General features: G+C 68.4%; 12 protein-coding genes and 1 pseudogene (2 of these 13 running past the window's edge). 4 read left to right on the forward strand and 9 right to left on the reverse strand.

The window, feature by feature from the left end; all coding sequences use genetic code 11:
• The 3 genes from ACJX2R_RS10160 to ACJX2R_RS10170 form a co-directional block, all read right to left on the reverse strand.
• Nucleotides 1-315, reverse strand: partial view of an FGGY family carbohydrate kinase gene (locus tag ACJX2R_RS10160; protein WP_413099791.1) — the start only. Its footprint begins 1,263 nt before the window's first position; 315 of the gene's 1,578 nt are visible here — the first part of the coding sequence; it begins with the start codon at nucleotides 313-315; the stop codon falls past the left edge of the window.
• Between the two features lie 107 nt (nucleotides 316-422).
• On the reverse strand, nucleotides 423-1,850 hold the full coding sequence (locus tag ACJX2R_RS10165; RefSeq protein ID WP_413099792.1) for an MFS transporter: 1,428 nt from the start codon (nucleotides 1,848-1,850) through the stop codon (nucleotides 423-425).
• A 255-nt stretch (nucleotides 1,851-2,105) separates the two neighbouring features.
• Nucleotides 2,106-3,275 carry an alpha/beta hydrolase family protein gene (locus ACJX2R_RS10170; RefSeq protein ID WP_413099793.1) on the reverse strand — a complete coding sequence of 390 codons (1,170 nt, stop codon included), beginning with the start codon at nucleotides 3,273-3,275 and terminating at the stop codon, nucleotides 2,106-2,108.
• Between the two features lie 102 nt (nucleotides 3,276-3,377).
• Between ACJX2R_RS10170 and ACJX2R_RS10175 the strand changes: the two genes are divergently transcribed.
• Nucleotides 3,378-3,992 (forward strand): TetR/AcrR family transcriptional regulator, encoded by a 615-nt coding sequence (locus ACJX2R_RS10175; RefSeq protein WP_413099794.1) that lies wholly within the window; start codon nucleotides 3,378-3,380, stop codon nucleotides 3,990-3,992.
• A 66-nt stretch (nucleotides 3,993-4,058) separates the two neighbouring features.
• On the opposite strand, the gene ACJX2R_RS10180 is transcribed toward ACJX2R_RS10175, so the two are convergent.
• From ACJX2R_RS10180 to ACJX2R_RS10190, 3 genes are read right to left on the reverse strand one after another with little or no spacing between them, the layout of a single operon-like run.
• Nucleotides 4,059-4,766 carry an ABC transporter ATP-binding protein gene (locus ACJX2R_RS10180; protein ID WP_413099795.1) on the reverse strand — a complete coding sequence of 236 codons (708 nt, stop codon included), beginning with the start codon at nucleotides 4,764-4,766 and terminating at the stop codon, nucleotides 4,059-4,061.
• 6 nt (nucleotides 4,767-4,772) lie between these two features.
• A complete protein-coding gene (locus ACJX2R_RS10185) occupies nucleotides 4,773-6,152 on the reverse strand; it encodes an ABC transporter permease (RefSeq protein ID WP_413099796.1) in 1,380 nt (459 codons plus the stop codon).
• Nucleotides 6,153-6,187: 35 nt separating this feature from the next.
• A complete protein-coding gene (locus ACJX2R_RS10190; protein WP_413099797.1) occupies nucleotides 6,188-7,507 on the reverse strand; it encodes an ABC transporter permease in 1,320 nt (439 codons plus the stop codon).
• 193 nt (nucleotides 7,508-7,700) lie between these two features.
• Between ACJX2R_RS10190 and ACJX2R_RS10195 the strand changes: the two genes are divergently transcribed.
• The 3 genes from ACJX2R_RS10195 to ACJX2R_RS10205 all read left to right on the forward strand — a co-directional run bounded on the left by ACJX2R_RS10195 (nucleotide 7,701) and on the right by ACJX2R_RS10205 (nucleotide 10,759).
• Nucleotides 7,701-8,363 (forward strand): response regulator transcription factor, encoded by a 663-nt coding sequence (locus ACJX2R_RS10195; protein WP_413099798.1) that lies wholly within the window; start codon nucleotides 7,701-7,703, stop codon nucleotides 8,361-8,363.
• The gene (locus tag ACJX2R_RS10200) at nucleotides 8,354-9,544 is read left to right on the forward strand and encodes a sensor histidine kinase (protein WP_413099799.1); all 1,191 of its coding nucleotides are present in this window, start codon (nucleotides 8,354-8,356) and stop codon (nucleotides 9,542-9,544) included. Before ACJX2R_RS10195 ends, ACJX2R_RS10200 begins: the two co-directional genes overlap by 10 nt.
• A gap of 135 nt (nucleotides 9,545-9,679) precedes the next feature.
• Complete coding sequence (locus ACJX2R_RS10205) at nucleotides 9,680-10,759, forward strand: methyltransferase (protein WP_413099800.1); 1,080 nt, start codon at nucleotides 9,680-9,682, stop codon at nucleotides 10,757-10,759.
• On the opposite strand, the gene ACJX2R_RS10210 is transcribed toward ACJX2R_RS10205, so the two are convergent.
• The 3 genes and pseudogenes from ACJX2R_RS10210 to ACJX2R_RS10220 all read right to left on the reverse strand — a co-directional run.
• Nucleotides 10,749-11,366, reverse strand: coding sequence for a TetR/AcrR family transcriptional regulator (locus ACJX2R_RS10210; RefSeq protein ID WP_413099801.1), 618 nt, complete (start codon nucleotides 11,364-11,366; stop codon nucleotides 10,749-10,751). The two genes, ACJX2R_RS10205 and ACJX2R_RS10210, sit on opposite strands and share 11 nt — an antisense overlap.
• Nucleotides 11,367-11,739: 373 nt before the next feature.
• Nucleotides 11,740-42,174: pseudogene (locus ACJX2R_RS10215) on the reverse strand (SDR family NAD(P)-dependent oxidoreductase); the annotation flags it as partial.
• A protein-coding gene (locus tag ACJX2R_RS10220; RefSeq protein WP_413099802.1) for an SDR family NAD(P)-dependent oxidoreductase crosses the window boundary here: on the reverse strand, nucleotides 42,171-57,671 show its 3' portion. The gene runs 10,284 nt beyond the window's last position; the window shows 15,501 of its 25,785 coding nt (coding positions 10,285-25,785); the start codon falls outside the window, past its right edge; it ends in the stop codon at nucleotides 42,171-42,173. The pseudogene ACJX2R_RS10215 and the gene ACJX2R_RS10220, both read right to left, overlap by 4 nt.

The raw sequence follows: 57,671 nt of genomic DNA on the forward strand, positions 1-57,671 counted from the left end.
CAGGGGCAGCCCGGTGACCCGGTCCCACAGCATCGCGGTGGCCCGCTGGGTGGAGAGCGCGACAGCGGTGATCTCGATGCCCTCCGCGCGGGCCCGGCCGACGGCCCGGCTCGCCACCTCGACGGTGGCGGTCCAGATCTCCATGGGGTCCTGCTCGACCGAGAGGTCATCCGGATGGCTGACGCCGATCGCCCGGTAGGACACTTCGTGGGCGGCGCCGGAGCCGAGGACGACTCCGGCCCTGGTGCCCGTGGTGCCCTCGTCGATGGACAGCACACCGCGCCGGAGGGAGGCGCCGGGGAACGTCTGCGTCATTGCAGCCCTTTCATCGCGATCTGCGCGGAGGGGATACGGAGCGGAGGGGGTACGGCAGGGAGGGGGCCAAGGGGACCATCGTGCGTTGCGACGGGTCCGGCGGTGGATCAGCGCGCGGTCACGGAGAGCGCGGTGGCGTCGCGGTCCTGCTCGGCGACCTCGTCGGGGGAGGCGGCCTTCGTCGGTTCCCACTTGATCGTCAGGCAGGTGATCAGGCCGAGCAGCGGTACGACGGAGAGCACCAGAAACGTGTCGGCGAGTCCGAGCGAGTCCTTGATCTGGGGGAAGACATACAGGCCGGTGACGCTGCCGAAGCTGCCGATCATTCCGGTGACACCGGTGCCGAGCGCGCGGACATCGCTGCTGTAGGAGAGCGCGGCGATGGACTTGCCGTTGGCCCCGGGACCCGCGGAGTGGCAGAGGATGAACAGGACCGGCAGCAGGAACGCCACGGCCAGGGGGACCTTCCCGAAGGTCAGCCCCATCGCCACCAGCGCCACGAAGACTCCGGCGAAACCGGCCGCGGAGCTGAGCCGCAGTCCGAGGCGGCGGCCGAAGTACGCGGAAAGCAACCCGCCCGCGATGCCGAAGGCGTTGAAGACCATCGAGCCGATGGTGGCCTTCTCGAAGCTCTCGCCGAAGATCGTCAGGCTGATCAGCGGGAGGTACCAGCCGACCGCGAAGTACTGCATCGACTGCCCGAGCGAGATCACCGAGGAGAGGATCGTGCGCGGCAGATATTCGCCCTTGAAGAGCCGTCCGGCCTGCCGGATTCCGATGACCGGGGCCTCAGCCGCGGTGCGGGTCACCTCGTCGGGCCCGGCGGCGACGGCCTTGATGCCGTAGATCTTGTCCAGGTTGGCGACCGCCTCGTCCAGGCGGCCCTTGCCCGCCAGCCAGGTGGGGCTCTCCTTGAGCATCAGCGCCTGGCCCAGGAGGAGCGCGACGGCGACGACCGCGGCCGAGCCGACCGACCAGCGCCAGATGTCCGCGCCGACGTCCAGGTTGAAGAACACCAGCGCGAGGGCGAGGTTGCTGGTGGTGGCGATGTACCAGACGGCCTGCCACAGATTGAGCCGGCCGCCCAGCTTCGCGGGGGTGTACTCGGCGAGCAGCGCCATGGCGACCGCGAAGTCCATCCCGTATGCGACACCCACCAGGACCCGGCCGAGCCAGACGACGGTGAAGTCACCGGCGAAGGCGGCGAGCAGGGCACCCGCGATGGCGAACACCTTGGCGATGAGCAGCGGGGGAACGCGGCCGATGCGGGTGGCGAGCCAGCCGCCGAGGGGGTTGAAGAGGATCGCCAGGGCCGGAGCGGTGGCCGTGAGGATCGAGACCTGGGTGCTGGTGAGCTCCATCTGGGACGTCATGGGCCCCAGACCGGCACTCAGCGCGGCGTTCGAGTAGGCATCGAGGAACAGCCCGCCGAACACGAGGTACCAGATGATCTGCGCCCGGCCGGTGATATTTCCCAGCCCGTCGATGAGCGCAACGACATCGGCAACGCCTTTGACGTTCGGACGTTGTGCCATGAATCCGCCTTCGGGGAAGACCCATCGGCGGCACGGGGAGCACAGAAACAGGCATGACGAAACCACCGACAGGTGGTCTATGTCTATGCCTGTCAAAACACTGCGGAAAGCGCCGCAGCACGTGAACTGCCGGGAGTACGAACTACGCCGCGAGACTAGGTACGAGCCAGGAGCAACGTCAAGGGTTTCGGCCAGGTGTTGCTCCGTCGTCGGCCCGCTACCGCGTCGCGGCGGAGATCGTCCCTGCTGACGAGGTCAGCCGGCGAGGAGGGTGTCGAGCCAGTCGAAGGTGCGCTGGTGGAACAGGAACATCGCACCCTCGTGGCAGTGCTCGCCCGCGCCTTCGTCCTCACGGAAGGAGATCAGCTCCTTCTGGCAGGTCAGCTCGTCGAGCAGACGCTGCGGCTGCCCCTTGAAGAACTGGTCGTTCTCGGCTTCGAGTACGAGTGTCGGGCAGGCGACGCGGTCGGCGACACCCGCCATGGTGTACGCCTCGGTCGCCCTGACCAGTTCGTCGATGCCGGACACACCGAAGGTCCACTGGCCGTTGCGCACCACCCACCGCACCATGGTGTTCCGCGCCATCAGCGCCTCCATGCCGCCGGGCGTCGAAGCGGCACGCTCGGCGGTCGCGGCGATGACCGCGTGGAAGTCGTAGACGCCGTCGTACAGCACGCACGCGGCGATGCGGTGCTCGAAGGCGGCCGCCCTCGCGGCGAGGTAGCCGCCCAGGCTCATGCCGATCAGCACGAGCTGCCCGGCGTCCACCTCGGGCACCGTGAGCGCGAGGTCGACGACCGGGGTGACCACGGCCTCCCAGTCCGGCCGGAAGCGCAGGCCCTGCTCGCGGACGGTGCTGCCCTGGCCGGGGCCGTCGAACGCGATGACGTTGTAGCCGCGCCGCAGCGCGCCCGCGGCCAGCGCCAGGTAGTCCTCCTCGAGGGTGGAGTCGTACCCGCCGTGGAAGAGCACGGTCGGGCGCGGGGTGCCCGAATCGTCGACGAGGAACAGGTAGCCGGGAAGCGTGGTGTCCTCGTACGGGATGCGCAGGGCGCGCGCCGGGGTGTCGAGCAGGGCGGCCGCGTCGGCGAACGTCTGCTGGGAGGCCTTGGCCAGCCGCGCCGACTCGGCGTCGGCGGCGGGATTCTCGCGGCGGTAGAAGTCCGCGGTCCGGTAGTAGTTGGACGCGCGCAGCAGCGCCTCCCGGGCGCTGACCCGGTGACCGGCGGCCAGCGCGTCCCGGCCGATGCGCTCGATGCGCGCCGCCGTCGCGGCCCACTGGGCCGACCAGGCCGCCTCGTCCCCCTCCGGGATCTGCCGGCAGGTGACCAGGACCTCGCCGAGGTCGGCGCCGCCATAGGCCGCGTAGCCCGCGGCGCGCAGCGCCTCGAAGGAGAAGGACTCGTCGTCGTAGAGGAATTTCATCGTCGGGCTCCTTTCCGAGAATGGAACGGAACGGCATCGTTCCGTCTACTCGGCAAAGGTAACACATGGAACGTGACCGTTCCGTTCGTTATGCTCGGGAGCATGACAGCGCAGCAGAAGAAGGGCCGGCCGCCGACCGGCGGGGCGGCCCTGCGACAGCGGGTAACCGAGGCGATCACCGAGGCGGCCTTCGCCGAACTCGCCGAGACCGGGTACGCGCGGATGTCGATGGAGTCGGTGGCCCGGCGTGCCGGTGTGGGCAAGGCCGCGCTCTATCGGCGCTGGCCCTCGAAGCAGGCGATGGTCACCGAATTGATCCGCGGCAAGGTCACCGACGCCCTCCCGCCCACACCGGCCACGGGCGCCCTGCGCACCGACCTGCGCGAGTTGCTCGCCACCTTCCGCGGCCAACTGGCCACTCCGCTACTCGCCCGGATCGCGGCCGGACTGCTCGCCGAGGCCAGTCACGACGACGCCCTGGCGGAGGGGCTCTCCACCGGAGTGACCGCACCGCGGCGGGCGGCGGCGCGCGAGATACTCCAGGGCGCGGTTGATCGCGGTGAACTCCCCCCGGGGCTGGATCTGGACCTCGGCACCGACCTGCTGATCGCGCCGCTCGCATTCCGCGTACTGGTCATACAGGGCCGTAGCGACGATGAGTATCTGGAAACGCTGACCAACGCGATCGAGGCGGCGTTGCGGGCGGCCGTCCGCTGACCTCGCCGTCGCCGCTGTGCTTCCCGGCCGGTACCGGAGCGGCTGCCGCCGGCAGCGCACGCGTCTTCATCGGGCGTTTACCTGCTCTGTGAGTTTGCCCTTGCGCAGGGTGAGGACGCGGTCGGACTGGGCCGCCAGGTGCTGGGAGTGGGATACGACGACCACGCACTTGTCCTGTTCATGGGCGAGTTCGCGGAAGGTGTCGACGATGCCCTGGGCGGTGTCCTCGTCGAGGTTCCCGGTGGGTTCGTCGGCGAAGAGGATGTCGACGTCGCAGGCGAGGGCGCGGGCGATGGCGACGCGCTGCTGCTGGCCTCCGGAGAGCTGAAGGACGTTGCGGGTGGCCATCGCCTTGTCGAGACCGATCTTCTCCAGCAGATGCAGGGCTCGGTCCCTGCGACTGCCGGTCGTGGGTTTGGTGCCGGTGATCTCCGTGGCGCAGGTGACGTTCTGGAGGGCGGTCATGTAGGTGAGGAGGTTGTACTGCTGGAAGATCGTGGCGGCGTGCTGGTTGCGGTATCGGCCGAGGCCCAGTTCGGTGAGGTCCTGGCCCTCGAAGGTGATGGTGCCCTTGGTGGGGGTGTCGAGACCGCTGGCGAGGGAGAGCAGGGTGGTCTTGCCGCTGCCGGAAGGGCCCAGGATGGTGTAGAAGGTGCCGCGTTCGAAGGCGTAGTCGATGTCCTTGAGGACCGCGGTCCTGCGGCGCTGGCCCGAGTAGACGTGGCTGACGCCCGCGAGACGCAGAACAGGCGGAACGGTGGTGGCACTGGTCATGGCCGGTCACTTGCCCTTCGTGAGGATGGTGCGGGGGCTCAGCCGCAGCACGGCACCGGCCGGGATAGCGGTGGCCAGCAGGCCGATGCCGAGGCCGATGGCGCCGAGGGTGACGAGGTCCGCCGGATCGAGTCGTACGGTGATCTTGTCGATGGGGTCGGCGTCCTCGACGGGCTTGTCGTCGGGGTCGATGCCCTCACCGAGGCCGGTACTGCCGGACGCCGGGCCCTGCCAGGAGTCGATCTTGTGCTGGGCGCTGGTGGCTTCCCTGCCGAGCAGGGCCTGCCCGGCGCTCTGGGTCAGCCGCGGGGCGAACAGGGAGCTCAGGCCGATGGCGAGGGCGGCCACGACGACGATCTCCAGGGCCTGTTGGGCGATGAGCCTGCTTTTCGTCTCGCCCATGGCCAGCAGGACGCCGTACTCCTTGTGGCGCTGCTTGACGGCGAGGTTGACCAGGAGGGCCAGGACGATCGCGCCGGCGAGGCCCATCAGCCACATGGCCAGGGTGGCGGTGGTGCTGATGGACTTGAGCGGGCCGGTCATCTGCCGGATGGCCTTGTCGTTGGCGTCCAGCTTGAAACCGTCGAGCGACGGGCCCGCGACCTTCTTCGCCTCGCCCTTGAACGCGCCCTGCATGTCGGCGTCCTGGAGGAGGAAGGTCGCCTTGCCCGCCTGGAGCGGCCCGTTCCGCTCGGAGCCGAGCGCGGAGAGGCCGCCCACCGTGAGGTACAGCATATTGGCCGGACTGATGCCGTACTCGCCGTCCGGTTCGGTGACGGGGCTCGGGTCGCGGTAGACGCCGGCCACGGTGAAGTCGGCCGTGGTCTTCTCGTCGTTGCCGGTCAGGGTGATCGTGTCGCCGACTTCGAGCTTGTTCTCCTTGGCGAGGCGTTCCTCGATCAGGAGCCGCTTCTTGCCCTTGTCGGCGGCGGTGAGGTGCGCACCGGACAGGAGCGTGAACTTGCCGCTGCGGAAGTCGGACAGCAGCGAGGTGTCGAGAACGCCCATGCCCACGGTACCGCCGGGGCCCATGGGGTCCTTCGGCCCACCGCCGACCAGTTGGGTGCCGCCCCCCAGCAGGACGCGGTCCCACATCGAGTAGGTGTACTTCCGCACCTGAGGCAGAGCCCCGACCTTGTCGACGGTCACGGTGTCGATGCGCGGAGCCCTCAGCTCGCTCCCGCCGCCCAACTGGCGCAAATCCATCTCGAGGTTGACCTCGGCGCCGACGGAGCGCTTGGCGTCCCGCTCGGCGTGGGCCGTGGCGTCGTTGATCAGGACACCGGCCAGCACCATCACGGAGATGACGAGGAAGGTGGCCAGGGTGATCAGGGTGCGGCCCTTGCGGGACCACAGGCTGAGTCCCGCGCGTTTGACGAAGTTCATTGGGATCGGCTTTCTCAGTCCGTGCCGGTGAGTGGCTATTCGGTGTCGGTGAGGATGGAGCGGGGGTGCAGGCGCAGGATCCCGATGCCCGGGATGACGGTGGCGACCAGGGAGATGCCGAGCCCGATGCCGGCGACCTTGCCGACGGTGGCGGGCTCGACTCGTACGGTCGGCGGCGCGATCCCGGCATCGGGCACACCGGCCGCCGCGGCCGGCTTGTCGTCCCGCCGGCCGAGGAGGGCGTCCCCCGTCGGCTGTCCGGCGAGTGAGCCGGCCAGCGCGGCGAGCGCGATGGCGGGGAGGGCCACGGCCGCCACCTCCACGGCGTGCTGGCCGATGAGCTTCCACTTCTTCTCGCCCATCGCGAGGAGCACCCCGAGCTCGGCGCGCCGCTCGCGGATCCGCAGCGTCACGATCAAGCCGAGGATCAGCGTCCCGGCCAGGGCGATCACCCAGACGATCAGTCCGGCGAACGCGCCGACCCGCTGGATCGGGCGGACCTGGTCCTGGTACGCCTTGGCGTTGACGCGGAAGTCGAAGCTGCCCCCGCCCAGGAGGTGTTCGGCCTCGGCGCGCAGCCGCTCGGCCTGCTTCGGCGAGCCGACCTTGTACACCGCCTCGCTGACCGCCGCGGTGCCGGCGCCGAGCTTCTGCGCCGTGCTCATCGGCACGTACAGCGCGTTGCCTGGCAGCTTGTGCGGTGCCGTCCACCGCGTCGGATCCTGTGTGGGGTTCTGGAAGACGCCGACCACCTTCAGCGGAACGGTTTCCGCGTCGTCGGTGTCATCGGTGTCATCGGTGTCATCAGCGTCATCGGTGTCGCCCGCCGACCGCACATGGATCGTGTCGCCCACCTTGAGGCGGTTCTTGTCGGCCAGGCGCCGCTCGATCACCGCGACATCGCGGCCCGCGTCCTCGGGGGCGATGCCGCGCCCCGCCGTGATCTTCGTCGAACCGTACGAGAAAGGCAGCAGCATGCCCGAGTCACGGACGCCGTTCACGGCCAGCGGGCCCCGCGCCTTCTTCCCGGCACCGGCATCGCCCGGCTTTGGCGCGTCCGACGTCAGCGGCGTGAAGCCACGCGCCCCGGCCCGCACCGGAAGTTCCGGGTTGTAGCGGTACACCAGCTCCGAGGCGCCCAGCCGGTCCGCGAGGACCGCGGTGAGGCCCTTCTTCTTGACGGTGGCGTCGACGCCGATGGTGCGCCGCGCATCGGCTTCCTGGCGGGCCGCGGCGGCCTGCAACAGAAAGCCACCGAGAAGCAGGGTGCAGATGACGACGAAGATCGCCAGCAACGCGGCGCTCTTGGACTTTCTGGCACCCAGGCTCATCCCGGCGCGCTTGACGAAGTTCATGCCGAAGACAGAAGCAGCTCGCTGTTTGCAGCGAGATAAGCGTGTTACGGCGGCATAAGGGCCTGCTCGCACCGTGGCCCCGCGACCGGCGCCGCACGGCCCCGGCCGACTCACCGGACGGCCCCGGCCGACTCGCGGCACGGGCCGCCACGTCCTTATCCGGCTGCAATCGTGATGTTGGTTTGATGGGGGGATGAGAGTTCTGGTAGCCGAGGACCACCGTGTTCTCGCCCGCACCATCGCCACCGGCCTGCGCCGCCAGGCGATGGCCGTCGACGTCGCGGCCACCGGCGACGAGGCCGAGCGGATGTGCCTGCTCACCGCCTACGACGTACTGATCCTCGACCGGGATCTGCCGGTGCTGAGCGGCGACGAGGTGTGCCGACGACTGCGCGAACTCCAGGACCCTCCGCGGATCCTGATGCTGACCGCGGCCGGCGAGCTGACGGACAAGGTCTACGGCCTCACGACCCTCGGCGCCGACGACTACCTGGCAAAACCCTTCGATTTCGCCGAACTGGTCGCCCGGGTGCGGGTGTTGAGCCGTCGCGCACCGAAGCCGCCCCCTACCGTGCTGCGCTTCGCGGGCATCACCCTGGACGAGACGCGGCGCGAAGTGTCCGTGGACGGCCGCCCGCTGGAGCTGACCCCGAAGGAACTCGCGGTCCTGCACCTGCTGTTAGTAGCCGGTGGCGCGCCGGTGTCGCACGACGAACTCGTCCGCACCGTCTGGGACGAGCACCTCGACCCGCGCACCAGCGCGGTCCGCGCCACCGTCAGCCGGCTGCGCGGCAAACTCGGCGACCCCGGCCTCATTCTCGCCGACAAGGGGGAGGGCTACCGGCTGTGCGACTGAAGCCATGGACGCTGCTGAGCCGACTGCCCTTCCGCGCCCGCCTGACCGCGGCCTTCTCCGCCCTCTTCCTGATCGCCGGTATCGCGCTGCTCGCCTTCGTGGTGCTGCTCGCCCGCCGCGGAACGCAGCAGCAGGCCCAGGGGCTGTCGGTCACGTACGGGAATGTGCCGGGCGGCCCTGCGGCGTCCCTGGAGCTTGCGCGCCCCACCCGGCCGGATCTCACGCCGCGGGCCCCGGGCGACGTCGCCATGTTCCAGAAGATCGACCAGACCGTGCAGGCCGTCCAGGACACCGCGCTGCGCCAGATGGTGCTCTGGTCCGCCGTCGGCCTCCTCGCCATGGCGCTCCTCGCCGGAGTGCTCGGCTGGTGGCTCGCCGGACGAGCCCTGCGGCCCGTCGCCTCCATGACCGAAACCGCGCGCCGCATCAGCGAACAGAACCTCCACCAGCGTCTCGCGCTCACCGGCCCCGACGATGAACTCCACCGCCTCGCCGACACCTTCGACACCATGCTCGACAGACTGGAGAAGTCCTTCGAGAGCCAGCGCCGCTTCGTCGCCAACGCCTCCCACGAACTCAAGACCCCTCTCACGGTTCAGCGCACCAGCCTCCAGGTCGGCCTCGCCGACCCCCTCCCCGAGGGACTCGCGGACGTCCGCGAGGATCTGCTCACCGCCAACCACGAGGCCGAACAGCTGATCAACGGCCTCCTGCTGCTGGCGCGCAGCGACCGCGGCCTGGAGAGGACCGAGACCATGGACGTCGCGGCCATCATCCGGCTCGTGTCCGCCGGCCTCACCTCACTGGCGACGAAGAACGGCGTGCGCATCGACCTCGACGCCGATACCCCGCTGGCCGCTCCCGGTGACCCAGTCCTGCTACGCCACCTGCTCACGAACCTGATCCGCAATGCCATCCAGTACAACCACCGCGGTGGCCACGTCCGCATACGACTCGACGCCCCCACCGTGACGGTGACCAATACGGGCCCTCACGTGTCCCCGGATCAGATCCCCGACCTGTTCGAGCCCTTCCACCGCCTGGGCGGGGACCGTACCGCCACCACCGGCCACGGTCTGGGACTGTCCATCGCTCATTCGATCGCCAAAGCCCACCACGCCACGCTGACGGCACACCCCGGCACCGAGGGCGGACTCACCCTCACCCTGCGCTTCCCCTGAGCCCCACGAGGACCGCTCCTGGGTGGCCATTGGGCTCCGAAGGCTGAACGGCGAACCAGGTCACCGGCCCTGCCCGTGCGATACATTTAGCGGTAGCTGTATTACCGCGAATTCCCACACCTTCTGGAGAGGCCCATGCCCCCCGCGCCCACTCCCCCGCAGGCCGACGCGGCAACGGCCCCTGCCACGACGGCACCCGAGGCGTCGGCGTCCGGGCAGTCCATGGAGATGCTGCGCCTGCTGTCCGGTTTCCAGCAGTCCCAGGCGCTGTACGCGCTGGCCAAGCTCGGTGTGGCCACGGCGCTGCACGGCGGTCCGATGACGGTCGGGGAGTTGGCGAAGACCACGGAGACGGACGCCGACGCGCTGGGGCGGCTGCTGCACATCCTCTCCGGTATCGGGGTGGTGACCCACCACGGCGAGGACGCCTTCGCACTCACTCCTCTCGGCTCCACGCTGGTGGCGGATGTGCCCGGTTCGGTGCGCGACATTGCGATCATGTGGATGGAGACGCACTATGCGCCCTTCTCCGAACTGGTCACCACCGTCCGTACGGGCATCCCGGCGGCCACGGCACACTTCGGGCAATCCTTCGCGGAGTGGCTGGGCACCCACCCCGAGCACATGCCCGTGATGGCGTCGGCGATGGCCAACCTGACGTACGGCCCCAAGGACGCCACACTGACCGGCTACCAGCTCCCGCCCGGCGAGGTGGTTGCCGACATCGGCGGCGCCGACGGCTCCGTGCTGGCCCGGCTGCTGGCCGGTGAACCCGGTCGGCGCGGCATCGTCTTCGATATGGAGCACGTGGTGTCCACCGCACACGCGCGGCTGGCCGGCCAGGGGATGGCCGACCGCATCGAGGTACGGGCCGGTGACTTCTTCGAGAGCGTACCTTCCGCCGACGTCTACCTGCTGTCCACCGTGCTGCACGACTGGGACGACGTGTCGTGTGCGCGCCTCCTGGGCCGGATCGCGGAGGCGGCGCCCCACGGCGCCCGGCTGGTGGTGGTGGAGACGGTGCTCACGGAGGGCGATGAGCCGCATCCGAGCAAGCAGCTCGACTTGACCATGCTCGGCATGGTGTCGGGCCACGAGCGCCGGGAGACGGAGTTCGCGGCGCTGTTCGCCAGTGCCGGATTCACCCTCGACCGGCGCGTCCCGGGGCCTGTGGACAGCCCGTTCGCCATCTTGGAGGCCACGCTCACCCGGTGAGCAGGGCGGCCACGGTCTGGTCCCGCAGCCACCGCTCGGCGGTGTCCCAGTCCCAGCCGTTCTCCCGCACCAGCACGCGCCAGGACGACAGGCCGAGGTAGTACCAGAGCACATCCGTCGCGCCCGCTGCGTCAAGCCCCTCCCGCAGGCCGCCCAGCGCGACGATCCGGTCGACGGCGGTCCGCAGCGCGTCACGGAATCGCTCCTGGGCGAAGCGCAGCAGCTCGGCGGCGTGCGCGTCGACCGAGGCCGCGTCGAGGAGGATCTCAACGATTTCCGCGTGCTTCTCGCTGTCGCGGCGGATGCCCTCGACGGCGTACACGACGACGTCGAGGGCATCGTCGGCCACCGCGATCCGCGCCAGGGTTTGTTCGGCGATGGGATCCTCGACGCCCACGGTGACCAGGTCGCGCAGAATCTGCGGCTTGCCGCCGGTGCTGGTGTAGACGGTGTTGGTGCCGACCCGGGCCGCGGCGGCGATCCGGGTGACCGTGGTGGCCACGTAGCCGTGGAGGGCGAAGAGCTCCTTGGCGGCGTCCAGAATCGACTGCCGGGTCGCGGCAGCGGCCTCCGCGCGGCGGGGCGAGTGGTAGCGGCGACCTGGCATGCCCCGACCGTAGCAAGGGCACAGGCAGGGATCCCAACCGCTGCGCGGCGGCGCGCGCACGAGCAGCGACACCGGCGCCGGGCGGTCATGCTCGACCGCCCGGCGTCGGAGCGGCTACCGCACGCCGGGCAGGCTGTCCTCAGGCCGTGGGATCACCGAACTCCCGATCGATGAAGTCAAGGATTTCGCTGGCACTCGCACTCGAAAGGGCTGTAGTAGCAACCTCTTCGGGCCGCGAAATCCGCTGCCATTTATTCAGAACCGACGACAGCCGATCCTTGATCGCGGATGCCTGCCGGTCGTCGAAGGTCACGGACGTGAACATCGCTTCTATGCGATCGATTTCGGCGAGCAGGGTCGTCGACTGAACCTTCGGGTTCATGAGGTCGCCCAGCCGGGCGGCAAGATCTGCCGGGGTCGGGTAGTCGAACACCATCGTGGCGGGCAGCCGCAGCCCCGTGGCCTTCGTCAACCTGTTGCGCAGCTCCACCGCGGTCAGCGAGTCCACACCCAAATCCTTGAACGCACCGGTCGCCGGAATGCCGCGCGCGTCGGCATGTCCCAGAACCGCCGCGGCACTGTCGGACACCAACTTCAGCAGGGCCTTCGCCCGCTCCTCCGGCGTCAAGCCGACCAGCCACTGCGCCGACGAATCAGCGGTGGAAGCGGCCCGCCGGGCAACCGGGCGATGCAACAAACGCAGCAATGCCGGAACCTCGGCCCCCCGCACCGGCTCCATCGGCGTTGCCACCACAACCGGTTCACCCTGCCGTGACGCGGTGTCGAACAGCCGCATCCCGTGCTCGGCGGCGATGGTTCGCAGGCCGCTGCGCCGGATCCGGTCTTGGTCGGTAGCGGTCAGCTTCGCGGTCAGGCCGCTGGCGTCCTCCCACAGACCCCAGGCCAGTGAGAGCGCGGGCAGACCCTCGGCACGACGCTGCTCGGCCAGCCCGTCCACGAACGCGTTGGCCGCCGCATAGTTGCCCTGCCCCGCACTACCGAGAACACCGGCAGCCGAGGAGTACAAGACGAACGCGGCAAGGTCGATATCGCGGGTGAGCTCGTGCAGATGCCAGGCACCGTCGGCCTTGGGCCGCAGCACCGTGTCCAACCGCTGCGGCGTCAACGATTCCACCACACCGTCATCCAGCACACCCGCGGTGTGAATCACCGCCGTCAGGGGATGCTCCGGTGACACACCCGCCAGCACCCGCGCCAGGCCAGCACGGTCCGACACGTCACACACCGCCGTGTCCACCGCGGCACCCAACTCGACCAGCTCGCTGATCAGTGCCTCGTCCGCGGTGCTACGGGACAGCAACAGCAGATGACGCACACTACGCTCGGTCACAAGATGCCGGGCGACGATCCCCGCCAAGACGCCCGAACCACCGGTGATCAGGACCGTGCCATCGGGATCCCACGCCCATTCAGTCTCAGCCTCCGGCTCCGGCTCAGGGGCATGCATACGGGTCAGCCGTGGTGCTTCGTACCGGCCGTCGCTGACCCGCAGCCGTGGCTCATCGAGCCCGACCGTCGCGGCCAACTGGTGGAGGGTAAGGGCGTCGTCATCGCTCTCCACCAGAACGAACCGGCCCGGGTGCTCCGACTGAGCCGAACGCATCAACCCGGACACCGCGGCAGCGGCCAAACCCGTCCCGGTCCGCACGACCAGCGTACTGTCAGAGAAGCGCTCCCCCGCCAGCCACACCTGAACCGCCCGCAAAACCTGAGCAGTGAGCTCACGAGTCTGTACCAGCGGGTCACCGCTGTCGGGGCGTGCGGTGAACACCACCACATCGGGCACCGACACCTCGCCGTCCGCCAGGTCTTCGAACTCGCCCACCGTCACGTCGACCTGCGGGGAGACCGGAACCTCCGTCCACGTCAGGGCGAACAGATCATCGACAGTGGAACCGAGCGCATCGGCTGCCACCGGGCGGGTCACCAGCGAGCCGACGGTGGCCACCGGCCGGCCGATGTCATCGGCGACCCGCACACTCCAGCCATCCGCGACTCGTGTCATCGCGACGCGCAACATCGCCGACTCCGTGGCGTGGACCCGGACACCGTTCCAAGAGAACGGCAGCCGCACGGTGTCGCGGTCGGCATCGGGTGTGTTCAGGATCCCGGCGTGCAGGGCGGCATCCAACAGCGCGGGGTGGAGCGCGAATCGGGCCGCGTCCTGTGTCTGCTCCTCGGCCAGAGCAACCTCGGCGAAGACGGTGTCCCCGTCACGCCACGCGGCTTGCAGCCCTTGGAAGGCAGGTCCGTACTCGTAACCCACCCCGGTCAGCTGGTCGTAGAAGCCCGTCACGTCCACCGGCTGAGCCTGGGCAGGCGGCCACGCGGTAAGGTCCGGGTCCGACGGCGGAACGGTCGTGTCGGAAACGCTGACGGTGGCGGAAACGTGCCGGACCCAGGTATCGGCGTTGTCCGCGCGGGAGAAGACCGTCACCGCGCGGTGTCCGGACTCGTCGGCCTCGGCGACCGAGACGGACAGTTGCACATCGCCGGTCCGCGGCAGCAGAAGCGGGGCTTCAACGATCAGCTCGTCGACGACGCCGCAGCCCACCTCATCCGCAGCGCGGACAACCAGCTCAACAAACCCGGTACCGGGCAGCAGCACACTGCCCCGCACCGCATGATCAGCCAACCACGCATGCGTGGCCAGCGACACCCGCCCGGTCAGCATCACCCCATCCGAACCCGGCAACGCCACCACCGCACCCAGCAACGGATGCCGCACCGCATCCAGACCCGCCCCCGACACATCGGCAGACCGGTCGGCCTCGGCCCAGTACCGCTGGTGCTGGAAGGCGTACGTTGGAAGGTCCAGTACCCGGGCTGTGGTGGTGCCGAGGACGGCGGGCCAGTCGACGGTGACGCCGTGGGTGTAGGCCTGTGCCAGGGCGGTGAGCATCCGGGTGGCATCCCCGTCGTCACGGCGCAACGTGGCAACCGTGACCGCGTCGTCGCCCATCGCCTGCAACAACACCGGGCTGGCGCTGACCTCGATGAACACGGTCTCGCCCTGGTCCTGCAACTGGCTGATGGCGGGGGCGAAGCCCACCGGTTCGCGCAGGTTCCGGTACCAGTACTCCGCATCCAGCGGACCCTCGACCCAGGTGCCGTCCACGGTCGACAGCCACGGCACCACCGGAGCCTGCGAGTCGATACCGGCGGTGATGTCGAGCAGTTCGTCGCGGATCAGCTCGACCTGCGGAGTATGCGAGGCATAGTCGACCGCGATCCGCCGCACCCGCGCCCCCCGCGCCTCATGAGCGGTCAGGACACGATCCACCGCCTCCGGGGCACCCGCGATCACGGTGGAGGCGGGACCGTTGTGGGCGGCAATCCAGGCGCCGTCGGTCAGCTCGATCTCCTGTGCGGGCAGTGCGATGGATGCCATCGCGCCCCGGCCCGCCAGCCCCCGGGCGATCACCTGGCTGCGCAAGGTCACGATCCGGGCGGCGTCGCGCAGCGACACCGCGCTGGCTATGCAGGCTGCGGCGATCTCGCCCTGGGAGTGGCCGATCACCGCGTCCGGCCGCACACCGGCCGCCTGCCACACCGCGGCCAGGGAAACCATCACCGCCCACGAAGCAGGCTGAACCACATCAACCCGGTCCACCACCGCCGGATCATCCAAAACCGTGAACAGGTCCCAGTCCACGAACTCACGCAGGGCGGCCGCGCACTCGGCCATCCGCTCGGCAAACACCACCGACGAACCCCGCAGCGCACTGCCCATCCCCAACCACTGCCACCCCTGACCAGGGAAGACAAACACCACCCGAGGATCAGACATGGCAGTACCGGTGCCGGTAACAGTGTCATCGCCCAGCAGCACGGCACGGTGCTCGAACACCGAGCGCGTCACCGCCAGCGTCGCCCCCACAGCACGCAGATCCACCCCGGGTGACGCCGCCAGGTAAGCGCGCAGCCGGTCCTCGACCTCGGCCAGGGCGGACTCGGTCTTGGCCGATACCACCAGCGGCACCAGCTCCGAGGCCACCACCGGCGTCACAACAGGCTGGGCCTCCTCCGCAGGCTGAGCCGGTGCGCTCTCCAGGATGACGTGAGCGTTCGTACCGCTAATCCCGAACGACGACACCCCTGCCCGATGGGGCCGGCCGGTCTCCGGCCACGGCTGGTTCTCCCCCACCAGCTCAACCGCGCCCGCCGTCCAGTCCACATGCCGTGACGGCTCATCCACATGCAACGTGCGGGGCACCAGCCCGTGCTGGAGCGCCATCACCATCTTGATAACACCCGACACACCCGCAGCGGCCTGGGTATGGCCGATGTTCGACTTCAGCGAGCCCAGCAGCAGGGGCTCCCCACGGCCCTGGCCGTACGTGGCGAGTACCGCCTGGGCCTCGATCGGGTCACCCAGCGTCGTACCCGTGCCATGCGCCTCGACCACATCCACCTCATGCGGCGCCAGGCCAGCGTTACTGAGAGCGGCCCGGATCACCCGCTGCTGCGAAGGACCGTTCGGCGCGGACAGGCCGTTCGACGCCCCGTCCTGGTTCACCGCCGAGCCCCGCACCACCCCCAACACCCGGTGCCCCTTGGCCTGAGCATCCGACAAACGCTCCACCAACAGGACGCCGACGCCCTCAGCCCAGCCCGTGCCGTCCGCGCTGTCCGCGAACGCCTTGCACCGGCCATCGGCTGACAAGCCTCGCTGGCGCGAGAACTCCACGAAAGTCTGCGGCGTGGCCATCACGGTCACACCGCCGACCAGGGCCAGGGAACAATCCCCCTGTCGCAGGGCGTACCCGGCCTGATGCAACGCCACCAGCGATGACGAACACGCCGTGTCCACCGTGAACGCGGGACCTTCGAGGCCGAAGAAGTACGACACCCTGCCCGACAACACACTCGCCGCACCAGCAGTCGCCCCGAACCCTTCGAAGTCAACGCCAATGCCATAACCGCCTGGGTAAGCACCTATGAAGACGCCGGTGTCGCTACCCCGAACGGAACGGGGCTCGATCCCGGCCCGCTCGAACGCCTCCCAGGACACCTCGAGCATCAACCGCTGCTGCGGATCCATCGCCAGTGCCTCACGCGGACTGATCCCGAAGAACGAGGCATCAAAGTTGGCCGCGGCATCCAGGAAGCCGCCCCGCACGCTGTAGGACTTCCCGGGCGCGTCCGGGTCCGGGTCGTACAGGTTCTCTACGTCCCAGCCACGGTCGGTGGGGAAACCGGAAATCGCGTCCGTACCCGACTCGACCAAGCGCCACAGATCCTCCGGCGACGACACTCCACCGGGCAGGCGGCAGGCCATGCCCACGATCGCCAGCGGCTCGTCCTGCGCCGCCACCGACACCGATGTACGTACCGGAGCAGGGCTCTCACCGGTGAACAACTCGTCCAGCCGGGCAGCCAGGGCCGTCGGGGTCGGGTAGTCGAACACCAACGTGGCGGGCAACCGCAACCCCGTCGCCTTCGCCAGACTGTTGCGCAACTCCACCGCGGTCAGCGAATCGATACCCAAGTCCTTGAACGCCGCGGTCACCGGAATCGTGCTGGCGTCGGCGTGTCCCAGAACGGTCGCGGCGCCGTCAGACACCAGCTTCAGCAGTGCCTTCTCGCGCTCGGCCGGTGCCAAAGCTGCCAACCACTGCGCTGACGAGTCACCGGCAGAGGTGTCCCTGCGGGCGATCGGGCGGTGCAACGACCGGAGCAACGCCGGGACTTCGGCGTCCCGTACCGGCTCCATCGCCGCGGCCACCAGAACCGGTTCGTCGTGGCGTGAGGCGGTGTCGAACAGCCGCATCCCGTGCTCGGCGGAGATGGCCCGCAGACCACCGCGCCGGATCCGGCCCCGGTCCGTATCGGTCAGCCTCGCCGTCAGACCACTGGCGTCCTCCCACAGACCCCACGCCAGCGAAAGCGCGGGCAGACCCTCAGCACGACGCTGCTCCGCCAACGCATCCACGAACGCATTGGCCGCCGCGTAGTTGCCCTGCCCCGCACTACCGAGCACACCAGCGGCCGAGGAATACATGACGAACGCGGCCAAGTCGGCGTCCCGGGTGAGTTCGTGCAGGTGCCAGGCCCCGTCGGCCTTGGGCCGCAGCACCGTCTCCAGCCGCTGCGCACTCAGGGACTCCACCACACCGTCATCCACCACACCCGCGGTATGAACCACCGCCGTCAAAGGATGCTCCGACGACACACCCGCCAGCACCTCCGCCAACCCCGCACGATCGGACACGTCACACACCGCCGTGGCCACCGCGGCACCCAACTCGGCCAGCTCGCTGAGCAGCGCCTCATCCGGAGTGCTGCGGGAGACCAGCAGCAGGTGACGCACACCGCGTTCGGTCACCAGGTGCCGGGCGACTATCCCCGCCAGCACGCCCGAACCGCCCGTTACCAGGGCCGTGCCATCCGGATCCCACGCCCTTTCACGCTCAGGCTCAGCGGCATGCGTACGGGTCAGCCGTGGCACTTCGAACCGGCCGTCGCAGATCCGCAGGCGCGGCTCGTCCAATCCGACGGTCGCGGCCAGCTGATCCAGGGTGAGGGCGTCGTCGTCACTTTCGACCAGGACGAACCGGCCGGGGTGCTCGGACTGCGCCGACCGCATCAACCCCGACACAGCGGCAGCAGCCAGCCCGGTACCGGTCCGCACAACCAGCGTGCTGTCAGCGAAGCGTTCCCCGCCAAGCCACTCCTGGACTGCCTGGAGGACCTGGGTGGTCAGCTTTCGTGTTTGGTCCAGCGGGTCGTCGTCGCCGGGAAGTGCGGTGAAGACCACCACCTCGGGCACCGGCCCATCACCACCCGACACCAGATCCTCGAACCGGCCAACCGTCAGACCACTCTCCTGAGGGCTGGGGATCTCCGTCCACGTCAAGGCGAGCAGATCATCGGCAGCGGAACCGAGCGCATCGGCCGACACCGCCCGCGTCACCAGCGAACCGACGGTAGCCACCGGCCGACCGATCTCATCGGCAACCCGCACACTCCAGCCATCCGCTGTCGGGGTCACCGCCACACGCAACGTGGCCGAACCAGTGCCATGGACCCGGACACCGTTCCAGGAAAACGGCAACCCCACACCCCGCTCGGCATCGGGCGCACTCAAGGTGCACGCATGCAAAGCCGCATCGAGCAGAGCCGGATGCACGGCATACCGTGCCGCCTCCCGCGCCTGCTCCTCCGCCAGAGCAACCTCGGCGAAGACAGTCGCCCCCTCACGCCACGCAGCCTGCAAACCCTGGAACGCAGGACCGTACTCATACCCATCTGCCACCAACCGGTCATAGAAACCCACCACATCCACCAGCCGCGCCTGAGCCGGCGGCCACAAAGCAAACTCCGACAGCGCGACCGCCACCTCAGAGGTACCAATCACGGCGGAAACATGCCGAACCCAAGAATCGGCGTTCTCCGCCCGAGAGAAGACCGTCACCACCCGGCGCCCGGACTCATCGGCCTCGCCGACCGAAACGGACAGTTGCACGCCTCCGGTCTGCGGCAGCAAAAGCGGGGCTTCAACGATCAGCTCGTCGATGACATCGCAGCCCACCTCATCCGCAGCGCGGACAACCAGCTCAACAAACCCGGTACCGGGCAGCAGCACACTGCCCCGCACCGCATGATCAGCCAACCACGCATGCGTAGCCAGCGACACCCGCCCGGTCAGCACCACGCCATCCGAACCCGGCAACGCCACCACCGCACCCAGCAACGGATGCCGCACCGCATCCAGACCCGCCCCCGACACATCGGCAGACCGGCCGGCCTCGGCCCAATACCGCTCGTGCTGGAAGGCGTACGTCGGAAGATCCAGCACCCGGCCCCGGGCATCGCCCAGCACCGCAGGCCAGTCCACAGCCACACCGCTGACATACAGATGGGCCAGGGCGCTGATCGCGGCCTGTGCCTCGTGGTCGCCGTGCAGCATCGCGACACCGTCGACCAGGCGAGCCAGTGACCGGTCGGCACCCAGCTCGAGGAACACCGCGTCCTCCAACGAGGCCACCTGCTCCCCGAACCGGACCACATCCCGGACCTGCCGCACCCAATACTCAGCAGTCGCAACCTGATCACCCGCAGCCATGGTGAGACGCGGTGTCCGATAGGTCAGGCCTTCGGCAACCGCCCTAAACTCCTCCAGCATCGGCTCCATACGCGCGGAATGGAACGCGTGACTGGTCGCCAACCGCGTCCACTTCCCCAACCCCGCTGCGGCCCGCAGCACAGCGGCCTCATCACCGGAGAGAACCACCGACGACGGCCCGTTGACCGCAGCGATCTCCACACCCTCACACAGAACCGCTTCTGCTTCTTCCTCGGAGACTGGAACAGCGACCATCACCCCACCCGCAGGCAGAGCCTGCATCAGACGCGCCCGCGCCGACACCAAAGCGCACGCATCCTCCAACGACCACACCCCGGACACATACGCAGCCGCAAGCTCACCCACCGAATGACCAACCACCGCATCCGGACCAACACCCCACGACTCCAACAACCCGAACAAAGCCACCTGCAAAGCGAACAAAGCGGGCTGGGCGTAACCGGTCTCATTCACCTCCAGATCGGGCACATCCAGCAGATCCCACACCTGCTGATGAATCCGCGCGAAGACGGGGAACGCGGCGGCCAGCTCCTCACCCATACCGGCACGCTGCGACCCCTGCCCCGGGAAGACGAACACCACCCGAGGATCAGAAACCGCAGTCCCAGTGACCGTATCGCCACCCAGCAGCACCGCACGATGCTCAAACACCGACCGCGTCACCGCCAGCGTCGACGCCACAGCCCGCAGATCCACCCCGGGCGACCCCGCCAGATACGCACGCAACCGGCCCTCATAGACCGCCAGAGCCGACTGCGTCCGGGCCGACATCACCAACGGCACCCACTCCGGCGCCGACTCGACCACCGTGTTCTCCACAACCTGCGCGGGAGGTGCGCTTTCCAGGATGACATGGGCATTCGTGCCGCTGACTCCGAAGGACGACACACCCGCCCGGCGTGGCCGACCGGTGTCCGGCCACGGCTGGTTCTCCGTCACCAGCTCAACCACACCCTCCGACCAGTCCACATGCCGCGACGGCTCATCGACATGCAACGTGCGGGGCACCAGCCCGTGCCGCAGCGCCATCACCATCTTGATGACACCCGACACACCCGCAGCAGCCTGCGTATGACCGACATTCGACTTCACCGAACCCAGCAGCAGGGGCTGCTCACGATCCTGACCGTAGGTCGCCATCACCGCCTGCGCCTCGATCGGGTCACCCAGCGTCGTACCCGTGCCATGCGCCTCGACCACATCCACCTCAGCCGTGGTCAACCCCGCGTTGGCCAGCGCCTGCCGGATCACCCGCTGCTGGGAGGGTCCATTCGGCGCGGACAGGCCGTTCGACGCACCGTCCTGGTTCACCGCCGAACTACGGACCACTGCCAATACTTGGTGGCCCTTGGCCTGAGCATCCGACAGACGCTCCACCAGCAGGACACCGACACCCTCAGACCATCCCGTGCCGTCCGCGCCATCGGCGAACGCCTTGCACCGGCCATCGGAGGCCAGGCCACGCTGCCGCGAGAACTCCACGAAGGTATGTGGTGTGGCCATCACGGTCACGCCGCCGACCAGGGCCAGCGAACACTCACCCTGCCGCAGGGCATACCCGGCTTGGTGCAGGGCAACCAGCGACGAGGAACACGCCGTGTCCACCGTGACCGCGGGCCCCTCAAGACCGAAGAAGTACGACAGTCGGCCGGACAGCACGTTGAGGCCAGAGGTCGCACCATAACCTTCGAGGTCTGCGCCGATGCCGTAACCGCCTGGGAAAGCGCCCATGAAGACGCCGGTGTCGCTGCCGCGTACGGAACCGGGCTCGATCCCGGCCCGTTCGAAGGCCTCCCAGGACGCCTCCAGGACCAGCCGCTGCTGCGGGTCCATCGCCAACGCCTCACGCGGACTGATCCCGAAGAACGAGGCATCAAAGTTGGCCGCGGTCTCCAGGAAGCCGCCCTCTAGGCAGTACGACTTCCCGGCCGCGTCCGGATCCGGGTCGAACAAGTTCTCCACGTCCCAGCCACGGTCCGTGGGGAATCCGGAGATCGCATCCGTACCCGACTCCACGAGATGCCACAGATCCTCGGGAGAGAAGACTCCACCGGGCAGGCGGCAGGCCATACCCACGATCGCCAGCGGCTCGTCCTGCCCCACCGCCGACACTGGCGTGCGTACCTGAACGGGATTCTCGCCGGTGAACAACTCCTCCAACCGCGCGGCCAGGGCACCTGCGGTCGGATAGTCGAACACCATCGTGGCGGGCAGCCGCAGTCCCGTGGCCTTCGTCAGGCTGTTCCGTAGCTCAACCGCCGTCAGCGAATCCACACCCAGATCCCTGAACGCGGCAGTCACCGGAATGGTGCTGGTGTCGGCGTGTCCCAGAACCGTCGCGGCGCTATCACACACCACCTTTACCAGTGCCTTCGCCCGCTCCTCCGGCGTCAGAGCGGCCAGCCACCGCACAGCACCGCCGGAGGCCGCCCGCCGGGCGACCGGGCGATGCAACGACCGTAGCAACGCCGGGACTTCCACGTCCCGTACCGGGTCCATCGCCGCAGCCACCAGAACCGGGGCGCTATGGCGTGACGCGCTGTCGAACAGCCGCATCCCGTGCTCGGCGGAGATGGCCCGCATGCCGCTGCGCCGGATCCGGTCATGGTCCGTATCGGTCAGCTTCGCCGTCAGACCACTGCTGTCCTCCCACAGACCCCACGCCAGTGAGAGCCCGGGCAGGCCCTCAGCACGACGCTGCTCAGCGAGAGCGTCCAGGAAGGCGTTCGCCACCGCATAGTTGCCTTGCCCCGCGCTACCGAATACGCCGGCCGCCGAGGAGTACATGACGAATGCGGCCAGGTCGGTGTCGCGGGTGAGTTCGTGCAGGTGCCAGGCGCCGTCGGCCTTGGGCCGCAGGACCGTCTCCAGCCGCTGCGCGCTCAGGGACTCCACCACACCGTCATCCACCACACCCGCGGTATGAACCACCGCCGTCAAAGGATGCTCCGACGACACACCCGCCAGCACCCGCGCCAACCCGGCACGATCCGACACGTCACACACCGCCGTGGCCACCTGGGCGCCCAGTTCACCGAGCTCGCCGATCAGCGCCTCATCCGGGCTGCTGCGGGAGACCAGCAGCAGATGACACACACCACGTTCGGCCACCAGATGCCGGGCGACGATCCCCGCCAACACACCCGAACCACCCGTGATCAGAACCGTGCCATCCGGATCCCACACCCTTTCACGCTCAGGCTCGGGCTCAGGCTCAGCGGCATGCGTACGGGTCAGCCGTGGCACTTCGAACCGACCGCCGCTGACCCGCAGCCGCGGCTCATCCAACCCGACGGTCGCGGCCAGCTGATCCAGAGCGAGGGCGTCATCGTCACTTTCCACCAGGACGAACCGGCCGGGGTGCTCGGACTGCGCCGACCGCATCAACCCCGACACGGCGGCAGCGGCCAGCCCGATACCGGTCCGCACGACCAGCGTGCTGTCGGTGAAGCGATCCCCAGCCAGCCAGGTCTGGACTGCCCGGAGAACCTGGGCGGCCAGCGTACGAGTCTGGACCAGTGGGTTCTCGCCACTGTCGGGGAGTGCGGTGAAGACCACCACCTCGGGGACCGGCGCATCACCATCCGCCAGGTCTTCGAAGCGGCCTGTGGTCAGGCTGGTCTCCTGAGGGGCCGGGATCTCCTTCCAGGTCAGGGCGAGCAGGTCGTCGGTGGTGGAGCCGAGTGTGTCGGCCGTTACGGGCCGAGTCACGAGGGAGCCGATGGTGGCCACCGGTCGGCCGGTGTCATCAGCGGCCCGCACCCTCCAGCCGTCCGCCGCCTGTGTCACGGCGACACGCAACATCGCCGACCCGGGCGCGTGGATCTGAACCTGGTTCCAGGAGAACGGCAACCGCACACCCTGCTCGGTGTCGGGCGTATTCAGGATCCCGGCGTGCAGGGCAGCATCCAGCAGCGCGGGATGCACGGCGTATCGGGCCGCGTCCTGCGCTTGCTCTTCGGCGAGGACGACCTCGGCATAGACGGTGTCCCCGTCACGCCACGCAGCCTGCAACCCCTGGAACGCGGGACCGTACTCGTAGCCCACCACGGTCAACTGATCGTAGAAGTCGGCCACGTTCACCGGCTGGGCCTTGGCTGGTGGCCACGCACTGAGGTCCGGCAGCGAGATGGTCGCGTCAGAGTTGCTGACCATGACCGTGGCGTGCCGCGTCCAGGTATCGACGTTGTCCGCCCGGGAGAAGACTGTCATCGTCCGGCGTCCGGACTCGTCGGACTCGGCGACCGCGACAGACAGTTGCACGCCTCCGGTCTGCGGCAGCAGGAGCGGGGTCTCGATCACCAGCTCATCGACAACGTCGCAGCCCACCTCATCGGCCGCGCGGATGACCAGTTCCACGAACCCGGTGCCGGGCAGTAGCACACTGCCCCGCACCATGTGATCAGCCAGCCACGCATGTGTGGCCAACGACACCCGCCCAGTCAACAGCACACCATCCGAGCCGGGAACCGCCACCGCCTCACCCAGCAGCGGATGACCACCCGCAGCCGACCGGTCCGCGCCCTCGAGCCAGTACCGCTGATGCTGGAACGCGTACGTCGGAAGATCCAGCACCCGGCCCCGGACATCGCCCAGCACCGCAGGCCAGTCGACAGTCACGCCGCTGACATACAGATGGGCCAGGGCGCTGATCGCGGCCTGTGCCTCGTGGTCGCCGTGCAGCATCGCGATGCCGTCGACCAGGCGGGCCAGTGACCGGTCGGCACCCAGCTCGAGGAACACCGCGTCACCGTAGGAAGCGGCCTGCTCCCCGAACCGGACCACATCCCGGACCTGCCGCACCCAATACTCAGCGGTCGCAACCTGATCACCCGCGGCCATGGTGAGACGCGGTGTCCGGTAAGTCAGGCCTTCGGCGACCGCCCTAAACTCCTCCAGCATCGGCTCCATACGGGCGGAATGGAACGCGTGGCTGGTCGCCAACCGCGTCCACTTCCCCAACGTGGCCGCGGCCCGCAGTACGGAGGCCTCATCACCGGAGAGAACCACCGACGACGGCCCGTTGACCGCCGCGATCTCCACACCCTCACACAGAACCGCTTCTGCTTCTTCCTCGGAGACTGGAACAGCGACCATCACCCCGCCGGGGGGCAGGGCCTGCATGAGACGGGCCCGCGCCGACACCAATGTGCAGGCGTCTTCCAGCGACCACACTCCGGAGACGTATCCGGCGGCGAGTTCGCCGACAGAGTGGCCGATCACCGCATCCGGTCGTACACCCCACGACTCCAACAACCCGAACAGAGCCACCTGCAACGCAAACAAAGCGGGCTGGGCGTAACCGGTCTCATTCACCTCCAGATCGGGCACATCCAGCAGATCCCACACCTGCTGATGGATCTGTGCGAAGACGGGGAACGCGGCGGCCAGTTCCTCACCCATACCGGCACGCTGCGACCCCTGCCCCGGGAAGACGAACACCACCCGGGGATCGGTCACCGCGGTCCCGGTGACCGTATCGTCACCCAGCAGCACCGCCCGGTGCTCGAACACCGACCGCGTCACCGCCAGCGTCGCCCCCACAGCACGCAGATCCACCCCGGGCGACCCCGCCAGATACGCACGCAACCGGTCTTCGTACCTGTTCAGGGCGGGCAGCGTCTTAGCCGACATCACCAACGGCACCCACTCCGCCGCCGGCTCGACCACCGTGTTCTCCACAGCCTGCGCGGGAGGTGCGCTTTCCAGGATGACGTGGGCATTCGTGCCACTGATTCCGAACGACGACACACCCGCCCGACGCGGCCGACCCGAATCCGGCCACGGCTGGTTCTCCGTCACCAGCTCAACCGCACCCGCCGACCAGTCCACATGCCGCGACGGCTCATCCACATGCAACGTGCGCGGCACGAGACCGTTCCGCAGGGCCATCACCATCTTGATGACACCCGACACACCCGCAGCAGCCTGCGTATGACCCAGATTCGACTTCACCGAACCCAGCAGCAACGGCCGCTCACGATCCTGACCATAAGTCGCGAGCAGCGCCTGCGCCTCGATCGGGTCACCCAACGTCGTACCCGTGCCATGCGCCTCGACCACATCCACCTCAGCCGTGGCCAAACCCGCATTGCTGAGAGCAGCCTGAATCACCCGCTGCTGCGAAGGACCATTCGGCGCGGTCAGCCCGTTCGACGCGCCATCCTGATTGACCGCCGAACTGCGGAGCATCGCCAACACCTGGTGGCCCTTGGCCTGAGCGTCCGACAAACGCTCCACCAACAACACGCCGATGCCCTCGGAGAAGCCGGCACCGTCGGCACTGTCCGCGAACGCCTTACTGCGACCGTCACCGGCCAAGCCACCTTGACGAGCGAACTCCACGAAAGTCTGCGGCGTGGCCATCACAGTGACGCCACCGACCAGAGCCAGCGAACACTCACCCTGCCGCAGCGCATACCCCGCCTGATGCAACGCCACCAACGACGACGAACACGCCGTGTCCACCGTGATGGCCGGGCCTTCGAGACCGAAGAAATACGAAACCCGGCCGGACAGGACACTGGTCGCGCTCGCGGTGGCGCCAAAACCGCCGAGGTCGGCGCCGATGCCGTAGCCACCGGGGTACGCACCCATGAAAACACCGGTATCAGTACCGCGTACGGAACCAGGCTCGATCCCGGCCCGCTCGAACGCCTCCCAGGACACCTCCAGCACCAGCCGCTGCTGCGGATCCATCGCCAACGCCTCACGCGGACTGATCCCGAAGAACGAGGCATCAAAACCGCCCGCAGCATCCAGGAAGCCACCCCGCAAGCGATAGGAGTCACCAGCTGCGGGCCCAAACAGACCCTCCACATCCCAGCCACGATCAGTGGGGAAACCAGAGACCGCATCCGTACCCGACTCGACCAAGCGCCACAGATCCTCCGGCGACGACACCCCACCCGGCAGGCGACACGCCATACCCACGATCGCCAACGGCTCGTCCTGCCCCACCACCGACACCGGCCCGCGCACCGCAACAGGGGTTTCACCGACGAACAACTCCCCCAGCCGAGCAGCCAGGGCCGCCGGGGTCGGGTAGTCGAACACCAGCGTGGCGGGGAGCCGCAATCCCGTCGCCTTCGCCAGACCGTTCCGCAGTTCCACCGCCGTCAGCGAATCGATGCCCAAATCCTTGAACGCCGCGGTCGCCGGAATCGTGCTGGCGTCGGCATGTCCCAGAACCGTCGCGGCGCCGTCACACACCACCTTCAGCAGCGCCTTCTCCCGCTCCACAGGCGCCAACCGAGCCAGCCATTGCACCGACGAACCGCCGGTAGAAGCAGCCCGCCGGGCAACCGGACGCTGCAACAAACGCAACAACGCCGGAACCTCGACATCACGCACAGGCTCCATCGCCGCAGCGAGCAAAACTGGCTCACCATGACGTGACGCCGCCTCAAGCAAACCCATCCCACGACCCGCGGAGATGGCCCGCAAGCCACCACGCCGGATCCGGTCACGATCCGTGTCAGTCATTTCGGCGGTCAGACCACTGGCGTCCTCCCACAAACCCCACGCCACCGCCAGCGCAGGCAGACCCTCAGCACGACGCTGCTCCGCCAACGCATCCAGGAAAGCGTTGGCCGCCGCATAATTACCCTGCCCCGCGCTGCCTAGCACACCAGCGGCCGAGGAGTACATGACGAACGCCGCCAGATCGGCATCACGGGTGAGTTCGTGCAGGTGCCAGGCGCCATCGGCCTTGGGCCGCAGCACCGTCTCCAGCCGCCGCGCACTCAGGGACTCCACCACACCGTCATCGAGTGCACCGGCGGTGTGAATCACCGCGGTCAACGGATGCTCTGGTGGCACATCGGCCAGTACCCGCGCCAGCCCGGCACGATCGGACACGTCGCAGATCGCCGTATCGACCCGGGCGCCCAGCTCACCGAGCTCATTGATCAGCGCATCGTCCGGGGTGCTGCGGGACAGCAGCAACATATGACGCACACCCTGCTCGGCCACCAGATGCCGGGCCGCGATCCCCGCCAGGACACCTGAACCACCGGTGACCAGAACCGTGCCATTGGTGTCGAGTTGCTGAGGGATGGTGAGGACGATCTTGCCGATGTGGCGGGCGCGACTCATCCAGCTGAACGCATCACGGGCCTGACGGATGTCCCAGGCCCGCACCGGCAGGGGTTGTAGTACACCCTGTGTGAACAGGGTGAGCAGCTCCGCGATGATCTCCCGCAGCCGGTCCGGGCCGGCGTCCATCAGGTCGAACGCCTGGTAGCTGGTACCCGGCCGCTCGGCGGTGACCTGCTGCGCATCGCGGATATCGGTCTTGCCCATCTCCACGAACCGGCCACCACGAGGCAACAGATCAAGCGAGGCATCGACAAAGTCACCACTGAGGGAGTTCAGGACGACATCGACACCCCGACCGTCAGTGGTGTCCAGGACCACTTCCCGGAAACCAGTGGTACGCGAGTCCCCGATCCGGGCATCCTCCAGACCCGCCTCACGCAAGACGTACTGCTTACCGGTACTGGCCGTCGCGTAGATCTGCGCACCCAAATGACGGGCGATCTGGGTCGCCGCCATGCCCACACCACCCGCCGCGGCGTGGATCAACACCGACTCACCCGCACTCAGCCCGGCCAGATCCACCAACCCGTAATAAGCCGTGGCGAACACCACCGGCACCGATGCCGCCGTAGTGAAAGACCAACCATCAGGCATCACACCCAGCATCCGACGATCAGCGATCGCGACCGCCCCGAACCCGCCGCCCACAAGACCGAACACTCGGTCTCCCAGGGCCAGGTCGTGGACCCCCGGACCGACCTCGAGCACCACGCCCGCGGCCTCAGTCCCGATCACAGCCTCACCGGGGTAAGTGCCGAGCGCGATAAGAACATCGCGGAAGTTGAGCCCCGCGGCGCGTACGTCTACTCGTACTTCACCGGACTGCAAAGGCCGTTCGGCGGTGTCGGTGGGTACCAGCGCGAGGTCATGCAGGGTTCCGCTGCGGGACTGCTCCAGCTGCCACGCACGATCCCCGGGAATCGTCAGCGGGCTGCTTTCCGGCGCATTGGCCCGCACCAGCCGCGGCACCTCGTACCGGCCGTCGCAGACCCGCAGCCGCGGCTCGTCCAATCCGACAGTCGCGGCCAATTGCTGGAGGGTGAGGTTGTCATCGCTCTCCACCAGGACAAACCGGCCGGGGTGTTCCGACTGGGCAGACCGCATCAACCCCGACACTCCGGCGGCGGCCAGTCCGGTACCGGTCCGCACGACCAGTGTGCTGTCGGTGAAGCGTTCCCCGGCCAGCCAGGTCTGGACTGCCTGGAGAACCTGGGCGGTCAGCGTGCGAGTCTGTGCCAGCGGGTCCAGCGGGTCCAGCCGCTTCTCGCTGCTGTCGGGGAGCGCGGTGAAGACCACCACCTCGGGCACCGGCACATCACCCTCCGACGCCAGGTCTTCGAACCGGCCGACCGTCAGGCCGGTCTCCTGAGGGGTGGGTATCTCCGTCCAGATCACCGTGAGCAGGTCGTTGGCAGCGGAACCGAGCGTGTCGGCCGATACCGGCCGCGTTACGAGCGATCCGACGGTAGCCACCGGTCGGCCGCTGTCGTCGGCGACCCGCACACTCCAGCCGTCCGCCGCTGGTGTTATCGCAACGCGCAGCGTGGCCATGCCGGTGGCCTGGACCTGGACACCGTTCCAGGAAAACGGCAGCCGCACACCCTGCTCGGCGGCGTTGTCGAGTGTGTTCAGAATCCCGGCGTGCAGGGCAGCGTCCAACAGCGCCGGATGCACCGCGAACCGTGCCGCCTCCTGCGCCTGCTCCTCAGCCAGTACAACCTCGGCGAAGACGGTGTCCCCGTCGCGCCACGCGGCCTGCAACCCCTGGAAGGCGGGACCGTACTCATAACCGGCCCCGGTCAGCTGGTCGTAGAAATCGCCCAGGTCCACCGACTGTGCCCCTGCGGGAGGCCAAACAGCAAGCTCTGGCAGCGAGAGGGCAGAGTCAGAGACGCCGATCGTGGCCGAAACGTGGCGAGTCCAGGTATCGGCGCTATCCGCCCGGGAAAAGACCGTCACACCCCGGCGCCCGGATTCATCAGCCTCGCCGACCGACACGGACAGTTGCACACCGCCGGACGACGGCAGCAGAAGCGGGGTTTCGATCACCAGCTCATCGACGACGTCGCACCCCACCTCATCGGCGGCGCGGACGACCAACTCAACAAACCCGGTACCGGGCAGCAGCACACTGCCCCGCACCGCGTGATCAGCCAGCCAGGCATGCGTGGCAAGCGACACCCGCCCGGTCAACAGCACACCGCCGGACTCAGGCAACTCCACCGCCACACCCAGCAACGGATGGCCGCCCGCGGCCGACCGGTCCACACCCTCGGCCCAGAAGCGCTGGTGCTGGAACGCGTAGGTCGGAAGGTCCAGCACCCCTGGCGTGGCGGTGCCCAGGATCGCGGGCCAGTGGACGGCCACGCCCTCGACAAACGCTTGCGCCAGAGCGGTGAGCATCCGAGCGGCGTCCCCATCGTCACGCCGCAACGTGGCGACGGTCACCGCATCATCGTCCATCGCCTGCAACAACACCGGACTCGCACTGACTTCCACAAACACGGTGTCGCCCTCGGCACGCAACTGGCTGACGGCGGGGTCGAAGCCCACCTGCTCACGCAGGTTCCGGTACCAGTACTCCGCATCGAGCGGGCCCTCGACCCAGGTGCCATCGACCGTCGACAGCCACGGCACCACAGGAGCCTGCGAATCAACACCGGCGATGACACCCAGTAGCTCGTCACGGATCAGCTCGACATGCGGGGTGTGCGAGGCGTAATCGACGGCGATCCGCCGTACCCGCGCTCCCCGCGCCTCATGAACCGCCAGCACACGGTCCACCGCCTCCGGCTCACCCGCGATCACCGTGGACGCGGGACCATTACGGGCCGCGGTCCACGCCCCCTCGACCAGCTCGATCTCATGCGCGGGCAACGCGACAGATGCCATCGCACCCCGGCCCGCCAAGCCCCGCGCGATCACCTGACTGCGCAACGTCACGATCCGCGCCGCATCCCGCAACGACACCGCACCCGCCACACACGCCGCAGCGATCTCACCCTGCGAGTGACCGACCACCACATCCGGCCGCACACCGGCCGCCTCCCACACCGCCGCCAGGGAAACCATCACCGCCCAGGAAGCAGGCTGAACCACATCGACCCGGTCCACCACCGCCGGATCATCCAGCACCGTAAACAGATCCCAGTCCACGAACTCACTCAACGCCGCCGCACACTCGGCCATCCGCTCCGCGAACACCACCGAGGATTCCCGCAGCGCACTGCCCATCCCCAACCACTGCCACCCCTGACCCGGGAAGACAAACACCACCCGGGGGTCGGACATAGCAGTGCCGGTGCCGGTAACGGTGTCGTCGCCGAGAAGTACGGCGCGGTGCTCGAACACCGATCGCGTCAGCGCCAGAGTCGAAGCGACACCAGGCACGTCTGCCTCGGGTGAGGCCGCCAGGTAGGCGCGCAGCCGGTCCTCGTGTTCGGTCAGGGCCGGGTGCGTCTTGGCTGATATCACCAGCGGCACCAGCTCCGAGGCCACAACCGGTGTCTCTACGGGCTGCGCATTGTTTACGGACGGAGCGGGTGCGCTCTCCAGGATGACATGCGCGTTCGTACCGCTGACCCCGAAAGCCGACACACCCGCCCGGCGCGGCCGGTCGGTGACGGGCCAGGACTGGTTCTCCGTCACCAGCTCAACCGCACCGGCCGTCCAGTCCACATGCCGCGATGGCTCATTCACGTGCAGGGTGCGCGGCACCGTGTCGTGCTGGAGGGCCATCACCATTTTGATGACACCCGACACACCCGCGGCAGCCTGCGTATGACCGATGTTCGACTTCAATGTACCGAGCAGCAGAGGCCGCTCACGATCCTGGCCGTACGTGGCGAGCACCGCCTGGGCCTCGATCGGGTCACCCAACGTCGTACCCGTGCCGTGCGCCTCGACCACATCCACCTCGGCCGTGGTCAGACCCGCGTTGGCCAGTGCCTGCTGGATCACCCGCTGCTGGGAGGGTCCATTCGGCGCCGTAAAGCCGTTGGACGCGCCGTCTTGGTTTACTGCCGAGCCCCGAACGACTGCGAGCACCTGGTGGCCGTTGCGGCGGGCGTCGGAGAGCCGCTCTACCAGCAGCAGTCCCGCGCCCTCGGAGAATCCGGCACCGTCCGCACTGTCCGCGAACGCCTTACACCGGCCATCGGAGGCCAGACCACGCTGCCGAGCGAACTCGGTGAAAACCTCCGGCGTGGCCATCACCGTCACACCACCGGCCAACGCCATCGAACACTCACCATTTCGCAACGCCTGCGCCGCCAGATGCAAAGCAACCAGAGACGACGAGCACGCCGTATCCATCGTGATCGCCGGACCCTCAAGACCGAAGAAGTACGACAGCCGACCGGACAACACGTTGGGAGCCGCGGTCGCACCGTAACCCTCGCGGGCAGCACCGGCGCCGTAGCCAACGGGGAATGCACCAATGAAGACGCCGGTGTCGCTGCCACGTACGGAACCAGGCTCGATCCCGGCCCGCTCGAACGCCTCCCAGGAAACCTCCAACAGCAACCGCTGCTGCGGATCCATCGCCAACGCCTCACGCGGACTGATCCCGAAGAACCCGGCATCAAAGCCAGCCGCGGCATCCAGGAAGCCACCCTCCGCGCAGTACGACTTCCCTGCCGCCTCCGGATCCGGATCGAACAGATCCTCGAGGTCCCAGCCACGGTCGGTGGGGAAACCGGAGACCGCATCCGTACCCGACTCGACCAAGCGCCACAGATCCTCCGGCGACGACACCCCGCCCGGCAGACGGCACGCCATACCCACGATCGCCAACGGCTCGTCCTGCCCCACCACCGACACCGGCCCGCGTACCGCAACAGGATTCTCGCCGGAGAACAACTCCCCCAGCCGAGCGGCCAAGGCCGCCGGGGTCGGATAGTCGAACACCAACGTGGCGGGCAACCGCAACCCCGTCGCCTTCGCCAGACGGTTCCGCAACTCCACCGCGGTGAGCGAATCCACGCCCAGATCCTTGAACGCACCGGTCACGGGAATGGTACGGGCGTCGGCGTGCCCCAGAACCGTCGCGGCGGTGTCACACACCACCTTCAACAGTGCCTTCGCCCGCTCCTCCGGCGCCAAACCGGCCAGCCACTGCACCCCGTCGGCGGAAGCGGCCCGCCGGGCGATCGGGCGACGCAACGAACGCAGCAACGCCGGAACTTCTGCTGCCAGTACTGGATCCATCGACGCGGCCACCAGAAGCGGCTCACGACGATGCGATGCGCTGTCGAACAGCCGCATCCCATGCTCGGCAGAGATGGCCCGCAAACCGGTCAGGTCACCGGTCTCCTCTGACGAACCCCAGGCCAGCGCCAACGCGGGCAAGCCCTCGGCACGGCGTTGCTCGGCCAACGCGTCCAAGAACGCGGTGGCCGCCGCGAAGTTGCCCTGTCCTGGATTGCCCATGACACCGGCGGCGGAGGAATACATGACGAACGCGGCCAGGTCGGTGTTCCGGGTGAGTTCGTGGAGGTGCCAGGCGCCGTCTGCCTTGGGCCGTAGCACCGCGTCCAGCCGCTGCGCGGTCAGGGACTCCACGACGCCGTCGTCGAGTGCGCCGGCGGTGTGGATCACCGCGGTCAGAGGGTGTTCCGGTGATACACCGGCCAGTACCTGTGCCAGCCGGGCACGATCCGATACGTCACAGATTGCGGTGTCGACCCGGGCGCCCAGCTCGCCGAGTTCATTGAGCAATCCCTCGTCCGCAGTGGTGCGGGACAGCAGCAGGAGATGGCGTACACCACGTTCGGTCACCAGGTGGCGGGCGAGGGCGCCTGCCCGGACGCCGGAACCGCCGGTGATCAGGACCGTGCCATCCGGATCCCACACCTTTTCAGGCGCGGGCTCAGCAGCGTTCACACGGGCCAGCCGTGGCACTTCGAACCGGCCGTCGCTGACCCGCAGCCGTGGCTCGTCCAATCCGACGGTTGAGGCCAGTTGGTGGAGGATGAGGCTGTCGTCGTCGCTTTCCACCAGGACGAAGCGGCCGGGGTGTTCGGACTGGGCTGAACGCATCAGCCCTGACACTGCGGCGGCGGCCGGCCCGGTGCCGGTCCGTACGACCAGTGTGCTGTCGGTGAAGCGTTCCCCGGCCAGCCAGGTCTGGACTGCCTGGAGAACCTGGGCGGTCAGCGTACGAGTCTGTACCAGCGGATCAGGGCTGCTGTCGGTGTCAGGGCGTGCGGTGTAGACCGCCACGGCAGGGACCGGTACGTCACCGTCCGCCAGGTCTTCGTACCTGCCGACGCTCAGGCTGAGGCTGCTCTGCTGGGGAGTCGGAATCTCCGTCCATACCAGCGTGAACAGGTCATCGGCAGCGGAACCGAGTGTGCCAGCTGTCACCGGCCGGGTGATGAGGGAGCCGATGGTGGCCACGGGTCGGCCAGTGTCATCGGCGACCCGCACATTCCAGCCGTCTGTTGTCGGCGTTGCCGCGACGCGCAGCATGGCTGTGCCGGTCGCTCGGATTTGGACGTGGTTCCAGGAGAACGGCATCCGCACGCTCTGCTGTTCGGTATCGGGTGTGTTCAGGATGCTGGCGTGCATGGCGGCGTCCAACAGCGCCGGGTGTACGGCGTATCGTGCCGCCTCCTGCGCCTGCTCCTCGGCCAGAGCAACCTCGGCGTAGACGGTGTCCCCGTCACGCCACGCAGCCTCCAGCCCCTGGAACGCGGGACCATACTCGGTACCTGCCGCAGCCAGCCGATCGTAGAAGTCGGCCACGTTCACCGGCTGCGCCTGGGCTGGCGGCCACGAGGCGAACTCCGACAGCGAGAGGGGTGCGTCAGAGGCACTGATCGTGGCGGAAACGTGCCGGGTCCACGTGTCCGCGTCGTCCGCCCGAGAAAAGACCGTCACCGCGCGGTGTCCGGACTCGTCGGCCTCGGCGACGGATACGGACAGTTGTACGCCTCCGGTCCGCGGCAGGAGGAGCGGGGTTTCGATCACGAGCTCGTCGACGATGTCGCATTCGACCTCGTCGGCGGCGCGGACGACCAGTTCCACAAATGCGGTGCCGGGGAGCAGGACGCTGCCCCGGACCGCGTGGTCGGCCAGCCATGTGTGGGTGGCCAGTGATACTCGCCCGGTCAACAGCACACCATTGGAGTCCGGCAATTCCACCGCCACATCCAGCAGTGGATGACCGTCGGCGGTCGACCGGTCCACGTTCTTGAGCCAGTACCGCTGGTGCTGGAAGGCGTACGTCGGAAGGTCCAGTACCCGGGCTGTGGTGGTGCCGAGGATGGCGGGCCAGTCGACGGTGACGCCGTGGGTGTAGGCCTGTGCCAGGGCGGTGAGCATCCGGGTGGCGTCCCCGTCGTCACGGCGCAACGTGGCAATCGTGACCGCGTCGTCGTCCATCGCCTGCAACAGCACCGGGCTGGCGCTGACCTCGATGAACACGGTCTCGCCCTGGTCCTGCAACTGGCTGATGGCGGGGGCGAAGCCGACTGGTTCGCGCAGGTTCCGGTACCAGTACTCCGCATCGAGGGGGCCCTCGATCCAGGTGCCGTCCACGGTCGACAGCCACGGCACCACCGGAGCCTGCGAGTCGATACCGGCGGTGATGTCGAGCAGTTCGTCGCGGATCAGCTCGACCTGCGGGGTGTGCGAGGCATAGTCGACCGCGATCCGCCGCACCCGCGCCCCCCGCGCCTCATGAGCGGTCAGGACACGGTCGACCGCCTCCGGGGCACCCGCGATGACGGTGGAGGCGGGGCCGTTGTGGGCGGCGATGCAGGCGCCGTCGGCCAGCTCGACATCCTGTGCGGGCAGTGCGATGGATGCCATCGCACCCCGGCCCGCCAGCCCCCGGGCGATCGCCTGGCTGCGCAAGGTCACGATCCGCGCGGCGTCGCGCAGCGATACCGCGCCGGCTATGCAGGCTGCGGCGATCTCGCCCTGGGAGTGACCGATCACCGCGTCCGGCCGCACACCGGCCGCCTGCCACACCGCGGCCAGGGAAACCATCACCGCCCAGGAGGCGGGCTGGACCACATCGACCCGGTCCACCACCGCCGGATCATCCAGCACCGCAAACAGATCCCAGTCCACGAAGTCACGCAGGGCGGCCGCGCACTCGGCCATCCGCTCGGCGAACACCACCGAGGATTCCCGCAGCGCACTGCCCATCCCCAGCCACTGCCACCCCTGACCCGGGAAGACAAACACCACCCGGGGGTCGGGCATGGCAGTGCCGGTGCCGGTAACAGTGTCATCGCCCAGGAGTACGGCGCGGTGCTCGAACACCGACCGTGTCACCGCCAGTGTCGACGCGACAGCAGGCATGTCTGCCTCGGGTGAGGCCGCCAGGTAGGCGCGCAGCCGGTCTTCGGCCTCGGCCAGGGCGGACTGGGTCTTGGCCGATACCACCAGGGGCAGCACATCCGAGGCCACCACCGGCACCTCTACGGGCTGCGCCTCCTCCACAGGCTGGACGGGTGCGCTCTCCAGGATGACGTGAGCGTTGGTGCCGCTGACGCCGAAGGACGACACGCCTGCCCGGCGGGGCCGGTCGCCCTCGGGCCAGGACTGGTTCTCCCGCACCAGCTCAACCGCGCCCGCCGACCAGTCCACATGCCGCGACGGCTCGTTCACGTGCAGGGTGCGGGGGACCGTGTGGTGTTGCAGGGCCATCACCATCTTGATGACGCCCGACACACCCGAGGCGGCCTGGGTATGGCCGATGTTCGACTTCAGCGAGCCCAGCAGCAGGGGCCGCTCACGGTCCTGGCCGTACGTGGCGAGTACCGCCTGGGCCTCGATCGGGTCACCCAGCGTCGTACCCGTGCCGTGGGCCTCGACCACATCGACCTCGGCCGTGGTCAGACCCGCGTTGGCCAACGCTTGCCGGATCACCCCCTGCTGGGAGGGTCCATTCGGCGCGGACAAGCCGTTCGACGCACCGTCCTGGTTGACCGCTGAGCTGCGGACTACTGCCAGTACCTGGTGGTCGTTGCGGCGGGCGTCGGAGAGCCGCTCTACCAGCAGGACGCCGACGCCCTCGGCCCATCCTGTGCCGTCCGCGGCGTCGGCGAAGGCTTTGCACCGGCCGTCGGTTGCCAGGCCGCGCTGGCGGGAGAACTCCACGAAGCTTTGTGGTGTGGCCATCACGGTGGCGCCGCCGACCAGAGCCAGCGAGCACTCACCTTGCCGGAGGGCGTACCCGGCCTGGTGCAAAGCCACCAGTGATGACGAGCAGGCCGTGTCGACGGTGATGGCGGGGCCTTCGAGGCCGAAGAAGTACGACACCCGGCCGGAGAGGACACTGGTCGCGCTCGCGGTGGCTGCGAAGCCGCCGAGGTCGGCACCGGTACCGTAGCCACCGGCGTAGGCGCCCATGAAGACGCCGGTGTCGCTACCGCGTACGGAACCGGGCTCGATCCCGGCCCGTTCGAACGCCTCCCAGGACACCTCCAGCACCAGCCGCTGCTGCGGATCCATCGCCAGTGCCTCACGCGGGCTGATCCCGAAGAACGAGGCGTCGAAGCTGGACGCGTTGTCGAGGAAGCCGCCCTCCACGCAGTACGACTTCCCCGGCGCATCCGGGTCCGGGTCGTACAGACTCTCCGCGTCCCAGCCACGGTCTGTGGGGAAACCGGAAACCGCATCCGTACCCGACTCGACCAAACGCCACAGATCCTCCGGCGACGACACCCCACCCGGCAGACGGCACGCCATACCCACAATCGCCAACGGCTCATCCTGCCCCACCACCGAGGCAGTGCGTACCAGCACAGGATTCTCGCCGGTGAACAACTCCCCCAGCCGGGCAGCCAAGACCGTCGGGGTCGGGTAGTCGAACACCAACGTGGCGGGCAACCGCAACCCCGTCGCCTTCGCCAGGCCGTTCCGTAGCTCCACCGCGGTCAGCGAATCGATACCCAGATCCCTGAACGCTCCGGTCACCGGAATGGTGCGGGCATCGGCGTGCCCCAGAACCGTCGCGGCGGTATCACACACCAGCTTCAGCAGTGACTTCGCCCGTTCCTCCGGTGCCAGAGCGGCCAGCCACTGTGCTCCACCGGCGACAGCGGCCCGCCGGGCGATCGGGCGGTGCAACGAGCGGAGTAGCGCCGGGACTTCGGCCTCCCGCACCGGATCCATCGGTGCGGCCACCAGAACCGGCTCACCACGACGCGACGCGGTGTCGAACAGCCGCATTCCGTGCTCGGCGGTGATGGTTCGCAGGCCGCTACGCCGGATTCGGCCGTGGTCGGTGCCGGTCAGCTTTGCGGTCAGGCCGCTGGCGTCCTCCCAGAGGCCCCAGGCGAGTGCGAGCGCGGGCAGGCCCTCGGCTCGGCGTTGTTCGGCCAGCGCATCCAGGAACGCGTTCGCCGCCGCGTAGTTACCTTGCCCCGCACCACCCATGACACCGGCCGCCGAGGAGTACATGACGAATGCGGCCAGGTCGGTGTCGCGGGTGAGTTCGTGCAGGTGCCAGGCGCCGTCGGCCTTGGGCCGCAGTACCGTCTCCAGCCGCTGCGCGGTCAGGGACTCCACCACACCGTCATCCACCACACCCGCGGTGTGGATGACCGCCGTCAGGGGATGCTCCGGTGACACCCCCGCCAGCACCTGCGCCAGCCCGGCACGATCCGACACGTCACAGGCCGCTGTCTCCACCGCGGCACCCAACTCGGCCAGCTCGCTGAGCAGTACCTCGTCCGGGGTGCTGCGGGACAGCAACAGCAGATGACGCACACCGCGTTCGGTCACCAGGTGCCGGGCGACGATCCCCGCCAGCACACCCGAACCGCCCGTTACCAGGACCGTGCCATCCGGATCCCACGCCCTTTCAGACTCAGGGCCAGCGGCATGCGTACGGGTCAGTCGTGGTACTTCGTAGCGGCCGTCGCAGATCCGCAGCCGTGGCTCGTCCAATCCGACGGTCGCGGCCAGCTGGTCCGGAGTGAGGGCGTCGTCGTCGCTTTCCACCAGGACGAACCGGCCGGGGTGCTCGGACTGCGCCGACCGCATCAACCCCGACACGGCCGCAGCGGCCAGCCCAGTGCCGGTCCGCACGACCAGCGTGCTGTCAGCGAAGCGTTCCCCGGCCAGCCACCCCTGTACTGTTTGCAGGACCTGGGCGGTCAGTATGCGAGTCTGCGCCAGCGGGTCGTCGTTGCCGGGGCGTGCGGTGAACACCACGACATCGGGCACCGGCGCATCACCGTCCACCGCCAGGTCTTCAAAGGCACCCACCGGCAGGCCAGTCTGCTGAGGGGCGGGGATTTCTGTCCAGGTCAGGGTGAGCAGGTCGGTGGTACTGGTGGGCGGTTCGTTGACGGGAACAGCGTCCAGTGTGAGGGAGCGGGCGGCCAGGACGGGGAGGCCTGTGCTGTCGGTGGCGTCCACGGACAGGGTGCCGTCATCGTGTGAGGTGAGGCGAACGCGCAGCTCGCCGGGGTGGCCGGCGTACAGGGTCAGGCCCTGCCACACGGCAGGGGTCTCCTCGCCTACGGCGGTGAGGGCGGCAGTCATCAGGCCGGGATGAAGCACAAACCTGGTGGCGTCGTGGGTGTCGTCCAGGGCGACCTCGGCGAACACATCACTGCCGCGGTGCCACACCCCGCGCAGTGACGGTACTCGGGTCTCGACCGGGACCGCACCGGCCGGCGGCCACACCCCATCGGCCTGCCAGCCGGACACCCTGCCGGTGGCGGTGGTGACCAGGGTCGCGCTGGCCAGACGTGTCCAGGGCTCGCCGTCGCTGTAACGGGCATGGACACTGAGCTGGCGGCGGCTGGCCTCGTCCGGTTCGCTCACCCAGGTTTGTACCTGGACGGCGCCGTCGTCGGGGAGCAGCAGCAACGCTTCCACGGTGAGTTCCTCAACGAGGCCGCAGCCGGTCTCGTCCGCCGCTGCCAGCGCCATCTCCACCAACGCCGTCGCGGGTAGAACCGCCTGGTCCCGCAGCCACAGTTCACCGCTTCGGGAGACTTGCGAGGTGAACAGCACTCCACTGGCCTCGGCCAGCCCTACCGCCGCCCCGAGCAACGGATGACCACCCGCAGCCGACCGGTCCGCGCCCTTGAGCCAGTACCGCTGATGCTGGAACGCGTACGTCGGAAGATCCAGCACCCGGCCCGGGACATCGCCCAGCACCGCAGGCCAGTCGACAGTCACGCCGCTGACATACAGATGGGCCAGGGCGCTGATCGCGGCCTGTGCCTCGTGGTCGCCGTGCAGCATCGCGATGCCGTCGACCAGGCGGGCCAGTGACCGGTCGGCACCCAACTCGACGAAAACCGCGTCACCGTAGGAAGCGACCCGCTCACCGAACCGGACCACATCCCGGACCTGCCGCACCCAATACTCAGCAGTCGCAACCTGATCACCCGCGGCCATGGTGAGACGGGGCGTTTGGTAGGTGAGGCGTTCGGCCACCGCCCGGAACTCCTCCAGCATTGGTTCCATACGAGCGGAGTGGAACGCATGGCTGGTCGCCAGACGTGTTGACTTACCCAAGGCCGCTGCGGCCCGCAGTACGGGGGCCTCATCACCGGAGAGAACCACCGACGACGGCCCGTTGACCGCCGCGATCTCCACACCCTCACACAGAACCGCTTCTGCTTCTTCCTCGGAGACCGGAACAGCGACCATCACCCCACCCGGGGGCAGGGCCTGCATCAGGCGGGCCCGCGCCGACACCAATGTGCAGGCGTCTTCCAGCGACCACAGCCCGGAGACGTATCCGGCGGCGAGTTCGCCGACAGAATGGCCGATCACCGCATCCGGTCGTACACCCCAGGACTCCAACAACCCGAACAGAGCCACCTGCAAAGCGAACAAAGCGGGCTGGGCGTAACCGGTCTCGTTCACATCGAGATCGGGCACATCCAGCAGATCCCACACCTGCTGATGGATCTGTGCGAAGACGGGGAACGCGGCGGCCAGTTCCTCCCCCATACCGGAACGCTGCGACCCCTGCCCCGGGAAGACGAACACCAACCTTGGACCAGACACCGCAGCCCCGGTAACGGTGTTATCTCCCATGAGTACGGCCCGGTGCTCGAACACCGACCGCGTCACCGCCAGCGTCGACGCCACAGCCGGCAGATCCACCCCGGGCGACCCCGCCAGATACGCACGCAACCGGCCCTCATACTCGACCAGAGCTGGCAACGTCCTCGCTGACACCACCAACGGCACCCACTCCGACGCCACGACCGGCGCCTCCGCAGGCCGCACATCGTCCACAGCCTGCGTGGGGGGTGCGCTTTCCAGGATGACGTGGGCGTTGGTGCCACTGATCCCGAACGACGACACACCTGCCCGGCGAGGCCGGTCGGTGTCCGGCCACGGCTGGTTCTCCGTCACCAGCTCGACCGCGCCCTCCGTCCAGTCCACATGCCGCGACGGCTCATCCACATGCAACGTGCGCGGCACCAGCCCGTGCCGCAGCGCCATCACCATTTTGATGACACCCGACACACCCGCAGCAGCCTGCGTATGACCCAGATTCGACTTCACCGAACCCAGCAGCAACGGCCGCTCACGATCCTGACCATAGGTCGCGAGCAGCGCCTGCGCCTCGATCGGGTCACCCAACGTCGTACCCGTGCCATGCGCCTCGACCACATCCACCTCAGCCGTGGTCAAACCCGCGTTGGCCAGCGCCTGCCGGATCACCCGCTGCTGCGAGGGGCCGTTCGGCGCGGACAGGCCGTTCGACGCACCATCCTGGTTCACCGCCGAGCCCCGCACCACCGCCAACACCTGGTGACCCTTGGCCTGAGCATCCGACAAACGCTCCACCAGCAGGACGCCGACGCCCTCAGCCCATCCCGTGCCGTCCGCGGCATCGGCGAACGCCTTGCACCGGCCATCGGATGCCAGGCCACGCTGCCGCGAGAACTCCACGAAACTTTGCGGCGTGGCCATCACGGTGACACCGCCGACCAGGGCCAGGGAACATTCCCCCTGCCTCAGGGCATACCCCGCTTGGTGCAACGCCACCAGCGATGACGAACACGCCGTGTCCACCGTGACAGCTGGCCCCTCGAGGCCGAAGAAATACGACACCCGCCCCGACAGAACACTCACCGCACCGGCAGTCGCCCCGAAGCCGCCGAGGTCGGCACCGATGCCATAGCCACCGGGGTACGCACCCATGAAAACACCGGTATCAGTACCACGGAGGGAACCGGGCTCGATCCCGGCCCGCTCGAACGCCTCCCAGGAAGCCTCCAGGACCAGCCGCTGCTGCGGGTCCATCGCCAGAGCTTCCCGCGGGCTGATCCCGAAGAACGAGGCATCAAAGCCACCTGCGGAGTCCAGGAAACCGCCCTGTACGCAGTACGCCTTCCCGGGCGCGTCCGGATCAGGGTCGTACAGGTTCTCCACATCCCAGCCACGGTCGGTGGGGAAACCGGAAATCGCGTCCGTACCCGACTCGACCAAGCGCCACAGATCCTCCGGCGACGACACCCCACCCGGCAGACGGCACGCCATACCCACAATCGCCAACGGCTCGTCCATCGCTGCCCGCAACGATGTGTTCGCCTTGCGGAGCCGTGCATTCTCCTTGACCGACTTCCGCAATGCGTCGACAAGCTGATCTTCCCTCATCGTTCCTCCTCCAGCACGTGCTTGATGAGAGCGTCAGCGTCCATCTCATCGACGAAGTCCTCGTCATCGGCTTCCGAATCGGGCTTTGGAACGGCCAGGCCCTCCATGGCTGCCAGCCTCAGCAGCGTGTCCAGCACACCGGCCTCCCGGAACTTGGCAATCGAGACCCCCGCGAGCGCTCGGCGGAGCTCCTGCTCGTGGAGGCTAGGTTCGGGCTCCGCCGGAGCGAACAACTCGCCTAGCCGGGCGGCCAGGGCCGTCGGGGTCGGGTAGTCGAACGCCAACGTGGCGGGCAACCGCAACCCCGTCGCCTTCGCCAGACGGTTTCGCAGCTCCACCGCGGTCAGCGAATCGACGCCCAAATCCTTGAACGCCGCGGTCACCGGAATGCTGCCGACGTCGGCATGTCCCAGCACCGTCGCGGCGCCGTCACACACCACCCTCAACAACGCCTTCTCCCGTTCCTCCGGTGCCAGGGCGGTCAACCACTGCGCTGACGAGTCACCGGCAGAGGTGGCCCTGCGGGCGATCGGGCGGTGCAACGACCGCAGCAACGCCGGGACTTCGGCGTCCCGTACGGGCTCCATCGCGGCGGCTACCAGAACCGGTTCGTCGTGGCGTGAGGCGGTGTCGAACAGCCGCATCCCGTGCTCGGCGGAGAGGGCCCGCAGACCACCGCGCCGGATCCGGCCCCGGTCCGTATCGGTCAGCCTCGCCGTCAGACCACTCGCGTCCTCCCACAGACCCCACGCCAGGGAGAGCGCGGGCAGGCCCTCAGCACGACGCTGCTCCGCCAACGCATCCAGGAACGCGTTGGCCGCCGCGTAGTTGCCCTGCCCCGCACTACCGAGCACACCAGCGGCCGAGGAGTACATGACGAACGCGGCCAGATCGGCGTCCCGGGTGAGTTCGTGCAGGTGCCAGGCGCCGTCGGCCTTGGGCCGCAGGACCGTCTCCAGCCGCTGCGCGCTCAGGGACTCCACCACACCGTCGTCGAGTGCGCCAGCGGTGTGAATCACCGCCGTCAGGGGATGCTCCGGCGACACACCCGCCAGCACCCGCGCCAGCCCGTCACGATCCGATACGTCGCAATCCGCTGTTGCCACCTGGGCGCCCAATTTGACCAGCTCGCTGAGCAGCGCCTCGTCGGGGGTGCTGCGGGAGACCAGGAGAAGATGACGCACATCGCGTTCGGCCACCAGATGCCGGGCGACGATCCCCGCCAGCACGCCCGAACCACCGGTGACCAGGACCGTGCCATCCGGATCCCACGCCCTTTCAGTCTCAGCCTCCAGCTCAGGCTCAGGCTCAGGCTCAGCGACATGCGTACGGGTCAGTCGTGGTACTTCGTACCGGCCGTCGCAGATCCGCAGCTGCGGCTCGTCCAGTCCGACGGTGGCGGCCAGTTGGTCCGGGGTGAGGGTGTCGTCGTCGCTTTCGACCAGGACGAACCGGCCAGGGTGCTCGGACTGCGCCGACCGCATCAACCCCGACACAGCGGCAGCGGCCAGCCCGGTACCGGTCCGCACGACCAGCGTGCTGTCGGTGAAGCGATCCCCAGCCAGCCAGGTCTGGACTGTTCGCAAAACCTGGGCGGTCAGTACGCGGGTCTGTTCCAGCGGGTTCGGCGGGTTCTCGCTGCTGTCGGGGAGCGCGGTGAAGACCACCACCTCGGGCACCAGCACATCACTGCCCGACGCCAGGTCTTCGAACCTGCCCATGGTCAGGCTGGTCTCCTGGGGAGCGGGGATCTCCGTCCACGTCAAGGCGAGCAGATCATCGGCAGCGGAACCGAGCGCATCGGCCGACACCGCTCGCGTCACCAGCGAACCGACGGTAGCCACCGGCCGACCGATCTCATCGGCAACCCGCACACTCCAGCCATCCGCTGTCGGGGTCACCGCCACACGCAACGTGGCCGAACCAGTGCCATGGACCCGGACACCGTTCCAGGAAAACGGCAACCCCACACCCCGCTCGGCATCGGGCGCACTCAAGGTGCACGCATGCAAAGCCGCATCGAGCAGAGCCGGATGCACGGCATACCGTGCCGCCTCCCGCGCCTGCTCCTCCGCCAGAGCAACCTCGGCGAAGACCGTATCCCCCTCACGCCACGCAGCCTGCAAACCCTGGAACGCAGGACCGTACTCATACCCATCTGCCACCAACCGGTCATAGAAACCCACCACATCCACCGGCTGCGCCTGAGCCGGCGGCCACGAAGCAAACTCCGACAGCGCGACCGCCACCTCAGAGGTACCAATCACGGCGGAAACATGCCGAACCCAAGAATCGGCGTTCTCCGCCCGAGAGAAGACCGTCACCACCCGGCGCCCGGACTCATCGGCCTCGCCGACCGAGACGGACAGTTGCACACCGCCGGTCCGCGGCAGCAGGAGCGGGGTTTCGATCACCAGCTCATCGACAACATCACAACCGACCTCGCCGGCGGCGCGGACAACCAGCTCAACAAATGCCGTACCGGGGAGCAGCACACTGCCCCAGACCGCGTGATCAGCCAGCCAAGCATGCGTGGCCAGCGATACCCGCCCGGTCAACAGCACACCATCGGACTCAGGCAACTCCACCGCCACACCCAGCAACGGATGACCATCCACAGCCGAGCGATCCACACCCTCGACCCAATACCGCTGGTGCTGGAAGGCGTACGTCGGAAGGTCCAGCACCCGGGCCGTGGTGGTGCCGAGGACGGCGGGCCAGTCGACGGTGACGCCGTGGGTGTAGGCCTGCGCCAGGGCGGTGAGCATCCGGGTGGCATCCCCGTCGTCACGGCGCAACGTGGCAACCGTGACCGCGTCGTCATCCATCGCCTGCAACAACACCGGGCTGGCACTGACCTCGATGAACACGGTCTCGCCCTGGTCCTGCAACTGGCGGACGGCGGGGTCGAAGCCCACCGGTTCACGCAGGTTCCGGTACCAGTACTCCGCATCCAGCGGACCCTCGATCCAGGTGCCGTCCACGGTCGACAGCCACGGCACCACCGGAGCCTGCGAGCCGATACCGGCGGTGATGTCGAGCAGTTCGTCGCGGATCAGCTCGACGTGCGGGGTGTGCGAGGCATAGTCGACCGTGATCCGCCGCACCCGCGTCCCTTGGGCCTCATGAGCGGTCAGGACACGGTCGACCGCCTCCGGGGTGCCCGCGATCACGGTGGAGGCGGGGCCGTTGTGGGCGGCAATCCAGGCGCCCTCGGTCAGCTCGATCTCGTGTGCGGGCAGTGCGATGGATGCCATCGCACCCCGGCCCGCCAGGCCCCGGGCGATCGCCTGACTGCGCAAGGTCACGATCCGGGCGGCGTCACGTAGCGATACGGCACTGGCTATGCAGGCTGCGGCGATCTCGCCCTGGGAGTGGCCGATCACCGCGTCCGGCCGCACACCGGCCGCCTGCCACACCGCCGCCAGGGAAACCATCACCGCCCACGAAGCAGGCTGAACCACATCAACCCGGTCCACCACCACCGGATCATCCAGCACCGCAAACAGATCCCAGTCCACAAACTCACTCAACGCCGCCGCACACTCGGCCATCCGCTCGGCAAACACCACCGACGCACCCCGCAGCGCACTGCCCATCCCCAACCACTGCCACCCCTGACCCGGGAACACAAACACCACCCGAGGATCAGACACAGCAGTACCGGTGCCGGTGCCGGTGCCGGTGCCGGTAACGGTGTCGTCGCCCAGCAGCACAGCACGGTGCTCGAACACCGACCGCGTCACCGCCAGTGTCGACGCCACAGCCCGCGTATCCACGCCGGGTGAGGCCGCCAGGTAGGCGCGCAGCCGGTCCTCGGCCTCGGCCAGGGCGGACTGGGACTTGGCCGACACCACCAGCGGCACCAACTCCGACGCCACCACGGGCGTCACAACAGGCTGCGCCTCCTCCGCGGGCTGAGCCGGTGCGCTCTCCAGGATGACGTGAGCGTTCGTACCGCTGACACCGAAGGACGACACACCGGCCCGGCGGGGCCCCTCGCTGTCGGGCCAGGACTGGTTCTCCCGCACCAGCTCAACCGCACCCACCGACCAGTCCACATGCCGCGACGGCTCATCCACATGCAACGTGCGCGGCACCAGCCCGCGCTGGAGCGCCATCACCATCTTGATAACACCCGACACACCCGAGGCGGCCTGCGTATGGCCGATGTTCGACTTCAACGAGCCCAGCAGCAGGGGCCGCTCACGGTCCTGGCCGTACGTGGCGAGCAGCGCCTGGGCCTCGATCGGGTCACCCAACGTCGTACCCGTGCCATGCGCCTCGACCACATCCACCTCAGCGGTGCTCAGGCCAGCGTTACTGAGAGCGGCCCGGATCACCCGCTGCTGCGAAGGACCGTTCGGCGCGGTCAGCCCGTTGGACGCACCGTCCTGGTTCACCGCCGAGCCCCGCACCACCGCAAGCACCTGGTGGCCGTTGCGGCGGGCGTCGGAAAGCCGCTCTACCAGCAGCAGACCCGCGCCCTCGGAGAAACCGGCACCATCCGCACTGTCCGCGAACGCCTTACACCGGCCATCGGAGGCCAGACCACGCTGCCGAGCGAACTCGGTGAAAACCTCCGGCGTGGCCATCACCGTCACACCACCGGCCAACGCCATCGAACACTCACCATTACGCAACGCCTGCGCCGCCAGATGCAAAGCAACCAGAGACGAGGAGCACGCCGTATCCATCGTGATCGCCGGACCCTCAAGACCGAAGAAGTACGACACCCGGCCGGACAACACGCTGGGGCCGGACGTGGCGCCATAACCTTCGCGATCAAACCCGACGCCGTAGCCAACGGGGAATGCACCAATGAAGACGCCGGTGTCGCTGCCACGTACGGAACCAGGCTCGATCCCAGCCCGCTCGAACGCCTCCCAGGACACCTCCAACAGCAACCGCTGCTGCGGATCCATCGCCAACGCCTCACGCGGACTGATCCCGAAGAACCCGGCATCAAAGCCAGCCGCGGCATCCAGGAAGCCACCCTGCACGGAATACGACTTCCCTGCCGCCTCCGGATCCGGATCGAACAGACCCTCGAGGTCCCAGCCACGGTCGGTGGGGAAACCGGAGACCGCATCCGCACCCGACTCGACAAGGCGCCACAGGTCTTCAGGAGAAGCCACACCGCCCGGCAGACGGCACGCCATACCCACAATCGCCAACGGCTCATCCTGCCCCACCACCGACACTGACGGGCGTGCCGCAACAGGAGTTTCACCGACGAACAACTCACCCAGCCGGACGGCCAAGGACGCCGGGGTCGGATAGTCGAACACCAACGTGGCGGGCAACCGCAACCCCGTCGCCGTCACCAGACGGTTCCGCAACTCCACCGCCATCAGCGAATCCACACCCAGTTCCTTGAACGCACCAGCCGTCGGAATGCTGCGGGCGTCAGCGTGTCCCAGAACCACGGCGGCACTGTCACACACCACCTTCAACAGCGCCTTCTCCCGCTCGGCCGGTGCCAGGGCCGCCAGCCACTGCACCCCACCGCTGGCGGAAGCGGCCCGCCGGGCAACCGGGCGATGCAACGAACGCAGCAGCGCAGGGACTTCGCCGTCTCGGGTCGGGTCCATCACAGCGGGCACCAAGAGCGGTTCGCCGTGGCGTGACGCGGTGTCGAACAGCCGCATCCCGCCCTCAGCGGTGATGGTTCGCATACCACTGCGCCGGATCCGGTCATGGTCGGTGCCGGTGAGTTTCGCGGTCAGGTCTTCGGTGTCCTCCCACAAACCCCACGCCAGCGCAAGTGCGGGCAGGCCCTGGGTACGCCGCTCTTCGGCGAGGGCGTCCACGAACGCGTTGGCTGCCGCGTAGTTGCCTTGCCCCTTATAGCCCAGCACACCAGCGGCGGAGGAGTACATGACGAATGCCGCCAGGTCGGTGTTCCGGGTGAGTTCGTGGAGGTGCCAGGCGCCGTCTGCCTTGGGCCGTAGCACCGTGTCCAGTTGTTGTGTGGTCAGGGACTCCACGACGCCGTCGTCGAGTGCGCCGGCGGTGTGGATCACGGCCGTCAGGGGGTGTTGCGGTGATACGCCCGCCAGTGCGCGTGCCAGCCCGGCGCGGTCCGATACGTCGCAGGCCGCGGTGTCGACCTGGGCGCCCAGCTCGGCGAGTTCGTTGATGAGTGTTTGGTCGGGGGTGGTGCGGGAGAGCAGCAGCAGATGCCGTGCGCGGTGTTCGGTTACCAGGTGGCGGGCGAGGATGGCTGCCAGGACGCCGGAGCCGCCGGTGATCAGGATGGTGCCGTCGGGGTCGGGTCGACGGGGGATAGTGAGGACGATCTTGCCGATGTGGCGGGCGCGGCTCATCCAGCTGAACGCATCACGAGCCTGACGGATGTCCCAGGCCCGCACCGGCAGGGGTTGTAGGACGCCTTGTCCGAACAGGGTGAGGATTTCGGTGATGATCTCCCGAAGCCGGTCCGGGCCGGCGTCCATCAGGTCGAACGCCTGGTAGCTGGTACCCGGCCGCTCGGCGGTGACCTGCTGCGCATCGCGGATATCGGTCTTGCCCATCTCCACGAACCGGCCACCACGAGGCAGCAGATCAAGCGAGGCATCGACAAAGTCACCACTGAGAGAGTTCAGGACGACATCGACACCCCGCCCGTCTGTAGTGTCCAGGAACGCTTCCCGGAAGCCCGTGGTGCGGGAGTCCGCGATCCGAGTGCCGTCCAGACCCGCCTCATACAGGATGTGCTGCTCGCCTGTGCTGGCGGTGGTCGCATAGATCTGCGCGCCGAGGTGGCGTGCGATCTGGGTCGCCGCCATGCCCACACCACCCGCCGCGGCGTGGATCAGCACCGACTCACCCGCACTCAGCCCGGCCAGATCCACCAGCCCGTAATACGCGGTGGCGAACACCACCGGGACGGATGCCGCCGTAGTGAAGGACCAGCCATCAGGCATCACAGCGAGCAGACGACGATCGGCGATCGCGACCGCCCCGATCCCGCCGCCCACAAGACCGAACACTCGGTCTCCCGGGGCCAGGTCGTGGACCCTCGGGCCGACCTCGATCACCACGCCCGCGGCCTCAGCTCCGGTCACAGCCTCACCGGGGTAAGTGCCGAGCGCGATAGGGACATCGCGGAAGTTCAGGCCTGCGGCGCGTATGTCTATGCGTACTTCGCCGGGTTGCAGGGGCCGTTCGGCGGTGTCGGTGGGTATCAGCGCGAGGTCTTGCAGGGTTCCGCTGCGGGAGTGTTCCAGCAGCCAGGCACGATTGTCGGGGATCGTCAGCGGGCTGTGTTCGGGGGTATTGGTCCGGGCCAGGCGTACTGCCTCGTACCGGCCGTCGTTGATCCGCAGGCGCGGCTCGTCGAGCCCGACGGTGGCAGCGAGTTGGTCCGAGGTTAGGGTGTCGTCGTCGCTTTCCACCAGGATGAACCGGCCGGGGTGTTCGGACTGGGCCGATCGCATCAGGCCCGACACTGCGGCGGCGGCCGGCCCGGTGCCGGTCCGTACGACCAGGGTGCTGTCGGTGAAGCGTTCCCCGGCCAGCCAGGTCTGGACTGCCTGGAGGACTTGGGCGGTCAGCGTGCGGGCTTGTTCCAGCGGGTTCTCGCTGCTGGTGGGGAGTGCGGTGAAGATCACCACGTCGGGTACCGGCATGTTGCCGTCCGCCAGGTCTTCGAACCTGCCCATGGTCAGGCTGGTTTCCTGGGGGGCCGGGATTTCCGTCCACGTCAGGGTGAGCAGGTCGTCCGTGGTGGAGCCGAGTGTGTCGGCGGTTACCGGCCGGGTGATGAGGGAACCGATGGTGGCCACGGGTCGGCCGGTGTCATCGGCGACCCGCACACTCCAGCCATCCGTTGCCTGTGTCAGCGCGACACGCAGCGTGGCCGAGCCCGTGGCATGGACCTGAACACCGTTCCAGGAGAACGGCATCCGCACGGTCTGCTGGTCGGTATCGGGTGTGTTCAGGATGCTGGCGTGCATGGCGGCGTCCAACAGCGCCGGGTGTACGGCGTATCGTGCCGCCTCCTGCGCCTGCTCCTCAGCCAGAGCAACCTCGGCGTAGACGGTGTCCCCGTCACGCCACGCAGCCTCCAGCCCCTGGAACGCGGGACCGTACTCGGTACCTGCCGCAGCCAGCCGATCGTAGAAGTCGGCCACGTTCACCGGCTGCGCCTGGGCTGGCGGCCACGAGGCGAACTCCGACAGCGAGAGGGGTGCGTCAGAGGCACTGATCGTGGCGGAAACGTGCCGGGTCCACGTGTCCGTGTCGTCCGCCCGAGAAAAGACCGTCACCGCGCGGTGTCCGGACTCGTCGGCCTCGCCGACGGACACGGACAGTTGCACGCCCCCGGTCTGCGGCAGGAGGAGCGGGGTTTCGATCACGAGCTCGTCGACGATGTCGCATTCGACCTCGTCGGCGGCGCGGACGACCAGTTCCACGAATGCGGTGCCGGGGAGCAGGACGCTGCCCCGGACCGCGTGGTCGGCCAGCCATGTGTAGGTGGCCAGTGATACCCGCCCGGTGAGTACCACACCGTCGGAGCCGGGCAGTGCCACTACCGTGCCCAGCAGTGGATGACCGTCGGCGGTCGACCGGTCCACGTTCTTGAGCCAGTACCGCTGATGCTGGAAGGCGTAGGTCGGAAGATCCAGCACCCGGCCCGGGACATTGCCCAGCACCGCAGGCCAGTCGACAGTCACACCCTGGACATAGGCCTGCGCCAGAGCCGTGACCATACGGGCGGCGCCCCCGTCGTCACGGCGCAACGTGGCAACCGTGACCGCGTCGTCGCCCATCGCCTGCAACAACACCGGGCTGGCACTGACCTCCACGAACACGGTCTCGCCCTGGTCCTGCAACTGGCGGACGGCGGGGGCGAAGCCCACTGGTTCACGCAGGTTCCGGTACCAGTACTCCGCATCCAGCGGTCCCTCGACCCAGGTCCCGTCCACGGTCGACAGCCACGGCACCACCGGAGCCTGCGAGTCGATACCGGCGGTGATGTCGAGCAGTTCGTCGCGGATCAGCTCGACGTGCGGAGTGTGCGAGGCAAAGTCGACGGTGATCCGCCGCACCCGCGCCCCCCGCGCCTCATGAGCGGTCAGGACACGATCCACTGCCTCCGGGGCACCCGCGATGACGGTGGAGGCGGGGCCGTTGTGGGCGGCGATCCAGGCGCCGTCGGCCAGCTCGATCTCGTGTGCGGGCAGTGCGATGGATGCCATCGCACCCCGGCCCGCCAGACCCCGGGCGATCACCTGACTGCGCAACGTCACGATCCGGGCGGCGTCGCGCAGCGACAGCGCACCTGCTACGCAGGCTGCGGCGATCTCACCCTGGGAGTGACCGATCACCGCATCCGGCCGCACACCGGCCGCCTCCCACACCGCCGCCAGGGAAACCATCACCGCCCAGGAGGCGGGCTGAACCACATCGACCCGGTCCACCACCGCCGGATCATCCAAAACCGCAAACAGATCCCAATCCACAAACTCACCCAACGCCGCCGCACACTCAGCCATCCGCTCCGCGAACACCACCGACGAACCCCGCAGCGCACTGCCCATCCCCAGCCACTGCCACCCCTGACCCGGGAAGACAAACACCACCCGGGGGTCGGACATAGCAAGACCGGTGCCGGTAACAGTGTCATCGCCGAGGAGCACGGCGCGGTGCTCGAACACCGACCGTGTCACCGCCAGTGTCGACGCGACAGCAGGCATGTCTGCCTCGGGTGAGGCCGCCAGGTAGGCGCGCAGCCGGTCCTCGGCCTCGGCCAGGGCGGACTCGGTCTTGGCCGACACCACCAGCGGCACCAGCTCCGAGGCCACCACCGGCACCTCTACGGGCTGCGCCTCCTCCGCGGGCTGGGCGGGTGCGCTCTCCAGGATGACGTGAGCGTTCGTACCGCTGACACCGAAGGACGACACACCGGCCCGGCGGGGCCGGTCGCCCTCGGGCCAGGACTGGTTCTCCCGCACCAGCTCAACCGCACCCACCGACCAGTCCACATGCCGCGACGGCTCATCCACATGCAACGTGCGCGGCACCAGCCCGCGCTGGATCGCCATCACCATCTTGATAACACCCGACACACCCGAGGCAGCCTGCGTATGGCCGATGTTCGACTTCAACGAGCCCAGCAGCAGAGGCCGCTCACGATCCTGGCCGTACGTGGCGAGTACCGCCTGGGCCTCGATCGGGTCACCCAGTGTCGTACCCGTGCCATGGGCCTCGACCACATCCACCTCATGCGCCGCAAGACCGGCGTTGCTGAGAGCGGCTTGGATCACCCGCTGCTGCGAAGGACCATTCGGCGCGGTCAGCCCGTTCGACGCACCGTCCTGGTTCACCGCCGAGCTACGGACCACTGCCAGCACCTGGTGGCCCTTAGCTTGCGCGTCAGACAAACGCTCCACCAGCAGGACGCCGACGCCCTCAGCCCATCCCGTGCCGTCCGCACTGTCCGCGAACGCCTTGCACCGGCCATCGGAGGCCAGACCGCCCTGGCGCGAGAACTCGGTGAAGAGCTCCGGTGTGGCCATCACGGTGGCGCCGCCAACCAGAGCCAGCGAACACTCACCCTGCCGCAAGGCATACCCGGCCTGGTGCAACGCCACCAGTGATGACGAGCAGGCCGTGTCCACTGTGAACGCGGGCCCCTCTAGACCGAAGAAGTACGACACCCGGCCGGACAGGACACTGGTCGCGCCGGCGGTGGCGCCGAAGCCGCCGAGGTCGGCACCGATGCCGTAGCCACCGGGGTACGCGCCCATGAAGACACCGGTATCAGTACCGCGTACGGAACCAGGCTCGATACCGGCCCGCTCGAACGCCTCCCAGGACACCTCCAACAGCAGCCGCTGCTGCGGATCCATCGCCAGTGCCTCACGCGGACTGATCCCGAAGAACGAGGCGTCGAAACCGGCCGCAGCGTCCAGGAAGCCGCCCTCAGCACGGTAAGACTTACCGGCCGGGTCAAAGTTCTCCACGTCCCAGCCACGGTCAGTGGGGAAACCGGAGACCGCATCCGTACCCGACTCGACCAAGCGCCACAGGTCTTCAGGAGAGGCCACACCGCCCGGCAAGCGACACGCCATACCCACAATCGCCAACGGCTCGTCCTGCGCCACCGCCGACACCGGCCCGCGTACCGGGACAGGGTTCTCGCCGGTGAACAACTCCCCCAGCCGGGTAGCCAAGACCGTCGGGGTGGGGTAGTCGAACACCAACGTGGCGGGCAACCGCAACCCCGTCGCCTTCGCCAGACGGTTCCGCAACTCCACCGCCGTCAGCGAATCCACACCCAGATCCCTGAACACGGCGGATACGGAGACAGTGCTGGCGTCGGCGTGTCCCAGAACGGTCGCGGCACTGTCAGACACTAGCTTCAGCAGTGCCTTCTCCCGTTCGGCTGGTGTCAGGGTCGCCAGCCACCGCGCTCCGCCAGCGGTAGCGGCCCGCCGGGCGATCGGGCGGTGCAACGACCGCAGCAACGCCGGGACTTCGGCGTCCCGTACGGGCTCCATCGCGGCGGCTACCAGAACCGGGTCGTCGTGGCGTGAGGCGGTGTCGAACAGCCGCATCCCGTGCTCGGCGGAGAGGGCCCGCAGCCCACCGCGCCGGATCCGGCCCCGGTCCGTATCGGTCAGCCTCGCCGTCAGACCACTGCTGTCCTCCCACAGACCCCACGCCAGCGAGAGCGCGGGCAGACCCTCAGCACGACGCTGCTCCGCCAACGCATCCAGGAACGCGTTGGCCGCCGCGTAGTTCCCCTGCCCCGCGCTACCGAGCACACCGGCTGCCGAGGAGTACATGACGAACGCCGCCAGGTCGGCGTCCCGGGTGAGTTCGTGCAGGTGCCAGGCGCCGTCGGCCTTGGGCCGCCGCACCGTCTCCAGCCGCTGCGCGGTCAGGGACTCCACCACACCGTCATCCACCACACCCGCGGTGTGGATCACGGCCGTCAGGGGATGCTCCGACGACACCCCCGCCAGCACCTGCGCCAGCCCGGCACGATCGGACACGTCACAGGCCGCTGTCTCCACCGCGGCACCCAACTCGGCCAACTCGCCGATCAGTGCCTCGTCCGGGGTGCTGCGGGAGACCAGCAGCAGATGACGCACATCGCGTTCGGCCACCAGGTGCCTGGCGACGATCCCCGCCAGGACGCCGGAACCGCCCGTGACCAGGACCGTGCCATCCGGATCCCAAATCCCTTCAGACTCAGCCTTAGGCTCAGCGGCATGCGTACGGGTCAGCCGTGGCACTTCGTACCGGCCGTCGTTGATCCGCAGCCGTGGCTCGTCCAGTCCGACGGTGGCGGCCAGTTGGTCCGGGGTGAGGGTGTCGTCGTCGCTTTCGACCAGGACGAACCGGCCGGGGTGCTCGGACTGCGCCGACCGCATCAACCCCGACACAGCGGCAGCAGCCAGCCCGGTACCGGTCCGCACGACCAGCGTGCTGTCGGTGAAGCGATCCCCGCCAAGCCAGGTCTGGACTGTTTGCAGAACCTGGGCGGTCAGTACGCGGGTCTGTTCCAGCGGGTTCGGCGGGTTCTCGCTGCTGTCGGGGAGCGCGGTGAAGACCACCACCTCGGGCACCGGCACATCACCCTCCGGCACCAGGTCTTCGAACCGGCCGACCGTCAGGCCGGTCTGCTCAGGGGTGGGGATTTCTGTCCAGGTCAGGGTGAGCAGGTCGTCGGTGCTGGTGGCAGGTTCGTAGACGGGGACGGTGCCCGGGGTGAGGGAGCGGGCGGTCAGGACGGGCAGGCCCGTGCTGTCGGTGGCGTCCACGGACAGGGTGCCGTCATCGTGTGAGGTGAGGCGGACGCGCAGCTCGCCGGGGTTGCCGGCGTGCAGGGTCAGGCCCTGCCACACGGCGGGGGTCTCCTCGCCTACGGCGGTGAGCGCGGCGGCCATCAGACCGGGATGAAGCACAAACCTGGTGGCGTCGTGAGTGTCGTCCAGAGCGACCTCGGCGAATACATCGCTGCCCAGGCGCCACACCCCGCGCAGCGACGGTGCCGATATCCCGACCGGGACCGCACCAGACGGCGGCCACACCTCCCCGGCCTGCCAGCCGGACACCCTGCCGGTGGTGGTGGTGGCCAGGGTCGCGGTGGCCAGGCAGGTCCAGGGCTCGCCGTCGCTGTTACGGGCGTGGATACTGAGTCGGCGCCGTCCGGTCTCGTCTGGTTCGCTCACCCAGGTTTGTACCTGGACGGCGCCGTCGTCGGGGAGCAGCAGCAACGCTTCCACGGTGAGTTCTTCGACAAGCCCGCAGCCGGTCTCGTCCGCTGCTGCCAGCGCCATCTCCACGAACGCGGTGGCGGGCAGGGCCGTCTGGTCCCGCAGCCACAGATCACCGCTCCGGGACACCCGGGCCGTGAACAGCACCCCGCTGGCCTCGGCCAGCCGCACTGCCTCACCCAGCAGCGGATGCCCACCCGCAGCCGACCGGTCCGCGCCCTCGAGCCAGTACCGCTGATGCTGGAAGGCGTACGTCGGAAGATCCAGCACCCGGCCCCGGGCATCGCCCAGCACCGCGGGCCAGTCGACAGTCACGCCGTTGACGTACAGGTGGGCCAGGGCGCTGATCGCGGCCTGTGCCTCGTGGTCGCCGTGCAGCATCGCGATGCCGTCGACCAGGCGGGCCAGTGACCGGTCGGCACCCAGCTCGACGAACACCGCGTCACCGTAGGAAGCGGCCTGCTCGCCGAACCGGACCACATCCCGGACCTGCCGCACCCAATACTCAGCGGTCGCAACCTGATCACCCGCCGCCATGGTCAGACGAGGTGTCCGGTAAGTCAGGCCTTCGGCGACCGCCCTAAACTCCTCCAGCATCGGCTCCATACGGGCGGAATGGAACGCGTGACTGGTCGCCAACCGCGTCCACTTCCCCAACGTAGCTGCGGCCCGCAGCACGGCGGCCTCATCACCGGAGAGAACCACCGACGACGGCCCGTTGACCGCCGCGATCTCCACACCCTCACACAGAACCGCTTCTGCTTCTTCCTCGGAGACCGGAACAGCGACCATCACCCCACCCGCAGGCAGAGCCTGCATCAGACGCGCCCGCGCCGACACCAATGTGCAGGCGTCTTCCAGCGACCACACCCCGGAGACGTATCCGGCGGCGAGTTCGCCGACAGAATGGCCGATCACCGCATCCGGACCAACACCCCACGACTCCAGCAACCCGAACAGAGCCACCTGCAACGCAAACAAAGCAGGCTGGGCGTAACCGGTCTCGTTCACCTCCAGATCGGGCACATCCAGCAGATCCCACACCTGCTGATGAATCCGCGCGAAGACAGGGAACGCGGCGGCCAGCTCCTCACCCATACCGCCACGCTGCGACCCCTGCCCCGGGAAGACGAACACCACCCGAGGATCAGACACCGCAGTCCCGGTAACGGTGTCATCTCCCATGAGTACGGCCCGGTGCTCGAACACCGAGCGTGTCACCGCCAGTGTCGACGCCACAGCCCGCATATCCACCCCGGGCGACCCCGCCAGATACGCACGCAACCGGCCCTCATAGACCGCCAGAGCCGACTGCGTCCTGGCCGACATCACCAACGGCACCCACTCCGGCGCCGACTCGACCACCGTGTTCTCCACAACCTGCGTGGGAGGTGCGCTTTCCAGGATGACGTGGGCATTGGTGCCACTGATCCCGAACGACGACACACCCGCCCGACGCGGCCGACCCGAATCCGGCCACGGCCGGTTCTCCGTCACCAACTCAACCGCACCCGCCGACCAGTCCACATGCCGCGACGGCTCATCCACATGCAGCGTGCGCGGCACGAGACCGTGCCGGAGCGCCATCACCATCTTGATGACACCCGCCACACCCGCAGCAGCCTGCGTATGACCCAGATTCGACTTCACCGAACCCAGCAGCAACGGCCGCTCACGATCCTGGCCGTAAGTTGCGAGTACCGCCTGGGCCTCGATCGGGTCACCCAGCGTCGTACCCGTGCCATGCGCCTCGACCACATCCACCTCGGACGTGGCCAAACCCGCGTTACTGAGAGCGGCCTGAATCACCCGCTGCTGCGAAGGACCATTCGGCGCGGTCAGCCCGTTCGACGCACCGTCCTGGTTCACCGCCGAGCCCCGCACCACCGCCAACACCTGGTGACCGTTACGGCGGGCGTCGGAGAGCCGCTCCACCAACAGCACACCGACACCCTCGGAGAAGCCGGCACCGTCGGCACTGTCCGCGAAAGCCTTACTGCGACCGTCACCGGCCAAGCCACCCTGACGAGCGAACTCCACGAAAGTCTGCGGCGTGGCCATCACGGTGACGCCACCGACCAGGGCCAGCGAACACTCACCCTGCCGCAGCGCATACCCCGCCTGATGCAACGCCACCAACGACGACGAACACGCCGTGTCGACTGTGAACGCCGGCCCCTCAAGTCCGAAGAAATACGACACCCGCCCCGACAGAACACTCACCGCACCGGCAGTCGTCCCGAAGCCGCCGAGGTCGGCACC

The organism is Streptomyces sp. Inha503 (genome assembly GCF_047215865.1).
Lineage (GTDB): Bacteria > Actinomycetota > Actinomycetes > Streptomycetales > Streptomycetaceae > Streptomyces > Streptomyces lycopersici.

What these genes read in the sequence shown, in the direction of transcription:
- ACJX2R_RS10170 (WP_413099793.1), bottom strand. Translation starts at nt 3,275, where the DNA reads ATGAAATTCCTCTACGACGACGAGTCCTTCTCCTTCGAGGCGCTGCGC.
- ACJX2R_RS10180 (WP_413099795.1), bottom strand. Translation starts at nt 4,766, where the DNA reads ATGACCAGTGCCACCACCGTTCCGCCTGTTCTGCGTCTCGCGGGCGTC.
- ACJX2R_RS10175 (WP_413099794.1), top strand. Translation starts at nt 3,378, where the DNA reads ATGACAGCGCAGCAGAAGAAGGGCCGGCCGCCGACCGGCGGGGCGGCC.
- ACJX2R_RS10185 (WP_413099796.1), bottom strand. Translation starts at nt 6,152, where the DNA reads ATGAACTTCGTCAAACGCGCGGGACTCAGCCTGTGGTCCCGCAAGGGC.
- ACJX2R_RS10210 (WP_413099801.1), bottom strand. Translation starts at nt 11,366, where the DNA reads ATGCCAGGTCGCCGCTACCACTCGCCCCGCCGCGCGGAGGCCGCTGCC.
- ACJX2R_RS10205 (WP_413099800.1), top strand. Translation starts at nt 9,680, where the DNA reads ATGCCCCCCGCGCCCACTCCCCCGCAGGCCGACGCGGCAACGGCCCCT.
- ACJX2R_RS10195 (WP_413099798.1), top strand. Translation starts at nt 7,701, where the DNA reads ATGAGAGTTCTGGTAGCCGAGGACCACCGTGTTCTCGCCCGCACCATC.
- ACJX2R_RS10165 (WP_413099792.1), bottom strand. Translation starts at nt 1,850, where the DNA reads ATGGCACAACGTCCGAACGTCAAAGGCGTTGCCGATGTCGTTGCGCTC.
- ACJX2R_RS10190 (WP_413099797.1), bottom strand. Translation starts at nt 7,507, where the DNA reads ATGAACTTCGTCAAGCGCGCCGGGATGAGCCTGGGTGCCAGAAAGTCC.